51 protein-coding genes and 2 tRNA genes (1 of these 53 cut by a window edge) are annotated in these 45,641 nt (G+C 52.4%); 32 read left to right on the forward strand and 21 right to left on the reverse strand.

The features are described 5' to 3' along the window. On the forward strand, positions 1-30 hold the end of the coding sequence (gene wrbA / locus GM556_RS08165; RefSeq protein WP_155572496.1) for an NAD(P)H:quinone oxidoreductase. 567 nt of this gene lie to the left of the window's left edge; 30 of the gene's 597 nt are visible here — the last part of the coding sequence; its start codon lies beyond the left edge, outside the window; the stop codon is at positions 28-30. 84 nt (positions 31-114) lie between these two features. On the opposite strand, the gene GM556_RS08170 is transcribed toward wrbA, so the two are convergent. Further along, a complete protein-coding gene (locus GM556_RS08170) occupies positions 115-1,200 on the reverse strand; it encodes an A/G-specific adenine glycosylase (RefSeq protein ID WP_370513616.1) in 1,086 nt (361 codons plus the stop codon). 46 nt (positions 1,201-1,246) lie between these two features. Here GM556_RS08170 and GM556_RS08175 point away from each other — a divergent pair, with 46 nt between their 5' ends. Beyond that, positions 1,247-1,765 (forward strand): DUF721 domain-containing protein, encoded by a 519-nt coding sequence (locus tag GM556_RS08175; protein WP_196424797.1) that lies wholly within the window; start codon positions 1,247-1,249, stop codon positions 1,763-1,765. A gap of 90 nt (positions 1,766-1,855) precedes the next feature. On the opposite strand, the gene serB is transcribed toward GM556_RS08175, so the two are convergent. After that, positions 1,856-2,752 carry a phosphoserine phosphatase SerB gene (gene serB, locus GM556_RS08180; RefSeq protein WP_099026629.1) on the reverse strand — a complete coding sequence of 299 codons (897 nt, stop codon included), beginning with the start codon at positions 2,750-2,752 and terminating at the stop codon, positions 1,856-1,858. Positions 2,753-2,796: 44 nt separating this feature from the next. On the opposite strand from serB, the gene miaA reads away from it, so the two are divergent. From miaA to GM556_RS08225, 9 genes are all read left to right on the forward strand, one after another. Next, positions 2,797-3,780: a tRNA (adenosine(37)-N6)-dimethylallyltransferase MiaA gene (gene miaA / locus GM556_RS08185; protein ID WP_155579788.1), complete on the forward strand. Its 984-nt coding sequence runs from the start codon at positions 2,797-2,799 to the stop codon at positions 3,778-3,780. Positions 3,781-3,819: 39 nt separating this feature from the next. After that, complete coding sequence (gene ilvB, locus GM556_RS08190; RefSeq protein ID WP_155579789.1) at positions 3,820-5,598, forward strand: biosynthetic-type acetolactate synthase large subunit; 1,779 nt, start codon at positions 3,820-3,822, stop codon at positions 5,596-5,598. 70 nt (positions 5,599-5,668) lie between these two features. Next, on the forward strand, positions 5,669-6,688 hold the full coding sequence (gene ilvC, locus GM556_RS08195) for a ketol-acid reductoisomerase (RefSeq protein ID WP_155573405.1): 1,020 nt from the start codon (positions 5,669-5,671) through the stop codon (positions 6,686-6,688). A gap of 202 nt (positions 6,689-6,890) precedes the next feature. Continuing rightward, entirely contained in the window at positions 6,891-7,370 is a 480-nt protein-coding gene (speD, locus tag GM556_RS08200) for an adenosylmethionine decarboxylase (RefSeq protein ID WP_099026633.1), read from the forward strand. Between the two features lie 144 nt (positions 7,371-7,514). Beyond that, positions 7,515-8,411, forward strand: coding sequence for a polyamine aminopropyltransferase (speE, locus tag GM556_RS08205; protein WP_155579821.1), 897 nt, complete (start codon positions 7,515-7,517; stop codon positions 8,409-8,411). A 23-nt stretch (positions 8,412-8,434) separates the two neighbouring features. Further along, on the forward strand, positions 8,435-9,265 hold the full coding sequence (gene panB, locus GM556_RS08210; protein ID WP_155572493.1) for a 3-methyl-2-oxobutanoate hydroxymethyltransferase: 831 nt from the start codon (positions 8,435-8,437) through the stop codon (positions 9,263-9,265). A gap of 67 nt (positions 9,266-9,332) precedes the next feature. Continuing rightward, a complete protein-coding gene (gene gcvT / locus GM556_RS08215; RefSeq protein WP_155572492.1) occupies positions 9,333-10,475 on the forward strand; it encodes a glycine cleavage system aminomethyltransferase GcvT in 1,143 nt (380 codons plus the stop codon). A 164-nt stretch (positions 10,476-10,639) separates the two neighbouring features. Continuing rightward, positions 10,640-10,942, forward strand: a complete 303-nt coding sequence (locus GM556_RS08220) for a putative quinol monooxygenase (RefSeq protein ID WP_155572491.1) — start codon at positions 10,640-10,642, stop codon at positions 10,940-10,942. 25 nt (positions 10,943-10,967) lie between these two features. Further along, on the forward strand, positions 10,968-11,921 hold the full coding sequence (locus GM556_RS08225; RefSeq protein WP_155572490.1) for an ROK family protein: 954 nt from the start codon (positions 10,968-10,970) through the stop codon (positions 11,919-11,921). 117 nt (positions 11,922-12,038) lie between these two features. Here the strand turns inward: GM556_RS08225 and glnA are convergent, their stop codons facing one another. After that, a complete protein-coding gene (glnA, locus tag GM556_RS08230; protein WP_155579790.1) occupies positions 12,039-13,499 on the reverse strand; it encodes a type I glutamate--ammonia ligase in 1,461 nt (486 codons plus the stop codon). Positions 13,500-13,657: 158 nt separating this feature from the next. Between glnA and tldD the strand changes: the two genes are divergently transcribed. After that, positions 13,658-15,145, forward strand: a complete 1,488-nt coding sequence (gene tldD / locus GM556_RS08235; protein WP_155579791.1) for a metalloprotease TldD — start codon at positions 13,658-13,660, stop codon at positions 15,143-15,145. 177 nt (positions 15,146-15,322) lie between these two features. Next, positions 15,323-16,456 (forward strand): hypothetical protein, encoded by a 1,134-nt coding sequence (locus GM556_RS08240; RefSeq protein ID WP_230873359.1) that lies wholly within the window; start codon positions 15,323-15,325, stop codon positions 16,454-16,456. A 67-nt stretch (positions 16,457-16,523) separates the two neighbouring features. Here the strand turns inward: GM556_RS08240 and GM556_RS08245 are convergent, their stop codons facing one another. Beyond that, a complete protein-coding gene (locus tag GM556_RS08245) occupies positions 16,524-16,847 on the reverse strand; it encodes a YggT family protein (RefSeq protein WP_230873360.1) in 324 nt (107 codons plus the stop codon). A gap of 173 nt (positions 16,848-17,020) precedes the next feature. Between GM556_RS08245 and GM556_RS08250 the strand changes: the two genes are divergently transcribed. Continuing rightward, positions 17,021-17,096: transfer RNA gene (locus GM556_RS08250), tRNA-Ala, on the forward strand. Positions 17,097-17,207: 111 nt separating this feature from the next. On the opposite strand, the gene GM556_RS08255 is transcribed toward GM556_RS08250, so the two are convergent. The 12 genes from GM556_RS08255 to GM556_RS08310 form a co-directional block, all read right to left on the reverse strand. Beyond that, positions 17,208-17,798, reverse strand: coding sequence for a membrane integrity-associated transporter subunit PqiC (locus GM556_RS08255; protein ID WP_155572487.1), 591 nt, complete (start codon positions 17,796-17,798; stop codon positions 17,208-17,210). Then, positions 17,795-18,751, reverse strand: coding sequence for an MlaD family protein (locus tag GM556_RS08260; RefSeq protein WP_155579792.1), 957 nt, complete (start codon positions 18,749-18,751; stop codon positions 17,795-17,797). The genes GM556_RS08255 and GM556_RS08260 overlap by 4 nt, the downstream gene beginning before the upstream one ends. Beyond that, complete coding sequence (locus tag GM556_RS08265; protein ID WP_370513392.1) at positions 18,744-19,535, reverse strand: ABC transporter ATP-binding protein; 792 nt, start codon at positions 19,533-19,535, stop codon at positions 18,744-18,746. Before GM556_RS08265 ends, GM556_RS08260 begins: the two co-directional genes overlap by 8 nt. A 3-nt stretch (positions 19,536-19,538) precedes the next feature. Continuing rightward, a complete protein-coding gene (locus tag GM556_RS08270; RefSeq protein ID WP_155579793.1) occupies positions 19,539-20,699 on the reverse strand; it encodes an ABC transporter permease in 1,161 nt (386 codons plus the stop codon). A gap of 176 nt (positions 20,700-20,875) precedes the next feature. Further along, positions 20,876-22,537, reverse strand: a complete 1,662-nt coding sequence (locus tag GM556_RS08275) for a glycosyltransferase family 39 protein (RefSeq protein WP_155579794.1) — start codon at positions 22,535-22,537, stop codon at positions 20,876-20,878. Positions 22,538-22,578: 41 nt separating this feature from the next. Further along, entirely contained in the window at positions 22,579-23,352 is a 774-nt protein-coding gene (locus GM556_RS08280; protein ID WP_155579795.1) for a glycosyltransferase family 2 protein, read from the reverse strand. Continuing rightward, the gene (locus GM556_RS08285; protein ID WP_155572481.1) at positions 23,349-23,849 is read right to left on the reverse strand and encodes a F0F1 ATP synthase subunit B; all 501 of its coding nucleotides are present in this window, start codon (positions 23,847-23,849) and stop codon (positions 23,349-23,351) included. Before GM556_RS08285 ends, GM556_RS08280 begins: the two co-directional genes overlap by 4 nt. Continuing rightward, positions 23,839-24,423 carry a hypothetical protein gene (locus tag GM556_RS08290; protein ID WP_155579796.1) on the reverse strand — a complete coding sequence of 195 codons (585 nt, stop codon included), beginning with the start codon at positions 24,421-24,423 and terminating at the stop codon, positions 23,839-23,841. Before GM556_RS08290 ends, GM556_RS08285 begins: the two co-directional genes overlap by 11 nt. A gap of 11 nt (positions 24,424-24,434) precedes the next feature. Further along, positions 24,435-24,662, reverse strand: a complete 228-nt coding sequence (locus GM556_RS08295) for an ATP synthase subunit C family protein (protein ID WP_018979931.1) — start codon at positions 24,660-24,662, stop codon at positions 24,435-24,437. A gap of 56 nt (positions 24,663-24,718) precedes the next feature. Continuing rightward, positions 24,719-25,468, reverse strand: coding sequence for a F0F1 ATP synthase subunit A (locus tag GM556_RS08300; protein ID WP_266137361.1), 750 nt, complete (start codon positions 25,466-25,468; stop codon positions 24,719-24,721). After that, positions 25,446-25,703: an AtpZ/AtpI family protein gene (locus GM556_RS08645; RefSeq protein WP_196424798.1), complete on the reverse strand. Its 258-nt coding sequence runs from the start codon at positions 25,701-25,703 to the stop codon at positions 25,446-25,448. The genes GM556_RS08300 and GM556_RS08645 overlap by 23 nt, the downstream gene beginning before the upstream one ends. Positions 25,704-25,947: 244 nt before the next feature. Next, on the reverse strand, positions 25,948-27,396 hold the full coding sequence (locus GM556_RS08310; RefSeq protein ID WP_370513618.1) for a vitamin B12-dependent ribonucleotide reductase: 1,449 nt from the start codon (positions 27,394-27,396) through the stop codon (positions 25,948-25,950). 313 nt (positions 27,397-27,709) lie between these two features. Between GM556_RS08310 and mlaD the strand changes: the two genes are divergently transcribed. The 6 genes from mlaD to GM556_RS08340 all read left to right on the forward strand — a co-directional run bounded on the left by mlaD (position 27,710) and on the right by GM556_RS08340 (position 33,354). After that, the gene (mlaD, locus tag GM556_RS08315; protein WP_155579799.1) at positions 27,710-28,276 is read left to right on the forward strand and encodes an outer membrane lipid asymmetry maintenance protein MlaD; all 567 of its coding nucleotides are present in this window, start codon (positions 27,710-27,712) and stop codon (positions 28,274-28,276) included. 10 nt (positions 28,277-28,286) lie between these two features. After that, entirely contained in the window at positions 28,287-28,541 is a 255-nt protein-coding gene (locus GM556_RS08320; RefSeq protein ID WP_155572475.1) for a hypothetical protein, read from the forward strand. Positions 28,542-28,546: 5 nt separating this feature from the next. Then, positions 28,547-29,206, forward strand: coding sequence for a DUF2155 domain-containing protein (locus GM556_RS08325; RefSeq protein WP_196424799.1), 660 nt, complete (start codon positions 28,547-28,549; stop codon positions 29,204-29,206). A gap of 92 nt (positions 29,207-29,298) precedes the next feature. Then, complete coding sequence (locus GM556_RS08330) at positions 29,299-29,829, forward strand: disulfide bond formation protein B (protein WP_155579801.1); 531 nt, start codon at positions 29,299-29,301, stop codon at positions 29,827-29,829. 31 nt (positions 29,830-29,860) lie between these two features. Continuing rightward, a complete protein-coding gene (locus tag GM556_RS08335; protein WP_155579802.1) occupies positions 29,861-31,897 on the forward strand; it encodes an NAD(+) synthase in 2,037 nt (678 codons plus the stop codon). A 596-nt stretch (positions 31,898-32,493) separates the two neighbouring features. Then, positions 32,494-33,354 carry a hypothetical protein gene (locus GM556_RS08340; RefSeq protein WP_155579803.1) on the forward strand — a complete coding sequence of 287 codons (861 nt, stop codon included), beginning with the start codon at positions 32,494-32,496 and terminating at the stop codon, positions 33,352-33,354. Positions 33,355-33,466: 112 nt separating this feature from the next. Here the strand turns inward: GM556_RS08340 and GM556_RS08345 are convergent. The 4 genes from GM556_RS08345 to GM556_RS08360 all read right to left on the reverse strand — a co-directional run bounded on the left by GM556_RS08345 (position 33,467) and on the right by GM556_RS08360 (position 35,465). Further along, positions 33,467-33,541: transfer RNA gene (locus GM556_RS08345), tRNA-Gln, on the reverse strand. Between the two features lie 71 nt (positions 33,542-33,612). Continuing rightward, a complete protein-coding gene (locus GM556_RS08350) occupies positions 33,613-34,275 on the reverse strand; it encodes a TetR family transcriptional regulator (RefSeq protein ID WP_230873361.1) in 663 nt (220 codons plus the stop codon). Positions 34,276-34,347: 72 nt separating this feature from the next. Then, entirely contained in the window at positions 34,348-35,160 is an 813-nt protein-coding gene (gene proC, locus GM556_RS08355; RefSeq protein ID WP_155579804.1) for a pyrroline-5-carboxylate reductase, read from the reverse strand. Between the two features lie 20 nt (positions 35,161-35,180). After that, positions 35,181-35,465 carry an accessory factor UbiK family protein gene (locus GM556_RS08360; RefSeq protein WP_155572469.1) on the reverse strand — a complete coding sequence of 95 codons (285 nt, stop codon included), beginning with the start codon at positions 35,463-35,465 and terminating at the stop codon, positions 35,181-35,183. 152 nt (positions 35,466-35,617) lie between these two features. Here GM556_RS08360 and rfaD point away from each other — a divergent pair, with 152 nt between their 5' ends. The 9 genes from rfaD (at position 35,618) to GM556_RS08405 (ending at position 42,240) form a co-directional block, all read left to right on the forward strand. Then, positions 35,618-36,598, forward strand: a complete 981-nt coding sequence (rfaD, locus tag GM556_RS08365; RefSeq protein WP_155572468.1) for an ADP-glyceromanno-heptose 6-epimerase — start codon at positions 35,618-35,620, stop codon at positions 36,596-36,598. Further along, on the forward strand, positions 36,595-37,422 hold the full coding sequence (gene lgt / locus GM556_RS08370; protein WP_370513391.1) for a prolipoprotein diacylglyceryl transferase: 828 nt from the start codon (positions 36,595-36,597) through the stop codon (positions 37,420-37,422). Before rfaD ends, lgt begins: the two co-directional genes overlap by 4 nt. Beyond that, a complete protein-coding gene (pgeF, locus tag GM556_RS08375) occupies positions 37,419-38,201 on the forward strand; it encodes a peptidoglycan editing factor PgeF (RefSeq protein ID WP_155579805.1) in 783 nt (260 codons plus the stop codon). The genes lgt and pgeF overlap by 4 nt, the downstream gene beginning before the upstream one ends. A 105-nt stretch (positions 38,202-38,306) precedes the next feature. Continuing rightward, the gene (locus GM556_RS08380; protein WP_266137364.1) at positions 38,307-38,936 is read left to right on the forward strand and encodes a 50S ribosomal protein L25/general stress protein Ctc; all 630 of its coding nucleotides are present in this window, start codon (positions 38,307-38,309) and stop codon (positions 38,934-38,936) included. A 15-nt stretch (positions 38,937-38,951) separates the two neighbouring features. Next, positions 38,952-39,521 (forward strand): aminoacyl-tRNA hydrolase, encoded by a 570-nt coding sequence (gene pth / locus GM556_RS08385; RefSeq protein WP_370513619.1) that lies wholly within the window; start codon positions 38,952-38,954, stop codon positions 39,519-39,521. Between the two features lie 81 nt (positions 39,522-39,602). Continuing rightward, on the forward strand, positions 39,603-40,697 hold the full coding sequence (gene ychF / locus GM556_RS08390; RefSeq protein ID WP_099026660.1) for a redox-regulated ATPase YchF: 1,095 nt from the start codon (positions 39,603-39,605) through the stop codon (positions 40,695-40,697). Between the two features lie 90 nt (positions 40,698-40,787). Next, entirely contained in the window at positions 40,788-41,375 is a 588-nt protein-coding gene (locus GM556_RS08395; RefSeq protein WP_230873368.1) for a nicotinate-nucleotide adenylyltransferase, read from the forward strand. After that, on the forward strand, positions 41,368-41,757 hold the full coding sequence (gene rsfS / locus GM556_RS08400; protein ID WP_155572466.1) for a ribosome silencing factor: 390 nt from the start codon (positions 41,368-41,370) through the stop codon (positions 41,755-41,757). The genes GM556_RS08395 and rsfS overlap by 8 nt, the downstream gene beginning before the upstream one ends. A gap of 27 nt (positions 41,758-41,784) precedes the next feature. Beyond that, complete coding sequence (locus GM556_RS08405; protein ID WP_155579806.1) at positions 41,785-42,240, forward strand: 23S rRNA (pseudouridine(1915)-N(3))-methyltransferase RlmH; 456 nt, start codon at positions 41,785-41,787, stop codon at positions 42,238-42,240. A gap of 39 nt (positions 42,241-42,279) precedes the next feature. Here the strand turns inward: GM556_RS08405 and GM556_RS08410 are convergent, their stop codons facing one another. Next, the gene (locus tag GM556_RS08410) at positions 42,280-42,930 is read right to left on the reverse strand and encodes a CHAP domain-containing protein (protein WP_155572464.1); all 651 of its coding nucleotides are present in this window, start codon (positions 42,928-42,930) and stop codon (positions 42,280-42,282) included. Between the two features lie 406 nt (positions 42,931-43,336). Between GM556_RS08410 and GM556_RS08415 the strand changes: the two genes are divergently transcribed. Genes GM556_RS08415 through GM556_RS08425 form a run of 3 tightly spaced genes read left to right on the forward strand, consistent with a single transcriptional unit; the run spans position 43,337 to position 45,477 of the window. Then, positions 43,337-43,984: an MBL fold metallo-hydrolase gene (locus GM556_RS08415; protein WP_155572463.1), complete on the forward strand. Its 648-nt coding sequence runs from the start codon at positions 43,337-43,339 to the stop codon at positions 43,982-43,984. Positions 43,985-44,005: 21 nt separating this feature from the next. Beyond that, positions 44,006-44,506 (forward strand): DUF192 domain-containing protein, encoded by a 501-nt coding sequence (locus GM556_RS08420; protein ID WP_370513620.1) that lies wholly within the window; start codon positions 44,006-44,008, stop codon positions 44,504-44,506. Continuing rightward, the gene (locus GM556_RS08425) at positions 44,503-45,477 is read left to right on the forward strand and encodes an NAD-dependent epimerase/dehydratase family protein (RefSeq protein WP_370513621.1); all 975 of its coding nucleotides are present in this window, start codon (positions 44,503-44,505) and stop codon (positions 45,475-45,477) included. Before GM556_RS08420 ends, GM556_RS08425 begins: the two co-directional genes overlap by 4 nt. The last annotated feature ends 164 nt before the right edge of the window (positions 45,478-45,641 follow it).

The following is a 45,641-nucleotide window of genomic DNA, read 5'->3' on the forward strand; positions in this document are numbered from 1 at the left end:
GTGGCAGGGCTGGTAAAGAAGCTTGCCTAATTTTGCTGGCATGTGACCTTATGAGGGAAGGGAGGCTGGGGTCTAGCCTCCCTTTTTATGTCTCTATGTTTCATGTGAAACAATTTAGCGCATAACAGGTTTATGCTGTGTCCCGATGAGGAGGCACTTCCTCATCACGCTAGAGAGAATGGCCTCTTTAAAGGGGAGAAAACGACCATAAGAGGCAGGGATAGTGTAGTTGCTCTTAGCCGGTAAGGTGCAACCATAAATATGGACCATTAAGGTGAAATGGCTGAAAATATGCTTCACCTCCCCGCAATGCTCCCATTGGGTGGGGAAGGGCGCATCATGCGTAAAAGCTGTTTTTTTAAGCTGTGTAAGGGAGGGGGTTATTTTGTCATCCGCCCATGGCGTGCCGGGGAGTTCATCTGTGCCACCTAATAAGCCTGATGGAGGACGGGGGCGGAGTAAGACGTGGCCTTGGGCATCAATGATGCGAAAAAGAATGGCATGGCGCGTGGGGCGTGGTTTTTTCTTCTCCCGTGCAGGGAGCAGGGGGGCTAGGTTGTGTATTCGGGCGAGGCACTCTTCATGCCATGGGCAGGTTAAGCAGGAGGGCGAACGGGGAGAGCATAGGCTAGCCCCGAGGTCGAACAAAGCTTGTGCAAAATCGGAAGGGCGCGCTTGTGCGGCGGGGTCATCATTTAGATGGCTGGCAAGCTGAGCTAAAAGCGGGCGCGAGGCGGGTAAAGGTTCCTCCACAGCATTGAGCCGTGCTGTGATGCGCTCCACATTGCCATCAACAGGCACGGTGGGAATATTAAAAGCAATGGCCGCAATCGCACGGGAGGTATAAGCCCCAATGCCGGGGAGTTTTTGTAGGGCTTCAATTGTAGAGGGAAATCCTCCTATCTCGTGAACTGCTTTGGCACATGCATGTAAGTTACGGGCCCGTGCATAATAACCAAGCCCCGCCCAAAGTTGGAGGACTGTCTCTAAGGGGGCAGCGGCGAGAGCATCAATTGTGGGGAAATGCTCTAAAAAACGCTCATAATAAGGGATGACTGTTTGCGCGACAGTCTGCTGGAGCATGATTTCACTGAGCCAGACATGGTAAGGCTCTGCTTGCTGGCCGGGGGCTGCACGCCATGGGAGGTTACGGCGGTGGCGGTCATACCATTGGAGAAGTTGGGCGGAATTAGGTGTCACGATGGGCTTAGTACGCTATGATGAGGGGGGAATAATGGGGCAGTATATGACGGAAGATTCATCGGAAAAAAAGACAAAGAAAGCGGATAAGACAGAGTATCGCCGGGTTGGGGGGCGGATGATAGGTGCGCTTTTACCACGATTAACCCAGCCAATCTTCCGTAAAAAATCGCCCCTTTATGTGCGTCTGCTTATGGAGTGGGAGACGCTTGTAGGGACAGCCTTGGCAGAGGTGAGCGAGCCATGCCGTTTGCGGCCGGGTGTGTTGACGATACGATGTTGTGGCCCCGCAGCGGTGGAGATGCAATATGCAGCCCCGCGTATTTTGGCCAATATTAATACAGCTTGTGGTTTATCGGGGGCAGATGCTCTAACGCAGATTAAATTATTGCAGGATCGCCCGGTCCAACCAAAGAGAAAATCCCCCCCTCGCCCTAAGCAATGCAATGGGGCGTCCATCGCAGTGGAGGGTATAGATGATGAATCACTTAAAGAAGTGTTGGAGCGTCTAGGCAGCCATGTTTTGGCAAAAAAACAAGGCGCGAAACGCGAGAGGCGTTTTTAGGTTTGCCTAAAATATAAGATGCATAAGGAGAGGCCCTAGACCCCGGCTCTCCGTTATGGAGATGCCGAAGGCATAGGGGTGAGGGGAAGGTTACTCCCCGCCGACAATGTCGGAGGCTTTATAGCCTTGGGCAAAGAGATGCGTCCGCATCCCTGTGAAGTTGACTTGTTGCTCCACCACTTGGCGGACATTTGGCTTTGCATGATAGGCAATGCCAAGCCCCGCGGCTTGGAGCATGGGGATGTCATTAGCCCCATCACCAGTTGTGATGCTGGCAGAGAGCTGAACACCACGCTCGGCACAAATTTGCTCAAGATGTTTCTTCTTAGCATCTGGGCCGAGAATATCGCCAATGAGCTGACCTGTGATGATTCCGTCTTTAATCTCAAGGAGATTGCCGTAATGCTCATCAAAGCCGAGTTTTTTAGCCGCACGCTCGGTGAACCAGTCAAACCCACCGGAGATGAGAGCCGTGCGTGCGCCATTGGCCTTCATGGTCTGGACAAGCTCTTTAATCCCATCGGTGAAGGGGAGCTTCTCTAGCACGTCCTTTAGCAAGGATTCAGGATGGCCTTTTAGCCCGATGGTCCGTTTGCGGAGGGATTCATCAAACTCCATCTCGCCATTCATCGCGCGTTTGGTAATCTCGGCGACATAGTCACCTGTGCCGGTGGCCTTGGCAAGGTCATCCAGCGTTTCGCCATCAAAGATGGTGCTATCCATATCGGAGACGAGGACAGCCTTACGGCGGCCCCGCGTCTTGGTGAGGATAGCATCGACCTTATAAGGGGCAAGGGCGGCACGGATTGTTGCAGGCGTGGCATCACCGGGGCCGGGAGGCGGGCAAAAAATATCAACGGCTTCACCCTCGGACAGCACGACCGGCGGTTCACCTTTGACAAGATTGCGGGCAATGTCGATCGCCTCTTTGGGAAGGGTCCCATTGCGGCGATTGGCAACAAGAGTCAGAACACAAGGTAGGGACATGACATCTCTCGCTAAAACATCAGAAGATATGGCAGAATAAGTGTATGAGCTCTTCTGAAAACGCCCTTATTGTGGCCGGACCAACCTGTTCGGGCAAGTCAGCTTTGGCCTTTCATTTGGCAGACCTGTATTGTGGTACGGTCATTAATGCGGATTCTATGCAGGTTTACCGGGAGTTACGCATCCTTACTGCCCGCCCAAGTGAGGCGGAGGAGGAGGCGATTCCGCATCGTTTATATGGGGTTTTGCCTGCGGCTACAGCAGGTAGTGTTGCATGGTGGCGTAAGCAGGCCCTCGCTATAATGGCAGAATGCCGCGCCGCAGGGCGGTTGCCTATCCTCTGCGGGGGGACGGGTATGTATCTACGCGCCTTGACCGATGGCCTTGTGGAAGTCCCCGACCCTGGGGCAGAGGCACGCCAACAAGCCCGCGCCCTGCTTATGGAGATTGGGCCTGAAGCGTTACACGAAAAATTGATGAAGGCAGACCCTCAAACAGCCTCTCATCTTCACCCACAAGATTCTCAACGTGTGAGTCGGGCTTGGGAAGTGCTGATGGGAACAGGCCGGGGTTTAGCCTCATGGAGGGCGGCGGAGGGCCTACCGGCAGCACCTTACCGGTTTATATCCCTCATGCTGGATCCTCCGCGTGATGAGTTACGTTCTGCCATTGCTCAACGCTTTGATGCCATGCTGGAGGCTGGGGCGATGGAGGAAGTCGCCGCGCTACGACGGCAGAACCTCCCTGAGGGCCTCCCTGCTATGCGGGCGCATGGTGTGCCAGAGTTAGGACAAGTGCTAGAGGGGCAATGGAGCCTTGATGAAGCTCGCCTACAAGCGACCCGCGCCATTGGCCGTTATACGCGCCGCCAAGCGACATGGTTCCGCCATCATGCTCTTAGCAAAGATGGAGATGGCGAAATAATATTTCACAGAACGAGCGGAAAAGAGTTCTTTTCGAGTAAAAAAATGCGCGAAATTGAACATTTTATATCATCTAGAATTGACGGAGCCGGTTTAGAGCGATAGAGCAGAAGCGTTGCGTTAACCGGCGAGAGGATATACGCCATGCCTGCCAGCGAGACAGCTCCGATGATGGCAACAGGTGCTGAGGTCATTTTACGCGTTCTTGAAGAAGAAGGCGTGGATGTCATTTTCGGCTATCCCGGTGGTGCGGTCCTCCCTATTTATGATGCGCTTTTTAAGCAAAAGGCGATCCGTCATATTCTCGTCCGGCATGAGCAAGCGGCAACCCATGCGGCGGAAGCTTATGCACGCTCCACAGGTAAAGTGGGTGTGGTGTTGGTGACATCCGGCCCCGGTGCAACCAATGCCGTAACAGGTCTGATGGATGCGAAGATGGATTCCATCCCGCTTGTTTGTTTGGCTGGGCAGGTGCCTGTTCCCTTAATCGGGAAGGATGCCTTCCAAGAGGCGGATATGGTGAGCATTACGCGCCCCGCTACGAAGCAAAGCGTCCAAGTGCGTGAGGCTGCGGCTTTAGCCCCTACGATTCGCGAGGCCTTTGCTGTAGCGCGTTCTGGCAGGCCCGGCCCGGTTTTGGTGGATTTACCTAAGAATATCACAGTCTCGGAAGCCCCCTTGCCGCCGCGCCCGGCACAACCTGCTTGTAAAGAGGCGGGTCCATCTCTGGAGGGGCATGCGGTAAAGCGTGCGATTGAGGCGATGAAGAACGCCCGTAAGCCGCTGCTTTATGTGGGGGGTGGCGTTATTAATGCCGGGCCGGAAGCCGCAAAATTGCTACGTCAGTTAGCGGAGAAAACGGGCTTCCCTGTGACCTCTACTCTGATGGGTTTAGGGGCGTATCCGTCCTCTAGTGAGTCGTTTTTAGGCATGCTGGGGATGCATGGGGCGGTTGAAGCGAATATGGCCGCGCATGATTGTGACGTGCTGGTAGCCCTTGGGGCACGGTTTGATGACCGGGTAACGGGCCGTGTGGATGGGTTCTCCCCTCATTCCTTCAAGATTCAGGCGGATATTGACCCGCGTGAGTTTGGTAAGATTGTAAAGGTTGATGTCGCTTTGCAGGGGGACCTCAAGGCGACTTTAAAGGCCTTGCTGGCAGAATGGGGGGATACGCAAGCAGCGGATCTTTCCAGCTGGTGGCAGGAGATTGCCCAATGGCGCGCTGTTGAGGGCTTTGGCTTTGAGCAAGATAAAGCCGATACAGCCATTATTAAGCCGCAATATGCGTTAAGCCGCTTGTATGAAAAGGTGAAGGCTAGCGGGCGGGACTGTTTTGTTACGACCGAGGTTGGGCAGCATCAAATGTGGGCGGCGCAATATTTCGGTTTTGATGAGCCTAACCATTGGTTGACCTCCGGTGGGCTAGGTACAATGGGCTATGGCCTGCCAGCAGCAGAAGGCGCGCAGATTGCTCATCCTGATGCTTTAGTGATTGATATTGCCGGTGAGGCCTCTACCCTGATGAATATTCAGGAGTTAGGAACAATCGCCCAATATCGCCTGCCGGTGAAAATCTTCATCCTTAATAATCATTATATGGGGATGGTACGCCAATGGCAGGAGCTAGTGCATGAATCCCGCTATTCTCAGTCTTACAGTGCAGCTTTGCCGGATTTTGTGAAGCTGGCGGAGTCGTTTGGCATCCGTGGGTTGCGGGTTGAGACGCTGGGCGGGTTGGATGAGGCCATTACCACTATGTTGGCGCATGATGGGCCGGTGTTGGTGGATGTCCATGTAGCGCAAGAGGAATGTTGCTTCCCCATGATTCCCTCTGGGGCCAGCCATGACCAGATGCTCCTAGGGCCGGGGCGTGTGTTTGGCGGGGCGAAGCTGACAGAAGAAGGCAAACGCCTCGTTTGAGAGATGGGTTTTACGGGCTGCCTAAGCGGCGGGTCGCTATTGTGTGTTTTGGAAAGGAAGGATGAGTACAATGCGTGTTTATTATGATCGCGATGCGGATATTAATCTGATTTGTGGCAAGAAGGTTGCCATCATCGGTTATGGTAGCCAAGGCCATGCCCATGCCAACAATCTGCGTGATAGCGGGGTGAAGGATATTGTTGTCGCTCTGCGGCCAGAATCTAAGGCGCGCGCAAAGGCAGAGGCAGCGGGCTTCCGCGTTGTAACACCCGCCGAGGCCGCCGCTTGGGCCGATGTTGTGATGATTTTGACACCAGATGAAGGTCAGGCCGCTCTGTATAAAGAGCATCTGGCCCCGCATTTAAAACCCGGCACGGCTCTGGTGTTTGCGCATGGTCTGGCTATCCATTTCCGCCTGATTGAGCCAACTGCCGAGATGGATGTGTTCTTGATTGCTCCGAAAGGCCCCGGCCATACGGTGCGCTCTGAATATCAGCGTGGTGGTGGTGTCCCATGCTTGGTGGCTGTGCATCAGGATGCTTCTGGCCATGCGAAGGATATTGCTCTGTCCTACGCCTCTGCCGTTGGTGGTGGGCGCGCTGGCGTGATTGAGACGAGCTTCCGTGAGGAAGTGGAGACAGACTTGTTTGGTGAGCAAGCCGTGCTGTGCGGTGGGACGATTGAGCTTATCAAAGCCGGGTTTGAGACGCTGGTTGAGGCAGGCTATGCCCCAGAGATGGCGTATTTTGAGTGTCTGCATGAGATGAAATTGATTGTGGATCTGCTTTATGAAGGTGGTATCTCCAACGTCAATTACTCCATCTCCAACACGGCGGAATATGGGGAATATGTCAGCGGGCCGCGCGTTGTGACCCCTGCGGCAAAAGATGCCATGCGTGCTGTGCTGAAGGATATTCAGGATGGGACATTCGTGCGGAACTTCATTTTGGAGAATCAGTCCGGCAATGTTGGCTTTAAGGCATCCCGTGCCCGTGATGAACAACATCAGATTGAGAAGGTCGGGGCAAAATTGCGTGAGATGATGCCGTGGATTGCCAAGAACAAGCTGGTTGATAAAACACGTAACTAATAAAGGTTGCGGTTTTATAATCACAGAGTGGTTATGGCTTAATGGGGAGGATTTTCCTCCCCATTTTTATGGAGTATTATTGCGTCCATTTAGCAGATTTTTAAAAAACAGTTGCGTTTAGCGTTATATTTTCTTAGAAAACGAGTTCGACGCTCCTTCATTCGGGAAGGGGGGCGATAATCTGCTGGTTCAGGAGTACGTTATGGACGCACTTGCTCGACTGGGGATGGAATCGGACCTTCCGAGAGATATCCAGAACACTGAGGCAATTCACGCAGTCGAAGACTGTAAGGACTTTTTTATCAAGCAAGGTGGTGAGACCTATGCAGGTAATCATCTGCTTGTTGATTTCTGGAATGCCAGAAATCTGGACGACCCCGAACAAATAGACGCTACGTTAAGGCGGGCTGCAAAGGCAGCAGGGGCAACGATTCTTCATGGCCATTTCCATCATTTTACGCCAAATGGTGGGGTTTCTGGCGTGATTGTTTTGGCTGAGAGCCATATTTCCATCCATACATGGCCGGAGCGTCACTTCGCAGCGGTGGATATCTTCATGTGTGGTGTGTGCGACCCTAACCGGTCGGTCCCTGTTATGCAGGAGCTTTTTCAAGCTGGCCGTGTGGAGATAGACGCGTTCAAGCGTGGGCGTGTCAGTGCGACAAGGCATACAGGGCGGTAAGCCGAGCGGGGAAGGGGTTTAGGCGTCTTCCCAATTTCCCTATAATAAAAGGTTATAGGCCCCTGCATTTTGTAAGGCAGCGGGGCATAGCTGGCTATGAGCGTACTTATTGTGGGCACGCATCCATGGCTAGGTGATGACATGATGAAAGGATGGGCCGTGTCTTCTGGCATATCTTCCGAGGCGTGGTTTAACGAGGCTTTATATCCTGATTGGGGCCAACGCTTTAAAGTGGTGAAAGAGCTTGTGCATAAACGCTCGCCTTTCCAAGATATTCGTATCTTTGAGAGCAGCAGCCACGGCCGTGTTTTGGTGTTGGATGGCATCATTCAAATTACCGAGCGTGACGAGTTTATTTATCAGGAAATGTTGGCTCATGTGCCACTTTTCATGCATCCGCACCCTAAGCGCGTTTTAATCATCGGCGCAGGTGATGGCGGGGTGTTGCGCCGTGTCCTTCAACATAAAACGGTGGAAAAAGCCGTCATGGTGGAGATTGATGGCGATGTGATCGAACTTTCCAAACAGCACCTGCCGATGTTCGGCAAGGATGCGTGGGATGACCCGCGGGCTGATGTCATCGTGGGTGATGGGATTGATTACGTCAAAAAAGCTGATGATGGGGCGTTTGATGTCATCATCGTTGATAGTACAGACCCTATCGGCGTGGGTGATGTACTCTTTACGGATGATTTTTATAAGAATTGCGCGCGCATCCTCTCAGATGAAGGGATTATCGTGAATCAATGCGGTGTGCCCTTCCAACAAGCGGATGAGCTGCGGGAGACCACAGCACGGCGGGCGAAGTTCTTCCCGCATGTAACGGCCTATCTTGCGGCAGTGCCGACTTATGTTGGCGGTTTTATGACCCTTGGGATGGCGAAAAAGGGCACCGCACCGCATAAGTTAGAGCTAGCGACGTTACAAAAAAGAGCGCAAGAAAGCGAGATTGCGGAAAGCTGCCAGTATTGGACGCCAGAGGTGCATATTGCCTCTTTCAGCCTTCCGCCTTATATCGCCCAAAACCTCCCACGCTCATAATGGTATAGAGAAGGACCCCTACCATGCGCCGGATGACACTTGCGGACTTCCAGAAGATGAAGGATGAAGGCCGGCCCATCGCCATGGTGACGGCCTATGATTACGCCTCGGCTTTAATTGCGGAGCAAGCGGGCGTGCCGGCTATTTTGGTAGGGGATTCCCTCGGCATGGTTATGCAGGGGCAGGATACAACCTTACCTGTGCGTGTAGAGGATATGATCTACCATGCCCGCATGGTCATGCGCGGGAGCCGTAAAGCCCTTGTGGTGGTGGATTTGCCTTTTCTGTCTTACGCGACAGAGCAAGATGCGGTGGATGCAGCACGGCGCGTTATGCAAGAGGGGGGCGGCCAAGCCCTTAAATTGGAGGGCGGGCGTGAGATTGCCCCGATAGTGCGGCGTTTAACAGCAATGGGCGTGCCGGTGATGGGCCATTTGGGGCTTACGCCACAAGCGCAACATCAAATCGGCTTGCGCGCTCAGGCAAAAGAGGTGCAGGCGGCGCGTAAATTACTTGATGATGCGCGTGCGTTAGAGGAGGCTGGTGCTTTTGGGATTGTGCTGGAGGTTATCCCGGCAGATTTAGCGGCTTTGGTCTCTAAAGAGGTGCGTATTCCCACAATCGGCATTGGGGCTGGTGCGGGGTGCGATGGGCAGGTCCAAGTCTGGCATGATGTGCTAGGGCTATTCGAGGGGAAATCGCCTCGTCATGCGCATCGTTTTGCAGAAATTGGGGCGCAGATGGTTGGGGCTTTATCTCATTATGTAAAGCAGGTGGAGGAAGGCTCCTTCCCCACAAAGGCGCAGAGTGTCAGTATGGCCCCCGATATTTTGGCCGCTCTTACAGCGGAGTGAGATTGTCAGAGAGGGGGGAAGCTGGCAAAGTGCCGCTTTTCCCTGTCTTGCAGGAATAAAGATAGACATGATGGATGAGACAATACAACCTAGCCCCCTTCGGGCACTCCATGAGGAGCTTAAAGCTCAGATGGATGGGTTTGATGGGTACGAATTGCCAGCACAATATCCCTCCGGGGCTGAGGTAGAGCACCTCCATACGCGCAAACAGGCTAGTTTGTTTGATATTTCCTTTTTGGGGCAGTTGCGTGTGCGCTCTAAGGAGGGGAATCTCGCCATTGTGGCTGAGGCCTTAGAGCAGCTTTTGCCAACCAATGTTATAGGGATGGAAAAAGGCCGGATGCTCTATGGTCTCCTCACAACAGACCAAGGCGGCATCCGAGATGACCTTGTTATCTCCCGGCAAGAGGATGATTTTTTACTCATCCTCAATGGGCGCAATCGCGAAAGCAATGCGGATTATATTGAGAATGCCCTTGGTGAGGATTGCAAAGTAAGCCGTGAGTTCGACCGGGCGATGGTGAGCCTACAAGGCCCAAAAGCAGCAGATGTGTTGGGGGCTGTCCTAGGGGTAAGTGCCATTACTGCCATGAAGTATCGTGATTGCCATGATATGCCGTGGGAAAATGGGACCATTACGGTTGCGCGCTTTGGCTATACGGGGATGGATGGGTTTGATATTTGTCTGCCAGCAAATCTCGCAGAAGCTTTTGCACGCCGTCTTTTGGAGCATCCAGAGCTAGAGCCTGCCGGTATGCTGGCGCGTAATACGTTACGTTTGGAGGCAGGGTTATGCCTCTATGGGACGGATATTGATAAAACGACCTCTCCGGTAGAGGCCGCACTTGCCAATAATATTGCACAATGTCGTAGGCCCGGTGGTGAGCGCGCAGGAGGCTACCCCGGTGCGGAGACCATCGCAGGGCAATTAGAGCATGGGATTTATCGCCAGCGCGTAGGGTTAAAGCCGAGTGATGAAACATCCCTCCCTAATGGGGCGGAGATTTTCTCTGATGCTGAAGGGCAGGACCGTATTGGCCGTGTTACCTCAAGCTGTTTAAGCCCGACATTACGGGTCATGATTGGCATGGGCTATGTCACACCGGCTCATGTTGAGGTGGGTAGTCAGATTTTTGCCAAAATGGATGATGGTACCATGCAGCCTATCACAGTGGCGGCTCTGCCTTTTGTCCCCCTTGCGGAGCGGTGACCCTCTAGCCGTATTAAATCTAGCTCCTTTTCCTTAATAGGGCTTTACGCCATGCCTTTTTTGGGTGAGGCTCGGCAATAGCAGGCGGGGAGGGGTCTCTCCGGCCCTGCTGCGGCCCTAAGCATCCGGCTTGGGAGCTTATAAGATGGTTAAGGAGATGTGGTATGAGCGAGGCTGTTCATATTCTGGCATTAGCGACAATTGATAAGGGCAAAGCGGCAGATCTGGAAAAAGTTGTGCAGGAATGTGCGAAGCACTCCCTGCAAGAGAAAGCCTGCAAGCGTTACGAAATTGCGCGTGATGCTGAGAATGAAGGTCGCTTTACTGTGAGCGAGATTTGGGCCAGCCAAGAAGGCTTCGAGGCGCATCTCGCGACAGAGCATTTCGGCGTGTTAGCGGCTTTCGCTAAGGAACATGGTGCAGAGCTGGAAGTCATCCGCCAAGTACCGCTGCATCCCGCCGCATAAACGGCAGAATAAGGAGTGTAACTCAATGGCTGATTATCGTTTGGGCATTGATTTTGGTGGCACGAAAATCGAGATCCTGGCGTTGGACCGCAAAGGGCAGGAGGTATTGCGCGAGCGTATTCCTAATCCCGGCGTCTATGATAAGGCCATTGAGGCCATCCGGGATTTAGTTCGTAAAGCGGATGAGCAGATTGGTTGTGTTCCTGCTCATCGTATTACGGGGACGCAACTAACCTCCACGTTGGGCATTGGTATCCCCGGCTCGATGTCCCCAGAGACAGGGCTTGTGCGGAACTCCAACGCAACATGGCTGAACAACCATCCCTTTAAGCGGGATGTGGAGGAAAGCCTTGGCCGCCCTGTGCGGGTGGAAAATGATGCGAATTGTTTTGCCCTTTCCGAAGCGGCCGATGGCGCGGGAGAAGGCTATGCTACAGTGCTGGGTGTAATTATTGGCACCGGCATGGGTGGGGGCATTGTTGCTAATGGCCGTATTCTCCCCGGGCGGCATCATATTGCTGGGGAATGGGGCCATATTCCTCTGCCATGGGCTAAGCAAGAAGATTTCCCGATGCGGAAATGCTTCTGCGGGAATGAGGGGTGTCAGGAGCGTTATCTTTGTGGCCCGGTCCTTGGGGCGGAGTGGAAAGGCGAAGGCAATCGCTCCCCTAATGGGATTGAGGAAGCCGCGCGTAATGGTGATGAGGCCGCGATTCGCGCATTAGACCTCTATATGGACCGTTTTGCGCGGGCCTGTGCACAGGCTGTGAACTTCCTAGACCCAGATGTAATTGTGTTGGGTGGTGGGGTGTCTAACTTAGCCTGCATTTATGAGCGTGTGCCGAAATTGCTGCCGCGTCATGTTATTACGTCACCTTGCACAACCCCAATTGTGCAGAACCGCCATGGTGATAGCTCTGGCGTGCGCGGTGCGGCATGGCTGTGGGATGTGAGTGAGAGTGGCGTGACGCATACATAGTAAGTCGGACTAAACGTACCAGCGTCATTTTATAAAAAACCGCCCGTTCTGTTATAGAGCGGGCGGTTTTTTATGAGCTTGCTCTGCCAGAGGTGGCAGAGCAGTACGTTCGTTATATTAGACGGAGTAATACATCTCAAACTCAACAGGGTGAGGTGTATGCTCAAAGCGATACACATCTTGCATCTTGAGGGTGATGTAGCTCTCAATCTGATCTTTGGTGAAGACATCCCCTTCCAGCAAGAAGGCGTGGTCGGTCTTCAAGGCTTCCAAAGCTTCACGCAGGGAGCCGCAGACCGTTGGGATCATGTTCAGCTCCTCAGGGGGAAGCTCGTAGAGGTCTTTATCCATCGCTTCACCCGGATGGATTTTATTGCGGATACCATCCAAGCCTGCCATCAGCATGGCACTAAAGGCGAGGTAAGGGTTCGCTGTTGGGTCGGGGAAGCGAACCTCCACACGTTTTGCTTTGGGGCTTGTCGCATAAGGGATACGACAAGAAGCCGAACGGTTAGCAGAGGAATAAGCCAGCAGCACAGGGGCCTCAAAGCCCGGGATCAGACGCTTGTAAGAGTTGGTGGAAGGATTGGTAAAGGCATTAAGAGCCTTGGCATGTTTGATAATCCCACCGATGTAATACAAAGCTTCATCAGAGAGGTCAGCATAGCGGTTACCAGCAAAAAGCGGCTTACCATCTTTCCAAACGGATTGATGAACATGCATACCTGTGCCGTTATCACCATAGATAGGCTTTGGCATAAAGGTTGCTGTTTTGCCGTAGGAATGAGCCACATTATGCACGCAATATTTGTAAATCTGCATAAAGTCAGCAGATTTAACAAGTGTTGCAAAAGCCGTGCCTAATTCATGCTGGCTGCGGGCGACTTCGTGATGATGCTTTTCAATCGGTAAGCCCATCTCACCCATTGTAGCGAGCATTTCGGCGCGTAGGTCGCTTTCACTATCAACCGGTGGGACGGGGAAATAACCGCCTTTACGGGCAGGGCGATGGCCCATATTCCCTTCAGGATAATCTTTCATGGAAGCTTCTGGCCCCTCGATGCTGTCGAGGTGGTAGGAGCCGTAATTCTCCCCCGTACCAAAGCGGACACTATCAAAGATGAAGAACTCTGCCTCCGGGCCAAAGAAGGCGGTATCCCCAAGGCCGCTTTTTTTGAGGTATTCTTCCGCTTGTTTTGCTGTCGCGCGTGGGTCGCGGTTGTAATAGCCGTTGGTTTTAGGGTCGATAATATCGCAGATGAGAATGAGCTGAGGGCGGGCAGAGAAAGGGTCCACCACAGCGGTCTCAGGGTCAGGGAGGAGGACCATGTCGGACTCATTGATGGCCTTCCACCCTTGGATGGAGGAGCCATCAAACATGAAGCCATCTGTAAATGTATCTTCTTCAATGGTGCGGACAGTCTGCGTGGTGTGCTGCCATTTGCCCTTTGTGTCGGTAAAGCGGAGATCGACAAACTCAATGCCATGCTCTTCAATCAACTCAAAAACGCGCTGGATAGCGGCTTTTTGAGGGGAAGGGCGTTGTGCAGAAGGAGTAGATGCTGATTTTTTTGCCATGGCTGCGTGCCTCGCATATTTTGGACTGATACCAAAACGATTACGGGACAATGAGCCATCTGTCGAGTGCTTGCACATAAACTTCCTTTTATAAGACGAGTTGGCTCCTTTTTCTGATAGGATTTGCATTTTCGGGCTAAAAAGCCCATCTGGTGGTCATGTCTATCATCTCACCCCTACAAATATCCGACTCTTTGTTTTTTCATAATGGTTCTTCATGGAATCACGATGACGTGAACAAACAACTCACCCATAGTCTTGCTGGCATGGATGATGGGGAATTGTTCCTCGAATATCGTGAGGATGAAACGCTTGGGCTGGAGAATGGCTTATTGCGGAATGTTGGCTTTACGCAATCTTCTGGTTTTGGGTTGCGTGGCGTTGTGGGGAGTCAGACCCTTTTTTCCCACTCGGACCTTTTGGGGATGGATTCATTACAACGCGCGGCAGAAGGGTTCCGTCATGTAGAGGTTGCGGCGTTACTACCTACCAACTCTGCTCCGCAAGGCACTGTATCAGGGGCGGATAGATGGCATGCAATAGCCCTGTATAGCGGGACACATCCGCTAGAGGGGAGCCGCTTTGCCCAGCGGGCAGATTTATTGCGCGAGATTGACGCGTATGGCCGTGGGCTAGATGGCCGGGTCGTGCAGGTCAATGCCACATTGAACACGCAATGGCAGGTCGTACGGATTCTTCGCCCTGAGGCTTTGTGCCGTGGGGAGACTGGTCCGCTGGTGGATATTCGCCCGCTTGTGCGGTTGGATATTTCCGTGATGGTGGAGCAAGGGGGACGGCGAGAAAGTGGGCGTATGGGCCAAGGTGGTCGTTATGCGCTGGCCCGTTTGATGGCACCATCTTGTTGGCAAGCGATGACGCAAGAAGCCTTGCGGGAGGCTTTGGTGAATCTGGAGGCCGTTGCAGCCCCAGCGGGGGAGATGCCCGTGGTGTTAGGGGCGGGCTGGCCCGGTATTTTGTTGCATGAGGCCGTAGGCCATGGGTTGGAAGGGGATTTCAACCGGAAAGGGACATCCGTTTTCTCCGGCTGTGTGGGCCAGCGCATTGCTGCGCCGGGCGTTACGGTGTTGGATGATGGGACATTGCCAGAACGCCGGGGGTCGTTAATGATGGATGATGAAGGCACCCCGACAAGGCGCACTATGTTGATTGAGGATGGTATTCTGCAAGGTTATATGCAGGATCGGCTTAATGCTCGTTTGACGGGTGTTGCCCCGACGGGCAATGGGCGGCGTCAATCTTATGCGCATGCGCCTATGCCGCGTATGACCAACACCATCATGGCAGGCGGTCAGGCCTCGGAGGAGGAGATGATTCGCTCCACTAAAAGAGGGCTTTATGCGCGTAATTTTGGCGGTGGGCAGGTTGATATTACCTCCGGCAAGTTCGTCTTTGCGGCATCAGAGGCTTATATGATTGAGGAGGGGCGCATTACAGCCCCTGTGCGTGGTGCTACTTTGATTGGTAGTGGTGCCGATGTCATGCAGCAAATCAGCATGATTGGGCCAGAGATGGCATTAGACCCCGGTATAGGGACATGCGGTAAGGCGGGGCAGGGTGTGCCTGTTGGTGTGGGGCAGCCGATGATAAAAGTGAGCGGGCTGACCATCGGCGGGACGGCCACTTAGAATCTTTTAAAAACAGTATATTACGGTGTGTTATTCTGTGTGCTCTTCTTTTTAAGGGGGCATAGATAAAACAAATGGAATATGTTTCAGATATAAATATTTCTCATTACACTATTGCAAAGTATCTTTTTGCTGTCGTAATGTTTTCGCATCAACAATTTTTGATGGTGCATCGCTATGAAGAAGTCCGTGCGTTACGCAGCCCTTCTCTCCAGCCTCGTTGCAGGTACCTATGGTGCCACTGCGCAACTCTATGCTGCAGATGCAGCGGGGACTAATAGTGTTAGCACCATGTCTGATGATAAAGCGAAGGTGAAGTCTGTTAAAAAAGCAGACAAAACAGCGTCAACATCAACGCCTACGGTGGCGACACAAGCCGCAACGCCCAAGCCGCCCGTTGTGCAGGTTGCTGAAAAACCAGCCTCTAAACCATTGCCAGAGCAGTGGTATACGGGCTCGCTTTACTCCCCTTCTCCCGCTTTGCCTGCCCCGGGGATGATTGCGGTGGAGCCGTATGTGGCGGCTGGTTTGCCTGCTGGTGCGTTTGATTCCAATGGTCACTTAAATACCCGCAAAGGGGCGGGGGGACAGCACTCTATTAGTCAGTTCTCCTTGGCAAAATACGGGATTACCGACCATCTGTCGCTCTATTTATTGCCGACTTATAGCTATAGCTGGGGTGACCACCAGAAACATTCCGGTTTGAAGTTTAATGACCTGCCGGTGGAGTTTCAGTACCGTTTAACGCCACATTATACGCCATCCATCACGCTTTATTTTGGTGTGAATACTCCAACAGGGGATTATAAAAACCTCTCCAATGCATCAGAGGGTGTGGGGCAAGGTGTTTGGGCGTTGCGTTACGGTGTGCATAGCCAGTTTGCGCTCCCCTTCTTTAAGCATGCGATGCGTGTGCGTCTTTGGGCGCAGGTGCGTCACCCCGTGGCCAGTACAAAATTGCGGAACATTACGAGCTATGGGACAGAGAAAGGCTTTACAGGCCGCGGCCATGCTGGCCCATATGGGAATGAAGGTGGCTCTGTAGAGCTGGGGATTACAAAAAAATGGGTCTTTGCTTTAGACCTTTACCATGTTTGGTCCACGTCTAATTCGGTAAATGGATATAACCGTTATACGAATAAAAATATCCATTATCGGACAGGTTGGTCCGGTGCATTTAACGTAGGCCCGGGTATTGAATATAACTGGACGTCAAGCATCGGGGGAATCGTTGGTGTGATTTTACCGGTGGCAGGGCATAATACGTCTCGTTCTATTTCCCCACAGGTTGCGGTGTTCGCCGTCTTCTAAGAGCTAAGTTTGTTAGAGCGGGCTTTTTTCCCCTCGTCTCCTTTAAAGGGACGAGGGGTTTTTTGTATTAGGCATGTGTTAAGAATACTAATTTGAAGATCGTTTTAAAGATAAAGTGGGGAGCATATTGGATAGTAAGTAATAGCACTAACGGTGAGAAATCCATTATCCCTGTAGGGGGGAGGATATTACGAATGGGTTGTAATACAGGCTCCACCAAACGTGCAAGCATCTCGGTAAGGGCTTGTATAAATCGGTTGGAGCGGGGGTCAATAACGTCAAAGTTGATGGCCATTGTGGCGAAGCAATAAGCAAGGATGATCCATGTATAAATATCCAGCACCATCAAAATAAGATTGACGATAAACATATAAAGATTAGCAGCAGTCATAAAAGGTGATGTCCCTGATACGAATTAGGTATAATCCCCTATGTAGCAGGCTTTGCTAAGTCTGACGATATGAAAGCGAATGAAAGGCGGGGTTTCTATAACCGTGTGGCTTATTTATACGCTTTTACCTTGACAGGTAAGAGCCTACATGGTGTTTATAGGGCAGACATCATGGGGCTATAGCTCAGTTGGGAGAGCGCCTCGTTCGCAATGAGGAGGCCAGGGGTTCGAATCCCCTTAGCTCCACCATGATTTCCCCCTTTAAAAGCTGTGTGTTTAAGAGGATATCAGGGTGTAAAAACCCCCCTTCTTATATTGTGCATATGGGCAAAGCACGCATGAGAAGGGGGGATAAAACTATTATGGTGTTGTGGGGATAGAGCGAGAAATATGATCCGCTAACTGTACCACAAGGTTACGCATCAGGGCTGCGATATCGGCATCAGTATTCGCGGGGCCTTCTGCGGAGAGATGGACAATATTCTGTGTGATGGGTTTTGTTGAATCATGAGGGACAATCGCCCAATGGGCGTTTAATACGGCGTGATGATTCACATCGACATCAAACTCCGAAATCGCAACCATCACGCGCATATTAGCTGCTTCGATCAAAGGTTGATCTGTAAAGAGCATATGCGGTTGGGTTGCGGCGATCTCGTTTGTGATGAGGTCGGTCACCCCAAGGGAAAGGCGCGTAACCCAGCGGGCGTTTTGGCTGCGGCGAATTTCTTCTCCATTACGGGAGATAATATCTTGGCAGTCCAAATAATCGGGTATGACCACGCGATCAATCGCCACGATAGTTGCATTAGGGGGAACCCGAAATGACTTATCGTCACTATGAGCAGGAATCCCCAATGTGTAGAGGCGCAAAGCAGGAGAAGCGCAGCCAGTAAGGAGAGCGCAGCCCCCCAAGAGAGCAAGAGCAGTGCGGCGGAAAGGAAACATCATGGCTTGCGTCCCATCAGTAGGAGTTGCGGGTTGCGTTCTACATCGCTTGCAAAACCGCGCAGCGAGGCCGCTGTGACAGCAATATCACGCAGGGCGGCATCCAAATTAGCACGATCAGCAGAGCGTTCGGAGAGGATATCTTGCAGGGAATCCAGCGTCTTAGTGGCTGAGACGAGCGTCATATGAAGGTCCTTCCCGCGCTGGTTAAGTTCACCTGTGCCCGCATCAAGGAGCTGGTTCATCTTCAGCAAGGTATCATCAAGGCGCGCATGAAGGTCCTTGATGGTCTCAGTGGCAGCGAGAACGGTATCTTGTGCATGGTCGGAGGTTGTTTTGACGCTATCAATCAAGGGCGGTAGTTTCTGGCGCAGAGTGTCGCTCAGTGCGGTGATGGACAGAATGGCCGTATCAGCATGCTCGCTAATATCCTTGATGGGAATCTGCTCTAATGTGTTTTTCAGCTTCTCCATAGTTGATAGACGCACGGGGATTTCCGGTAGATTTGTAATCCGAGGATGAAATACAGCCGGGACAGATTTATCAAAATCCAACTCAATATCGGACTGCCCAGTAACTAAACTTTGCAGATTCAACCCAGCGCGTAGCCCATTATCAATCATCTCTTGAAACCTAATGCGGGTATGGTCCGGCATATCGTGGACAACATGCATTTGGCTAGGCTCTAACGTGATAATAACAGGGATATAGGCCTTCTTATCCTGTGGGTCGAAATGGAGGGTGATGCTTTTCACCGACCCAACCTTCACCCCACGGAAGTTTACAGGGGCACCGACAGAGAGACCAGAGATGGAGTTTTGGAAGACCAGCGCGACCTCCTTTGTAGAGGAAAATAAGCGCATATGGCCAAACGCCATAATGATAAAGATAAGCAGCACGCTGCCAAGGATCACAAACGCGCCGATTTGGGTTTTTTTGTTTGTGGTATCAGACATGCTGTTCGGCCTTCTGTTCTGTCTGGGAGGGGATGGTGGCAGAGCGATGCATGAAGGCTGTCACCTCCGGAATAGTACAATCAAGGAGCGCACGCGGCGAGCCATGGGTGATGGGCCTATGCGTTTTTGCATCTAAGAAGATGCCGTCATCAGCAATTGTAAGAAGGCTGGGTAGCTCGTGACTTACAATGACGATTGTCGCACCAAGCCCATCACGGAGGCTGAGGATGAGGTCATCCAAACGCGCCGATGTGATGGGGTCTAACCCTGCTGAGGGCTCGTCAAAGAATAAAATATCAGGCTCTAAGGCGATAGCACGGGCAAGGCCTGCACGCTTGCACATACCGCCTGATATTTCATAAGGGAAAAGGTCTATCGCATGTTCCATCCCAACAAGGCCAAGCTTGAGCCTGACAAGCTCGGTAATTTCGGCTTGGCTGAGGGATGTAAACATTTCTAACGGGAGGGCAACATTTTCGCCCACTGTCATGGAGCTCCATAGCGCACCACTTTGGAAGAGAACACCATAGCGGCGGTTAATCGCTGTACGGCGGTCATCAGGCTGAGCCCAATAATCTTCTCCTCCAACCATGATCTGCCCTGCTGTAGGGCGGAGCAAGCCTACAATACTGCGGAGAAGTGTGCTCTTGCCGCAACCGGATCCACCCATAACCGCAAAGATAGATCCGCGTTTAAGGTCGAACGAAACATTCTGTTGGATGATCTTTGGGCCGAAGGATAATTGCAAATCGCGGACGGAGATAAGTGTTTCTTGCTCAGACATCAATCAAATCCCGACAGCATTAGCAATAACGGCGAATACAGCATCCAAGGCGATGATGCCCACAATCCCAATCACAACAGCGCGTGTGGCGGCGATACCAACATCAGCCGCGCTACGGCCTGCTTTAAGGCCGACACGGCAAGCGGCAAGAGCGATAAAAGCGGCAAAGAAAAGAGATTTGATGAACCCAAAAACAAACTGGCTAATCTCAACACCATCGAATGTCGCGAGCCAGTACCCAATGGGGGAAATATCCATCATGCCCATAGCGACAACAAAGCCGCCAAAGATGGAGACCATCGTACCATAGAGGTAAAGCAGCGGCATCATAATGACGAGCGAGAGGATGGAGGGCAGTAAAATATAGCCCGAAACGGGGATGCCCGTCACTTGGAGAGCATCGATCTCCTCATTCCCCAACATGGTAGAGATGCGTGCCGCATAAGCCCCGCCGGTACGCCCTGCCATGATGATGGCCGTCATGATGGCGGAAATCTCACGTGCGGAGGCAATCCCTACGAGGTTGGTGACATAAATCTCCGCAGCGAACTTACGCAGTTCAATCAGCCCAACAAAGGCTAAAATAGCCCCAACAAGGAAGTTAACGATACTGACAATTAACAAAGCGGAGGGACCGGCATTCCAGACATCAACGAGGAGGTCTTTTAGGCGCATGGCACTCTTACCGCGGAAGGCCTGCATGGCCCCCCGGAAGACATCCATCGTAAGGGTCGCCATTGTGCCAATCTCATTAAGATTGTTCAGGCATTTACCCCCGACACGAGAGAGGAAGCCCTCATGATGCTCTTGATGAGGGGTAACCTCAGCGGGTTTATCTGGCAATAAAGCGAGCAAACGCTGTGCGGAATCTGGGAGTGTTTGCTCATCCAAGGTAAGAGAAGCCTGACACGCCGCTTTTTTAACGTCCCATAAAAAGGCGATGAGGCTGACATCCCAATTCTGGAGGCCCGTGACATCAACCGTTACTGTCTTATCTGCAATAGAGGCAACAGAGGCGAAGCTATCTTGTGGGAAGTTTATGCCATTCTGCGTTTGGATGTTCCATGTGCCCTTGAGGGCGAGGCACAAACGCCCCTTGCTCTCTTGGAGGGCCCAAGAGGGTGCAGGAGAGGAGGCAGCGGCTCGCATTTCCGTCACAGGCATAAGGCCAGTCCTTGCTGTGCCCTTACTGTGGGGCGTTGGGTAGGATGCGACATCGTTATGCCAATAAAGCGTCTCATAATGAAAACCCTATAACATAAATGTAAGAAAAGCGAGGGGGCGGGAGAGGGTATGCTGTAAGATTATTTCTATATTTCAAGAGGTTTTTAGAAAGGGAATTACTCATGTGCGGCATAAAGTCGCAGATGCATTTTCCGGCCATTAGAGTAATTCAGCCCCTCAAATTGATCATAAAGAATTGCGCTTTCTCCTTGTTGTTTTAAAGCGTGCAGAAACTCTGCTTCATCGCGTTGGTCTATCAGGGCGAGGGCACAATGTGCATCTTCATGTAAGGCTTGAGCAGCGGCTATGGTGGGTAGGATGCGTGTCGCCCCGCCAGTTAAAAAGATGAGACTTGGCTCTTTATAGGATGGGGAGAGCAGGGGGCTTTCTTGGCAGGGGCGAAGTTGCTCAAAACTATGGGCTATACGAGGCGAAAGTTGGATGCTGGTAAGGTGGGGGATTAGGCATAAGAAAAGCCCCATCTCACTTAACAACGCGGCACCAAGGGAGCAAAAGGCCCCTTCTCGCCATTTTTGTTGGTAGATAAACCACCCCGTGGCGATGAGGAGCGGGAGGCTACCATAAAGGGGGATGAAGCTATCGGTAAAGAAGTGCCCTTCCATAGCGTAAAGGAGCAAAGGCACCGCAGCAGAGAGCAGCAGCCCTATACTTAACCAAAGGGTTGCATAAATCCCGACCCCTATTTTGGCCCAGAGGGTACGCAGTGGGGTGCATGGCCAGTTGAGCAAGCTAGCGGCTGTGAGAATGGCAATGGCGGGATAGGTGGGCAGAACATAATGGGGGAGTTTAGTCGCGAGGCACTCAAAAAACAGCCAATGAGGGATAATCCAGCAGAGGAGGAAGAGAAGCTCCGGCTCTTTTCGTTTCTGCCAAAGGGTGGGTAAGGCGCGGAGGGCATAAAGGGTACATGGCCAGCATGCGAGCGAGACAAGCAGAAGGTAATAGCCGGGAGGAAAGCCATGTGCTTCTTGTCCACTGGCGATTTTACCGAGCAGATTATGGCCTACAGCACGGCGGAAGAACTCCCCATGGCTGACAAAAGCAATGCTTATACACCATGGCAAAACGATTAACGCACTGATTATCCATCCCCAAGCGGGCCGTAAATGCCGCCAGAGGGTAAGGGTGCGTGTGGCCAAACAAAGGGCGAGGAGTGTCCCAAAGCTAGGGATGAGAACGATGGGGCCTTTGAGCATCAACCCCATGCCAAGGGCGCACCAATAAAGGATGCTGTAGCCGCAAGGTGTTTTTATATGGGCGCGTGCATCTTCAAAATGCCGGAGGAGGAGGGCTTGCAAGCACAGAATATCTAGCAAAAGGACGCTATCAATCGTGGCCATTCGGCTTTCTGCGGCAAAGAGAGGCGTCACCAATAGAAAGCCAGCAGCGAGCAGCCCCGTTTTTGGCCCAAAGAGGCGCGCGCCAATCCATGCGGTGAGGAGTGTACTTAAAATAGATGCTACGAGGCTGGGCAGACGATACGGCCAAGTGTGATGGCGCAGGGTTGTATCATGCGTGATGAACTCTGTGATTTTAACAGCACCGGCCTCTAACCAATAGATGCCAGCAGGCTGATGATAGCGAGGCTGGTTTTGGAAGCGAATATCGAGGAAGTCACCCGTTGCCAGCATCTGCGCGGTAGCTTGCATATAGCGTGGCTCGTCCCGGTCTAGCGGGGGGAGGCTAAGTCGCCCTGGCAGAGCGAGTAAAAAGGCTAACAAGCCAAGCACAATATAATGACGGGATGAGAGGGTCATAAAAGGCAGGCTTACAAAGGGGGAAGGATACAGAGAGAGGCTTATCGCTCGCTTAACGGTGGGAGAGGGCGTGTCCGTTTTTGCAGCCAGAGAACACCCAAAAGGTCGAAAATACCAACGAGGGCACGATTTATATTATTATATTTAGAGTGCCCATGCAGCCTTGCGCGATGTTGTGTTTCTATACAAATGAGCGGGGCACCATAGCTTTGCATTAAAGCAGGTAAAAAACGATGAAGCCCCTCAAAATGGGGAAGGGTAAGGAAAAGGTCGCGTTGAAAGAGCTTTAGCGGCCCGCCGGTATCGGGGCAATGGTCGTGTAGAAGATGTTGACGAAGGGTGTTTGCAAACCGGGTAGCAAAGCGGCGAGAGAAGGAATCACGCCTTTTCCGGCGGACCCCAACAATGAGCGGGGCTGGGCTTTTCACCCCATGGGTTGTCTCATAAGTGTGGCGCGCAGCCAGCATGGTTTGGATGAAAGCGGGATTGTCCTGCCCATCACCATCCATTGTGGCAATCCACGGCGCATGCGCGGCACGAATAGCGGAGCGGAGTGCAGCGGATTTCCCCATACGCGTGGGATGAACGATAATCCGCAACTGGGGGAGGAGGTGTGCTTTAGCCTCTAGCAGCTTTTGCTGTGTTGTATCGGTGCTACCGTCATCAACAATGATAACCTCCGCTGGAGGGAGGTCCGTTAAAACTGTGCAGAGTTCCTCACATACGGGGAGGATATTATCGCTCTCGTTAAAAACGGTAATGACGACAGCCAGCAAGGGATTATGTGGCTTACTGGCTGTCAGTGTGCTGGTCATGCAGCCTTGTCATTAAGGGCTTGCGGCAGTTGCTTTAGCCCATCAGTGATGAGTTTATGAGCAAGGGAGGAATCTGCCGCGAGGTCTTTTTGGAGGACATCCTTTGCAGCAGCAAGCGCGAGGGCCGCGGCTTGCTCACGAATGTCACGCAGGGCGGCTTGCTCTGCAATATGAATGCGCTCGCGAGCAAGTTTCTCATGGCGGGCCACCATATCATCAACATCACGCTCAGCTTGGGCGCGCAGACGCTGTGCCTCTAGCTTGGAGGATGTGATGAGCTGTTGGGCTTCCTCTTGAGCGTGCTTTAGGTCGCGTTTGGAATCCTCAAGCATTTGCTCAGCTTCACGGCGGAGGCGTGTTGCCTCATCCAAATCCTTGCGGATCTCATCTGCGCGCTCATCAAGCTTAGAGGCTATGGTTTTCCAGAGCTTACGCCCAAAGATGACGAAGAACAGAACGAAAGCGAGAGATGACCAAAAACGGGGTTCATGAAACATGCTCACCTCCTGCAGTATGAGCGCGCTCTATAGCAGAGGCTACAGAGCGATGATCGGCTTTACCAATGAGGCGTTCAATAAGAGTTGTGGCGGTATTTGTAGCGATGCCACTAACATGATTGAGGGCCTTGGTGCGCGATTGTGCAATGCGGGTCTCCGCATCACGGATTTCAGTATTAAGGCGAGCAAGTGTCTCGCTAACCTCATGCTGAATGTTCTTCTTAGCTGTATCGCGAATCTCTTGAATGATAGCGTGAGCATCATCAAAAGCTTTATCGCGTGCTTCATGGAGCTCTTTTTGGGCTTTGTCAGCATCTTGCTTAGCGCGGCGGGCAAGGTCAAGATCGCTCTTGATGCGTTGGTCACGCGCCTTCAGCACATTAGCAACCCGTGGCAAAGCAGAGCGGCTTAGAAGCAGATAGAAGATGAAGAAGATGATGGCACCCCAGAGCACCTGGCCCTGCACATAAGGGTCGTTAAAGTGGAGCTGGGGCATGCCTTCCGCCACGGCCCGGCCCGGTAAGGCCGCAAGGGGGGCGGCGGCAGACAGGAGGAAACGAGGCGTAAGGCGCATCGGTCTTGCCCTCAGACGAAAAGGATAAGGAAGGCGATCAGCAGGGCAAAGAGGGCAATAGCCTCTGTCAAGGCAAAGCCAAGCATACCCAGGCCAAACACATGCGGGCGAGACGCCGGGTTGCGAGCGATAGAGTTTACCAGCGCAGCAAAGATGTTACCGATACCAGCACCAACACCGGCAAGAGCAATCACGGCAAGACCAGCACCAATCTCACGAGCGGGATGAAGAAGATCCATGGTTCAGCTTCCTTTATAAGGACAGGACAAAGAGAAACGCAGGCACTGCCAGCCCATTAATGGGCGACAGCCTCACGCAGGTAAATGCAGGTAAGGATGGCAAAAACATAAGCCTGTAGAAGCCCTACCAGCAGCTCAAGTGCCGTCAAAGCGATGTTGAGAACAACAGGGGTAATTGCCAGCACATCGCCGACAACGCCAAGACCGGCAAGCATGATCGTAAAACTTGCAAAAACCTCCAACAGCACATGCCCTGCTACCATATTCGCAAAAAGACGAATGGACAGGCTGATGGGCCGGGAGATGTAGGAGAGAATCTCAATCGGTACAAGCAAAGGGGAGAGGGCAATGGGCGCACCCTCCGGCATGAAGTGCTTGAAGAAGTTTAGCCCCTGCACACGCAAAGATGTGATGATGCAAAGGATAAACACCGCCATTGCCATAGCCAGCGTAACAACAATATGGCTGGTGAAGGTAAAGGAGAACGGCAGTAGGCCGATGTAATTCCCCGTCAGAATGAAGAAGAATAAGGCAAACACAAAGGGGAAAAAGCGCGTTCCCGCCTCCCCGATAGTATCAACGGCCAAACCGTGGATGAAGTCGTAACTCACCTCTGCGGCGGCTTGTAGGCGACCAGGCACCACGGCTTTTGGCTTCATCCCAACATAGAGGAACGTAAGCACCACAGCGGCGGAGATTACCATAAATAGCGGGGACTGGGATAACCGCAGTGCCTCACCGAAAGAACCCAAAATCGGATGCAGTTCAAACTGTCCGAGCGCGTCAATCTTCGATCCGCTGGCCACGCTGGTCTCTCCCGTTTTCTTGTGCCCTATTCTGAGGGGCATCTGTAACATTCACAACACGCCAGACATTCCGCAAGCCGGCTGCCATGCCAAGCATAGCAAAACCAATCATAAACGCAGGCTTACATCCTGTCCATCGGTCAAGTTCATAACCAATGCCCAGACCAACGGCAACACCAGCCACGAGATCACTTGCAATATGGAAGGCCATTCCTAATGCAGAATCGTCGGACAAGGCAGCAGTTTTTCGGGGGGTATTTTTTGGGGTCAGCTTTTGCTCCATATGAGCAAGACGCTCATTGAACTGGCTGTATCTGGTTGTGTCGTGGTTGCTCACGCTACAATACCCCAAAATGTCCTGCATCATTGCGATGGACACAGAGTAGCTAGACAGGGCATGAGGCTGATGTCAACGACCTGAGCGCATCCCTCCTGCCCACTGAGTGAAGGGCTACTAAATTATAGTGAAAAAACAACCCTTAGCTAACAAGTCGCAACCTTTGGTTTTTTGTGCGAGAGGATGTTTTATGCTCATCTGGCCCAAAAGGAAGCATGGGCGGCTCTTGTTGTTTATCGTTAGAGTCCGCTGGAGCATCAGGCATATGATGACCAAGATACGCATCCGATAACGCACGGAAGGCATAATCTAGCATAGAGGTCGCATAGCGGGCCACATCATCGCCTTCAACGGTACCGCACGCACCGAAGTGAGAATAAGCAAATTGCTCGACAAACATTTCTAAAGGTACACCGCATTGCAGGCCAATACTCACGGCTTGGCTGAAGCACTCCATCAGGCCGCGTGCCATGGGGCTTTCCCGTGGGGGAGCGAGGGATAGGGCGGCGAGGCTGCCATCTTCAAACTCGCTGGTCCGCATAAAAAGGCGATGCCCGCCAATGGAGGTGCGCTGGCTAAAGCCGCCTTGCCGCATGGGTAAGGGGCGGCGGACGCCACGGCCTAGCTTGTCTTTTAGGTCATCTATTTCTGGCTCAGGCAGAGCAGGAAGATAATCGCAAAAAGGCATAACAGCTTCATGCATCTGTGCATGAGCTTCCGCACCGGCGGGATGAAGTGGGCTTTGTCCCTCCAATGTGAGGGCTAAAGCGGCCTCTGGGGAGAGGCCCTTATGGGCGAGGCGGTTGAGAGTTGAGGCTCGCAATGTGCCGTGTTGCGTAACAAGGGAGAAAATTGGCCCTAAGCCGCAGGCTTCGACATCAAGTAGAGCATCAACCATGCCGGGGCTAGAAAAGCCCGTCTCGATAGGGCTGAGGGTGGTTACGCTCTGTAGTGCGCTAGTGATGGCGATAGCGGTCTTCTCAATTTCTGGATGATGAGGGCAGTGGAAGGCCTTAGCCGGTTTTGCTGTGCCAGCACGGGCAATGAGCTGCGTAAGATGGCTTATCGCTTTGGCAAAATCACGCCCTTCTGTGCTGTCATATTCCATACCAAGGGCGGCAAGGCAGGCATCAAGGTCGCTCAATAAGATTAGCCCGACAGGCCCATCATCATGGTGAGCAGGGGCAGGATCATCAAAGAGGGGAAGTTCCCCACTGCGATAAGGCCGCTGCGCTGCGTCTAACCGGCGCAAGCTATCGCAGGCTAATTTAAGGCAAGCGGCAAAATGTTCAGTTGCAAAAAGACCATCCTGCACAAAGCCGGAGAGCCTTACAATAAAGCCCGGTTGTCCGTCAGGGTCATTGCGCCATAGGGCAGCATTGGGGGCCATTTGCTGCATTAAAAGCAGGTACGATAAGCTCCGCCCCGCCGGTGGGGTCCCTTGGGGGGTGTGGGGTAAGAGCGGTGTAGAATCAATAAGGTCCACCCAGCGCGCGGCTTCACTTGCGAGGCGGATAGGCCCGCCTTCTGCCGGGGTGAGCTGGATGAGTGCCTGAGCGGCATCATCACTCCACACAGAGGGAACGGTCACCGAACGCAGGTTAGAGCTGTCCGAGTCTATGCTTATTTGAAGCGTTCTCATATGAACGCCATTCCAGTGAAGATGCGCTTTCATGATGACGAGTCTAGTCATGAAGCAGTGAGGAGGAAACCATCCTTAGAGGGGGATAACGGGCATAAGCGTTCAGGAAAACGGGGATATAGTGGATAACTTTTTATCAGCCCGCAAAAGAGAAAAATGCTGGTGAGTGTGGCAGGGGATTGGACGTAACGCGTGGAGTCCGCTAGAGCGTTAAGGACATTCACGCATGTGATGGTTTTGTGACGGTAAAAAGGATAGAGCGATGGTTACGGGCAATGCGGGGGATATGGCCGTAAGACGAGCTGGAAAGGACCGCTTAGAACTCGCTGTAGGGCTTGTTGCAGCAGGTGTTCTAGCGGTGTTAATTGTCATTGCCTTTATCGGGCGGCAGCATCCACAAGACCGGGGCTACCCTCTCCATGCGGCATTTAGTCATATTGATGGGCTTGGCGTGGGGTCGGATGTCCGCCTTGCTGGTGTGACAGTGGGGCATGTGCGGCATTTGCAGGTGGACCCGCATAATTTTCAAGCAGAGGTGACCTTCAGTGTTGCGCCGAATATTCAGCTCCCGGCTGATAGCGGTGCGATTATTACTTCTGATTCTCTCTTAGGGGGGAAATATATTGCCCTCACCCCCGGCGGTGATGCGACCATGTTAAAAGCAGATGGTGTGATTGGGGAAACGCAGGGGGCAATTAGTTTAGAGCAACTTTTGAGCAAGTTTATTTTCTCCGTCACGGATTCATTACAAAAGAAGGCTCCTCCCGCCACGCCGCCTACCGAGCCAAATCCTTCCTCAGCACAAGCCCCTGCTCAACTGACTCCGTGAGACCATTTTTATGGCAGAGCAAGACTGGCTCGATAGTGCAGGGCAGCCGATACATTGTACAGGTAAATTGCGTGTTTTGCGGGAGAATGAGGAGGAGTTACGGCAAGTTATTAAAGAGGCTTGTGCGGATGCCTTATTGATGGATGTAGCCCCTGCTTATTTGCGCCAACATATGGAGCAGCTTATGGCTGCGATAGTCGCAGAGGCCATAGAGGGCACAAAAAGTACCAATGGTGCTGATGCGATGGAACAGGGGGAAGGATGAGGGTTATGGGCGTAAAAAAGCGGCGTTTTAGGGGGCTGGTGGCCTGTTTGTTAGGCTCTATGCTGGGTGGGGCGGTATTATCCTCCTTGCATGCTGAGGGTGTGCGTGCTGTAGCCCCTCCTGCGACGTATCCCGCAACAAGCTGGCAGGGGCGTAATCAGGCGGTGATGCGCATTATGCGGCGGTTGGATTCTCATGTCGGGCTTGTCTCGCTGCATGTTGGGGAGGTGGTGCAATATGGCACTTTGTCCTTAACGTTAGAGCGTTGCTTGCAAAAACCTGAAGGCCTTCCCGCCCAAGCCGCAGCGCAGGTAAAGATTGAGGAAAACCAAGAGGCTGGCAGCCCTACATTTGAGGGATGGATGTTTACCAATGACCCCGCTTTAGGGGCTTATGCTGGGGCGTTGTATGATGTGCAGGTCGTCTCATGCGATGGTGATGCTGTGGCCCCTATGGTAGGGCCGTTGCCCCATCCATCTGTACCGTCGGTTGCAACAGCAGGGGCCCCACATGTGGAGGCCGATGGCGAGGGCAAGTCCTCCTCTCCCACGGCAGGGCAGAATGTTCATCAAGGGGATAATGGGGCATCTGGGCCCGTCTCTTTATTACCGCCAACACCTGCCCCAGCACCGCAGGCTGGGCAGGGTGAAGGGACGCAGCCCTAAGGGGATGGTGTGAGGGGATGAAGTGCTTTTTCCACCCCATAGGGGTATGGTGGATGGAAGCATCGTGATGTTTATAAAAGAAGGAGAGGGGCATGCTGTTTACGGATAAACAACAGATACGTGCTGTATGGCGTGTCGGAGGGCTTTATATTCTATCCGCCCTCTTTGCTCTTCTTATTGCCTTCATTGCGGAAAATTTCTTGCATATGGTCCCTTGTGAGCTGTGCTTGTGGGAGCGTGGGCCGTGGCGGGTGCTGATAGGGATTGGCGTGTTGGTTCTGGTCTTTTCCCCGCGTTATGCGCGTTGGCTCGCTTGTATAGGGTTGGTGTGTTTGTTGGTGAGTGTGGGGTTAGGTATTTTGCATGTGGGCGTAGAGCATGGGCTTTGGCCCAGCCCCGCGGCGGAATGCCAAGTGACCCCTGTCGAAGCGTATGATTTTAAAGACTGGATGGCACATTTACCCGCTCATCCGACTAAACCTTGCGACCAGCCCGATTACCCGTTGGGTTTGCCTGTGTCACTGACGAGTCTTGCGGCTCTTTATGCGTTTGGTGTGTTTGTTCTCGCACTGTGGGAAACATGGCGGTTATTCCGCTTTGTGCGGCAACAAGTGGACGCATGAGATTATAGATAGAAAGCGCGGGAGGGCGGTTATGGCTTTAGATGAGTTCTTATGCTTATACCGGCAAGGCTTTGCACGGGTTGCTGCATGTACAACGCCGATTACGCTGGGCGAGCCTCATCATAACGCCATAGTGTTTCAGCAATGGTTAGAGCGGTGCCATGAGCAAGCGGTTGCGATTGCGGTTTTCCCAGAATTAGGGCTGACAGGCTATACGTTGGAGGATTTGTTCTTCCAGCAACTGATGTTAGAGCGCAGCCAAGAGGCTTTGTTAGCCTTGGTGGAGCGCACGGCTCACCTCATGAGCGTTGGCATTGTTGGGATGCCATTGCGTTGGGGGGATAGCCTCTATAATTGCGCGGTCATCTTTCATAAAGGCCGTATTTTGGGCGTTGTGCCGAAGATTATGCTCCCACGTTATCGCGAGTTTTACGAAACACGGCATTTCACCAGCGGGGCGGGTTGTTCTGGTACGATCAGGCTTGGTACGCAAGAGGTGCCTTTTGGGGCCGATTTGCTTTTTGAGGCAGAGGATATTGCCGGTTTAACCCTCGGGGTGGAGATTTGTGAGGACCTCTGGGCACCGCAACCACCAAGCGGGGCTTTGGCGGTGGCTGGGGCGACCGTTATTGCGAATCTTTCTGCCTCTCCCGTAACGGTTGGGCGCGCCGAGCATCGCGCTTTATTATGTGCTGCACAGTCTATGCGGACGAGTAGTGCGTATCTTTATGCCGCTGCCACGGTGGGGGAATCGACAACGGACCTCGCATGGGATGGGCAGCTTTTGATTTATGAGGCCGGGGAGTGCCTTGCCCAATCAGACCGCTTTACCCCGAAAGGGGATATGGTGGTCGCCGATATAGACCTCGACCGTTTGCGGCAGGAGCGACTCCAGACGGGGTATTTCGCATCAACTCACGCGAAAAACTTTCGCCGGATTCGTTTTGCCGTAAATCCTCCTCTTCAGGATTGGGGGTTAAAGCGTGAGGTGCCACGCTTCCCCTTTGTGCCTTTGCGCCCTGCCTTATGTGAGCAAGATTGCCGGGAAGCATGGAATATTCAGGTCCATGCTTTGTGCCAGCGGTTAAAAGCCGCTCATGCCAAAACAATGATTATTGGCGTGTCAGGTGGGTTAGATAGTGCGCTGGCCCTCTTGGTGGCGGTCAAAGCGGCGGATTGTCTTGGCTGGGAGCGGACGCAAATTATCGCCCGGACCATGCCCGGCTTTGCCACAGGCGGCGAGTCCCTCGCGTTGGCGCATGGCTTGATGGAGAGTTTGGGTGTGCGTGCTGGAGAGCTGGATATCAGGCCGACCGCGCAGGCCATGTTGGCAGCGATTGATCACCCTTATGGGCGTGGCGAAGCTGTATATGACATTACCTTTGAGAATGTACAGGCAGGGTTAAGGACGGATTTTCTTTTCCGTCTAGCCAATCATCATCAAGGGTTGGTCATCGGTACGGGCGATATGTCCGAGCTAGCTTTGGGCTGGTGTACCTATGGAGTCGGTGACCAGATGGCTCATTATAATGTTAATGCGGGCCTGCCTAAGACGCTCATCCAGCATGTGATTCGCTGGGCCTCGGGTCATGATAAGAGCGTATCCCCGGCAGCGCGTGCGGTGTTGGAGTCGATTGTCGCAGCAGAGATTAGCCCAGAGCTTGTGCCGAATCAGGGGCAGGGTGTGCAAAGTACCCAACAAATGATTGGCCCATACGCGTTGCAAGATTTCACGCTTTATTATGTTCTGCGTTATGGATTCGCACCTAAGAAGATTGCCTTCTTGCAATTACATGCGTGGGGCGATGCAAAAAAGGGTGAGTGGCCCCTTAATTACCCAGAGCAAGACCGTATTGCTTATGATCTGCCAACAATCATCCATTGGAGTCGCGTTTTTCTAAAGCGATTCTTTGGCACAAGCCAATTTAAGCGGTCGGCCATGCCTAACGGCCCGAAAGTTGTTGCAGGGGGGAGCTTATCGCCTCGGGGCGATTGGCGCGCGCCATCGGACGGTACGGCGACTCTATGGTTGGCCGATTTGGATGACATCGAATCGTATAAACTGTGAGATGACAATTCCTTATAAGGGGGTTCTGCGAAGGCAAGGTCGTGATAACTGTGCGCCCCTTATTTGAGCGATCATGCAGAAATCATTATGATAAAGTTAATTTTTTTGTGTGGCCATATAATGCCGCAAGGATAGTCATATAAAAAATCTACTAAAATAAAAATAAAATAATTTTCTTTATCTGGAAATAAATAAGATTTATTTTTATCAAACAAATATATAAGAAAATTTTTTTGTTATTCTTCTCTGTCGTTTCAGTATATTTGTGTGATTTCTATCAAAAATGTATCAAAAAATTGCGTATACATTCTAATTATCAATTTTGAAATCGAATAGAAATTACACACAAAACATTTGTAAGCCATTGGTTAATCTGTTATCTGTTGTTAACAGGTTGCGGGTCATTTCGACCTAATTCCGACAGCGTCTCTTAGGAGGGGCTCTTTGTAGGTTGCCATAAAGTTTTCTCACTTCTGACGTGAGGGAGCCACGAAGGTAGTCAATCTTCTCTCTGTCATCAGAGGGCAAGAAGGGGCCGGAATAAGAGCAGCTTGTCAGTTTGGGTCGTATGATTATGTTGTGTAAGGTGTAGTCTCTTGGCAATTCCAACAGTATCAGGTTTGCGGCAACAGTATTTCTTTGGGCTTCCTAGTCAGGGGGCGCAGGATCTCAGTGCTTTATTTGCAAACTCCTTCCAGTCGCTAATGAACCGTTCCGGTTTTGACGATGACGAAGGTGGGATGTCATCCCTCTCCTCTGGTGTGGGTAATGACGGACTTGACCTTCGGCAGTCTTTGGATTCCGATGACGATTCTCAGGCAAGTTTTCTTGGCGGGCAGGATACAATTTCTGCTGCAGGAGATGGGACCAACGGGAGCTCTAGCCAGCTTTCTCTCGGGGGGACGCTAAGCTTCCTCGGTGGTGTTGGCTCCGGGACGCGTTCGGTCGGGGATAATGCCACCATCTTTGGCACCGCTAATAGCGTGTATCATTACGCTCAGCAGGCAACGGATGGGAGCAGCGTGTTCCGTCCAGAATTTTATGGGGCAGCACCGGGCGCAGATAATATTCTGTTTGATGCTTCGAACTCCCATCAGTCTTTGGATGCGCTTGCTGGCCTTGGGGACACCATCAAAGGTGGTGATGCCTCTGATACGATTTCGGTTCAGAACACGGTTGACGGGACCAATGCTGGCGCGACATTAAGCGGCGGTAGTGGGTCTGCTAATCTCTTCCAGTTCCTGAATAATAAGGGCGGGCATTATACCATCGCCGATTTCGGGAAGGCTGCAGGCAATCAGGTTGGGCTTAAAGCAACTCAGCAGGAGATTGGTCAGATGCTTGAGCATCAGTCAATCACTGGTGGTAATGTGACGGTTGATTTGCCAAACGACCAAGGTCAGATTACCTTCTTAGACCAACAGCAGTTGCATCCTAAAGATTTCCATAGCTTCTAATAGATACTCACCCCTCTTCGGAGGGGTGATTTTTTATGAGCTGTATACAGAGCGTACAAGAATGCCGTCCCGATGGGGCGGTATTTTTTATCTTAATTTTTGGGAGAGTCATTGGCTGGGGCGGGAGGATTCGAACCTCCGCATGGCGGAATCAAAATCCGCTGCCTTACCGCTTGGCTACGCCCCAACGCTGGCTCCTTAATATCCCGAACAGACGAATGGGTAAAGGGTGCGTAAGCGTTTTTTTTACATAAGATGTTATAAAATCTCGTCCTCATCTTTGGGGGCGACATAGTCGGGCAGTCCGCCTTCATCCTGTAAGGGAGAATCGGATAGGTGATGAGAGGATGCCGCTTTGAGCAAACCCAGCCGCTCCGCACGAGTAAGGGCTTGGTCAAGTGTTTGCATGGTCGTAGTGAGGTCTGGTGAGCTGTCTTTCTCCCAACTGACAATGGTACGCGACCATAAGGCGAGCAGAGCATTTTGGCGGATGATGCCTCCCAAGCCGCGACACTCTAGCCCGGCTGCATCGGCAATCCAGCGTAGGCTTTCCATTGTCGTTGCAGCGAGGAAGGCCGCTAGGGCTGGGTCACGGGGGAGAGTGTGCATGACAGCGCATAGTCCTGCACGATAATCTTGCATTGCATCAAAGCGGCGCATGAGGAGGTCAAAAAGCCGCTCGCGCACGGTGGTGCCATAGCGTTCCCCACAGAGGGCCGCTTCATCAATGTGGCGATTCAGGTATAATAAAATCATCGCTTTAAAGGGGAAGCGTTGGCGTACACGGGCGAGGGGCAAGCCTGCTTCGCGCGCTGCCTCTACGAGGGAGGTACGCTGCCAACCATGCTGCTGAGCAAGCTGTAACGTGGCATCAATCATCGCCCTGTCAAAAGAAGGGTCGTGGGGGGAATTGGTCATCATTATGCGTTTTATGCCTAAGCGTGTGAGATGGACCGATAGAGCGGGTTATGTTCCACCGGTCCGATGGGATGGTTAATCATCAAGCTCGCGTGAGCGTTTAATCGCAGCTTTGGCCGCTTCAGGGATGAGGCGTGGCCAATGTTCTTCCTTCATAAAGACGCTCAAAGCCGCAGCGGTTGTGCCGTTGGGGCTGGTGACGTTTTTGCGGAGTGTTTCTGCATCTTCAGGAAGTTCATGGAGCATCTTGCCAACACCATAAATCATGCCACGGACAAGAGCGCGTGAAGCATGAGCGTCTAAGCCGAAATCTTGCCCGACTTTCTCCAGCAATTCAGCAAGGTAGAATACATAAGCCGGGGCAGAGCCAGCAATGGCAATGACGGTACGGAGGTCCTCCTCATGCGGGACGGAAACAACGGTACCTACTTGTTCCATCAAGCGGATGGCGAGGTCCTTTTGCGCTTGGCTGACATGGGGGGAGGCATAAAGCCCCGTTGCCCCGGCCCCAACGCAGGATGGCGTATTGGGCATGGTGCGGATGACAGGCATATCCGCACGGCCACACCAGCTTGCTAGTTTTTCGCAGCTCTTACCAGCCATGACAGAGAGGAGAGCTGTATGATTCATCCGCTCGCCCAAAACGGTTTTAAGGGATGAGAGCATCGCCTCTGCCCCCGCAGGTTTAACGGCCAGCACGATAATATCGGGTTTTACGTCAGGCGTAATCTCCTCTGGCGTGCGGAAGATGGTGCATCCTGCCGGGGCGTCTTGGAGCTTACGGTCTAGGATAAAGATGCGCGGCGGGGTTGGGCTGCTTACCCACCCACGCATAAGGGCCCCGCCCATTTTGCCGCAACCAACGAGAAGAAGTGTAGGGATGGTCATGAGGAAACTCCAAAAAGGGATTAACGCTGTGAGGAAGGAGCAGTAAGGCTTTGCTCTAGCTCGTCTAAACGGGCTTCTAGCGCAGCGAGGCGATGCTCGGCCTTTTCTTGAGCGAGGCGAGCGTGGCTTGCCATCTCTTGCACGGCCTCAAACTCATCACGGCGGACAAGATGAAGGGAGAAAAGAATCTCGTTAATCTGGCTGCGAATAAGCGTATGAATCTCCTCGCGTACACCAGTCGCGGCAGAGAACGCCGTTCCAGCAAAGCCGGCTATATCATCGAAGAAACGGGGGCGTATGGCCATATTATCAACTCCTTTATAGGTGGTCTTCCAAAACGGACTTATCTGTCTGTCGCAATTCTTTCAGAAGCAAAGGTAGGTCTGTCAACCAATTCTCCCTCATTTCTGTGCGTTCTTATGTTGGATACCGCTTTCTACCAGACTATACAGGAAGAATGATTATCGTCACCGGTGGAGCCGGATTTATTGGGTCTTGTCTGCATCACGCTCTGTTTCAGCAGGGGCGGCGGACTGTTATTGTGGATTATCTTCACGACCAAGGGAAGTGGCGTAACCTTGCCACGCACCCTCCTCATCTTATCGTGCCGCCAGAGGGTTTAACGGCGTTTTTGGCAGAGGCGAAGGGGGTGGAGGCTGTCATTCATATGGGGGCCATTAGCGAGACTACAGCGCGGGATGGTGACCTTGTATGGCAGAGTAATGTTGCCCTCTCTCAGCAGCTATGGCGATGGTGTGCAGAGCAGGAGGTCCCATTTCTCTACGCGTCTTCCGCAGCGACCTATGGCGCGGCAGACCAACCCGCCCTCTTTCAAGATGGGTTGGAGTCTATCGAGGCACTCCAACCACTCAATTTATATGGCTGGTCTAAGCACGCGTTCGACCTCTGGGTAAAGCGGACGATAGAGGCAGGTGAGCCTACTCCCCCGCAATGGGCGGGGTTGAAGTTCTTTAACGTCTATGGGCCGAATGAATATCATAAAGGGCGGATGATTTCGGTCATTAAGGTAAAATATGATGAGCTCATGGCTGGCAACCCTGTGCGGCTCTTTCAATCAGATAAACCCGGCTTAGCTGATGGCGAGCAGAAGCGGGATTTCATCTGGGTTGGGGATGTGGTGAAGGTGCTGCTCTGGCTGTTGGAGCATCCTACAGTCAGTGGGCTGTTTAACTGCGGGACAGGGCAGGCACGCTCTTATGAATCCCTTGCGCGGGCTGTATGCGATGCGGCAGGGAAAAGGGTAAATATCGAGTATATTCCTATGCCAGAAAGCTTACAGGGGCAGTATCAATCCTTTACGCAGGCGGATATGAAGGCACTGCGTAAAGCGGGGTATGATGCACCCTTTACCAGCTTAGAAGATGGTATCCGCTTTTATATTAAAGATTATCTGGCATCAGGAAGGCCGTATTTGTGACACAACCGCTTATCTTTCCGGGGTTGGACCCGGTGGCGTTTCATCTAGGGCCATTGGTGGTCCGTTGGTATGCGCTTGCTTATATAACGGCATTTCTCATAGCCCTGCCTATCGCACGGAAGTTGGTTCAATTAGGGCCGAAGGTTGCCACTCGTCTCGCTGTGGATGACTTTCTCGTCTATGCCGTGCTTGGCGTATTGGTGGGGGGGCGTTTAGGCTATGTCCTTTTTTATCGTCCTCTTTTCTTCCTAGCTCATCCGTTGCAGATTTTTGCAACATGGCGGGGCGGTATGTCCTTTCATGGTGGGGCAGCAGGGGTCATTATCGCGCTGGCTTGGTTTACGTGGCGGCGGCGTCTGAACTTCCTTGCCTTTGCGGACCGGATTGTCGTGGTGGTGCCTATTGGGTTGGGGCTAGGCCGTTGTGCTAATTTCATCAATGGGGAATTATGGGGCCGGCCTGTAGTCCATGCGGTGCCATGGGCGATGATTTTCCCAGCCGTTGGGCCAGAGCCGCGCCATCCTTCTGAGTTATATGAGGCCCTAACAGAGGGGCTTTTATTATTCATCATTATGTTGATGGCCGTGGGGCGGCCTGTTTTGCGGGCGCGGGCGGGCTTTCTCTCTGGCTTGTTCCTTTTTGGCTATGCGTTCGCACGCGCCTTTTGTGAGCTGTTCCGCCAGCCTGATGATAATATCGGCTTCCTTGCTGGGGGCACCACAATGGGGCAGTTGCTCTGTGTGCCTATGGCCATCGCGGGGATTGCGCTGATGGTCTATGCCTTCCGCCGTCCTGCGCGGGAGCGTGATTGGGTAACGTCATGAGTTTGCCGCCGGTCATTCATTCATCTTTATTGCCTGTCCCGCATGGCTTTTGCTTGCGGCAAGGCGGTGTGTCACGCGCGCCTTATGAGAGTTTGAATGGCGGGGTCAATACGCAGGATGACCCTACCTATGTGCAGGAAAATAGACGGCGTATTGCCGCACTTGTAGGGGTGGAGGAGGTGCATCTCGCCGCCCTCCAACAAGTGCATGGGGCAGAGGTCGTGACGTTGCGAGGCTCTGAAGATGTGCCGTCCTTCTCTTGTGGTGCTTTACCAGAAGGGGACGGCCTGGTGACGGACTGCCCCACCATTGCACTAGGGATTGCCACAGCAGATTGCGCGCCTGTGTTATTTGCCTCGCATGATGGGCGTGTTGTTGGGGCTGCTCATGCGGGGTGGCGCGGGGCTGTAGCCGGTGTGTTGGAAGCTACGGTACAGCAGATGCGCGCTTTGGGGGCCGAGGGGATTCGCGCCGTGATTGGTCCGTGCATTGCGCCTGCTTCTTACGAGGTCGGTGAGGATATGCGGTGCGCTGTATTGGCTCATGAGTCCTCTGGGGAGAGGTTCTTTACACCGGCTGCACGCACGGGGCATTACCAGTTCGACCTTCCTGCATTTTGTCTTGCGTGGTTAGAGGCACTTCATGTGCGCGCAGAGTGGGTAGGGCGTGATACCGCAGCGGAATCATGTTTCTTCAGCCATCGCCGAGCTACGCTGAGAGGTGATGGGCGGACAGGGCGGCAGCTTTCTATTATTCGAGCAATTACACCATCATCGTGATAAAAAAATTGTCTTTTACGTGTTTTTCGGTTAGGGCAGAGCAGCCGTAGGCACCCCTGGAGGCCGTACGGTTATATTCATTTTTAGAACGCAGGAGCGTATAACGTGGCGAAAATAACGACACTGGAGATCTCCCAGCGCGCCAAAGCAGGTAAGGGGGCAGCGCGCGCTACACGACGTGAAGGGCTCGTCCCTGGCGTGGTATATGGTGGTAAGAAGGAGCCGGCCCTCGTCTCCATCGACCCCCGCATCATCATGAAGGAGCTGCATCGCGGTAGCTGGCAGTCTCGCCTTTATCAGTTCAATATTGGTGGTGAGCAAGTTCACGCGCTGATTCGTGATATTCAGTTCCATCCGGTGTCTGATGCGCCGATTCATATCGACTTCCTGCGTTTGGTCCCCGGCCAGAGCGTGCATGTGCAGGTTGGCATCACCTTTACCGGTGAGGAAGACGCCCCCGGCATTAGGCGCGGTGGTGTGCTGAATATTGCTCGTCACTCTGTGGATGTGGAAGTGCCTGTTGAGAATATTCCAGAGCATTTCACTGTGGACCTCAGCAAGCTAGACATCAACGACAATGTGCGTTGGGATGACCTCCAAGGCACGGAGCATGCAACACCAACGCTGCATATCCCCAACTTTGTGATTGCCTCTATCGCTCCGCCAACAGTGGAGGAGGAGCCTGAGGCCGGTGCTGAGGCTGAAGGCGCAGCGGCTCCTGCTGAGTCCAAATAAAGAGGTTATGCGGTTGTGAAGCTCTGGATCGGACTCGGTAATCCGGGCGCGTCAATGAGCCGCAACCGGCATAATATCGGCTTTATGGCCGTTGATGCGATTGCGCTACGCCACGGTTTTAGCCCGTGGCGTAAGCGTTTTCGCGGGGAGACGGCAGAAGGTATGGTCGGGCGGCAGAAGATTCTTCTCCTCAAGCCGCTGACCTACATGAATCTCTCTGGCGAGAGCGTGCAGCAAGCTGCGCATTTTTATAAAATCCCCCTTGAGGATATGACTGTTTTCCATGACGAGTTGGACCTCGCTTTTGGGAGGATGCGCGTCAAGCAAGGGGGCGGTGCAGCGGGCCATAATGGGTTGCGCTCTATGGATAAAGCATTGCCTAGCCCTAATTATTGGCGGGTGCGTCTAGGCATTGGCCATCCCGGTAGCCGGGAGCGGGTGCATGGCCATGTGTTGGGAGATTTCTCTAGCACGGAGCGGCCAGATTTAGAGCGATGGTTAGATGAGCTGGCCGATGCGACTCTATTACTCGCGCAGGATGAGCCAGAAGCCTTTATGACAAAGACAGCTCTGTGGCGGAGCTAAGGTAAATTGTAATATGCGCGTTGCTATGGGATAAAGGCAGACCATAAAACAGCGGCATTTTAGGAAAATGGGAGAGAGTGCATGGGGTTCAATTGTGGGATCGTGGGCCTCCCCAATGTTGGCAAATCCACCTTGTTTAATGCGTTGACGCAAACGGCCTCGGCGCAATCGGCAAATTATCCTTTCTGCACGATCGAGCCTAATACGGGCCGCGTGGCTGTGCCTGATGAGCGGCTAGAGGTCCTTGCTAAAGTGGGGCAGTCCCAGCGTATTTTACCCACGAGCCTAGAGTTTGTGGATATTGCTGGTCTGGTGCGGGGGGCCTCCAAAGGGGAAGGACTTGGTAATCAGTTCCTTGCGAATATTCGTGAGGTGGACGCCATCATCCATGTGCTGCGTTGTTTTGAAGATGATGACATTACCCATGTAGAGGGTGGTGTGGACCCTGTGCGTGATGCTGACATCATCGAGACAGAATTAATGCTGGCGGATTTAGAAAGCTTAGAACGCCGCAAAACAGGTTTGGAAAAGCGCGCCCGTGGCAATGACCGTGAGGCGAAAGAGCAGCTAGAGCTTATGGAGCCTCTATTAGCGGCGTTGCAAGCAGGCAAACCAGCTCGCACGGCCATCCCTGCGGGGAAGGAGGTTGAAGTTGCGCGCCTTCAGCTTATGACAACAAAGCCTGTTCTTTATGTCTGTAATGTGGAGGAGGCCGCGGCTTCCACCGGTAATGCCCTTTCAGAAAAGGTGAAAAAACGCGCCGAGGCAGAAGGGGCGGGCGTTGTGATTGTTTCTGCGGCGATTGAGGCAGAAGTCAGTCAGCTTGAGGAGGAGGAGCGCATTGAGTTCCTCGATGGTTTGGGGCTGAAAGATAGCGGATTGGACCGCGTAATTGCTGCTGGCTATCGGCTTTTGGGCCTGCAAACCTATTTTACTGTTGGGCCAAAAGAGACACGCGCTTGGACAATCACCGCGGGCACTAAAGCTCCCCAAGCCGCGGCCGTGATTCATAATGATTTTGAGCGTGGCTTCATTGCGTGTGAGACCATCGCTTATGATGATTATGTCACCTATAAAGGCGAGGCTGGTGCGCGTGAGGCTGGTAAATTGCGCGTAGAGGGCAAGAATTATGTCGTACAAGATGGCGATGTGCTGCTCTTCCGCTTTAATGTGTGATTGTTATTGATGAAGGCACAGACCGTTCATCGCTCATCGCGTAAGCGTCCTTTAGGGGCAGCAATGTCGCGATTCGGCGATGGGCGGCATATGCGTATCGGTCTCCTTGGGGGGTCGTTTAATCCAGCGCATGAAGGGCATATTCAACTTGCCCGTAAAGCTCTGGCACATTTGCAGCTCGATCAAGTTTGGCTGATGGTCTCGCCGGGGAATCCGCTAAAATCCCGCATAGGGATGGCCCCTTTTGCGCAGCGTTTAGCCAGCGCGCGGCACCTTGCTGATGGGCGGCGCATCATCGCTGTGGATATTGAGCATCAATTAGGCCAGCATTTTACGGTTAAGACAGTGGCGTTGCTCAAGCAGCGTTTCCCTCATTGTCGTTTTATATGGCTTATGGGGTCGGATGGCCTAGCGCAGTTCTCCCGCTGGCGTGGTTGGCGGAAGCTGGCTCATTTGGTCCCCATAGCGGTATTACCGCGGCCTGGAAGTGTCATCCCTGCGCTAAAAGGGCGCGCGAGTTCTGTTTTGCGGCGGTATCGTCATGATGGCAGGGCAGCGTCTCTTTTGCTAAAAGCAGAAGGGGGGCCGGGCTGGACCTTTTTACTAGCCCCTCAAAACGCTATTTCATCAACGGCTTTGCGCGCCATTAGGAGTAAAAACGATTATCACCATGACTAAATCCTCCTCCCCTTCGTCTCATGAGGCACGGTTGGCCCGTCTTTTATCCGTTATTACCGAGAGTTTGGATGAGGATAAAGCTGAGAATATCATTACATTGGACCTGACAGGCCGCGCCGGTTTTGCGGAGCGCATGGTTATTGCCTCTGGTATGTCTGAGCGTCAGATTTCCGCTATGGCCCACCATTTAGAAACCCGTTTAAAAGAAGAGTCGCTAGCTCGCCCGCAGATTGAAGGGGAACAAGGGAGCGATTGGGTTTTGTTGGATGCTGGCGATGTTGTAGTACATCTCTTTATGCCAGAAAGCCGGGAGCTTTACGCGTTAGAGCGCATGTGGGGCGGCGATTTTGACCATGCGGATGAAGAAATCGCCGTTGAGTAAGAGACAACAAGGCGTGGGGCATATGGGATGAAGCTCATCGCCGTTGGGAAGTTAAAAGCTGGGCCAGAGCAAGAGTTACTCGCACGTTATAGGGCACGGCTGCGGCCCAAGCTTGAAGTTGTTGAGGTTGCTCAAGGGCGTGGCTCCCCTACTGAACAAAAACGGCGAGAGGCTGACGCCCTTTTAGCGGCCTGTCCCGATAATGCGTTTGTTATTGTATTGGATGAAGGTGGCCCGCTGATGGATAGTCCCGTTTTTGCTGCAAAGTTACAGCAATGGCAGGAAACAGGCCGACTTGTGTGCTTCATGATTGGCGGGGCAGAAGGGCTAGATGCCGCTATTATTCAGCGCGCCGATGCTCTTTTCTCACTAGGCAAGCTGACATGGCCTCATATGCTTGTGCGTGTGATGCTCGCAGAGCAGCTTTTCCGAGCGCAAGCGATTCAAATGGGGCATCCATATCATAAAGCCGGGCGTCCCTAGGGGGGGGCGGCTTTTAAGGAAGTTTTTTCTACAGAGGTCTTATTGGAGAGAGCGGCTCGGGGCTTCCTCGCCAAAAATATCGGAAGGAACAGAGGCCGTCTCTAGGTGGGTGTTTTCTGCCAATACGTTACGAATAGGTGCATTGACAGGCTGGCTCCCTTCGCTGCGCGCATAAATAAAGCCATGTGTTGGGTAGATGCTTCCCAAGCGGCCATCATTACCAGCAAGAGCCACGCGAACAGCTGACCAATCATTGGCAGGAGAGACATCCACAACACGCACATTACGGCTGACGCCGTTGGAGCTCCAATGGGATTGGTCAATGAGGATGGTGCGGCTATCAATCTGTTTGCGGACCACAGCGACATGGCCGAGAGGCATGTGGCGTGTGGGACGGAAGCTTAGCACAGCTCCCGCCTCTGGTTGTGTACCACGGGCATAAATCCCTTCAGCATGGCTCCACCAGTCACGTGCATTCCCACGAATATTGAAATCTGTATTTTGACGGACGAAAGCAACACACTGGAGAATATGCCCGTGATGACGGGATGTTCTATGGCTTCCATGACCTGTTTTTATCAATCGGCTTGCGTGACGCGTATAATGACGTGCTTCTGCGTTAGGGGTACAACAGGCCGCTGCAGAAAAAATCAAGCATGATAAAAACAACCGATTACCGGTACGGCGCATGGTGCATCTTCCCGTCTTACAAATCCAAACCGAAATGAATGTCGTTTTACCCGACGATGAGGAGGGATATACCAGAGACTCTATCTTTATGACAAGTTAAATATCAGCTTTTCATGAGCATATAATCTAAACAAGATTTAACATTGGTAAACATAAATAATAAAGAAAGATTTTGAGAAGAATAAAAAAGACCTTAACTAAATATTTACCAACAATATAGAAAGAGAGACATAATCTTCGATTGTAAAGATGGTGCAGATATTAAGCTCGCTTCATTTAACTTTTATTTTAAAGAATATTTTGTCAAAAATAAGGCTCTTCGCCGTGATAAGGGGTCATTTCTTGTTGAATGTCATGAGAGCCTATAAATTATAGGGGCAATATAACATGGATTATAGGTTTTTTCATGACATTAACGCTGCGAAAAGTAACCGTTACACCGATTCGGCAAAATTGCACTATCCTGTCAGACCAGTTGGGTCGTGCAGTTATTGTTGATCCCGGTGGGGAGAGCGTGCGCTTAGCCCAAGAGCTGGAGGGGCTACAGTTAGAGGCGATTCTGCTCACTCATGGGCATTTAGACCATGCAGGTGGTGCGGCAGACCTCAAAAAAATAGTGGAGGCGCGGCAAAAAAGCGAGTTTCCGATTCTTGGGCCCCTCAAGGAGGATTCGTTTCTTCTGCAAAGGATTGAAGAACAAGCCGCCACATTGGGGTTAGAGGGGATGAAAAGTGTAGAGCCCGATCGCTTTCTGCGTGATGGGGAGATTCTGTCTTTCTTAGGGTGCAAGATAGAAGTCGCACATATTCCCGGTCATACACCGGGGCATGTTGTGTTTTTATGGCATGAGGAAAAGCTTGCTTTAACGGGGGATACGCTCTTTCGTGGCACTGTGGGGCGGACGGACTTCCCTTATGGGGATGGGCGTCAGTTGTTAGAAGGCATTTGGGAGCGGCTGTTTTGCTTGCCAGATGAGACAGTCGTTTTGCCCGGGCATGGCTTACCCACCACAATAGGTGAGGAACGTCGCCATAATCCAGCCTTCCAACGGTAGGGCTTTAAGGAGGAGAGAGCTGTGAAATTAGGAAAGATAATAGGGTATTGTATCCTTATTCTTGGAGGCTGCTGTGGGGGATTTTATAGTACGCAGGCGGCAGAGCCCATAACACAAGCACAACCTCCTTTACCGTCCGTTTCTTTAACGATTACCGACCAAAAAGGACAAAAACATCCTTTTACGGTAGAGCTCGCCAAGACCCCACATGAGCAAGAGGTTGGGGAGATGTTTCGCAAGCAGATTCCTGCCAATCAAGGCATGTTATTCATTTGGCCGGTCGCGCAAAACACCGCCATGTGGATGAAGAACACTTATGTATCGCTTGATATGGTCTTTATAGATGATCAGAATCGTATTCATGCGATAGAAGAGCGCACAACCCCTTTGAGTGAAGGCATTATTAGTAGTCATGGTCCTGTTCGTGCTGTGTTAGAACTACCTGCGGGTACGACCGAAGCTTTAGGGATTGTTGTTGGGGATCGCGTTACAAGTCTTGCTTTGTCAGGCTCCGTAGAGTGAGTAATTCACGGGTAGCGTTTATAACGGGCGTTGCAGGCTTTATTGGCTCTTATGTCGCACGGGCTCTATGTACACAGGGCTGGAGCGTTTTAGGAATCGACACAGAGCAATCAGCCCCCGCCCTAGCCCCTTTAAGGCTTGCTTCCTTACGGGGGATGGCGCGGTTTCAATATGTTAAAATGGATGTATGCGACCAAGACGCTCTCACAACGCTCCTCGCCAAACATACAGAAATTGATACGGTGTTGCATTTCGCGGCGCGAGCAGGCGTGCGGCAATCGCGCCTGAATCCTCATGCCTATATTAAGGATAATATAGCAGGGCAGGTGTCCTTATTAGAAGCATGCCGTGTTTTACCGCATTTAAGGCACAGCCTTTATGCGTCTTCGTCTTCGGTTTACGGACCAGCGACTTCGTTGCCATTTTCCGAATCCGTGCCTTTAGAAGGGCAGGCGTCCTTTTATGCAGCAACTAAACGGATGAACGAACTTACTGCGCAGACATACAGTCATCTTTACGGGTTTGCGCAAACAGGCTTACGGTTTTTTACAGTCTATGGCCCAATGGGGCGACCCGATATGGCGTGTTATGGTTTTGCCCGCGCGATTCGGGATGGTATTCCCCTGACATTGTGGGACGAGGCCGGCCTCGCACGGGACTTCACCTATATTGATGATGTTGTAGAGGCGATTCTCTTATTGATGGATACACCACCTCAGCGGGGCACAAGCCGCGTATTTAATGTTGGCTATGGTCAGCCACGCCCTGTGGCGGAGCTTATCAAGGGGCTAGAGGTAGCTTTGGGTCAAAAGGCTATTGTGCAGAGAGCTCCAAAACCATTCGAAGATGTTTTAAAAACATGGGCTGATACAACATTGCTTCAGCAAACTATTCCATGGCGCGCTCGGACCTCGCTGGAGGATGGCGTACAGAGTTTTGGTGCGTGGTTCATGCAAAACTCACCTTTATGAGAGGAATGAAAAGTTTTTTTCATTTTCCTATTTTTTGGGGTTGCGTGGGTTTTGTGGTGTGGGTATAAGGCGCTCTACCGGCGGCGCTGGGGCGGGAGTTCTGGGGTTGTTTGGGTGGTCATTGAGAATTGAATATTGGTTAATAAGTAGAGACTGGAAGGGAT

It is taken from the genome of Bombella sp. ESL0378 (assembly GCF_009725845.1).
Lineage (GTDB): Bacteria > Pseudomonadota > Alphaproteobacteria > Acetobacterales > Acetobacteraceae > Bombella > Bombella pollinis.

Excerpts from the sequence above, each read along its gene's own strand:
- GM556_RS08220 (WP_155572491.1), top strand. The coding sequence starts at position 10,640 with ATGAGCGAGGCTGTTCATATTCTGGCATTAGCGACAATTGATAAGGGC.
- GM556_RS08335 (WP_155579802.1), top strand. The coding sequence starts at position 29,861 with ATGGCTTTAGATGAGTTCTTATGCTTATACCGGCAAGGCTTTGCACGG.
- GM556_RS08245 (WP_230873360.1), bottom strand. The coding sequence starts at position 16,847 with ATGACTGCTGCTAATCTTTATATGTTTATCGTCAATCTTATTTTGATG.
- mlaD (WP_155579799.1), top strand. The coding sequence starts at position 27,710 with ATGGTTACGGGCAATGCGGGGGATATGGCCGTAAGACGAGCTGGAAAG.
- GM556_RS08325 (WP_196424799.1), top strand. The coding sequence starts at position 28,547 with ATGGGCGTAAAAAAGCGGCGTTTTAGGGGGCTGGTGGCCTGTTTGTTA.
- GM556_RS08175 (WP_196424797.1), top strand. The coding sequence starts at position 1,247 with ATGACGGAAGATTCATCGGAAAAAAAGACAAAGAAAGCGGATAAGACA.
- GM556_RS08285 (WP_155572481.1), bottom strand. The coding sequence starts at position 23,849 with ATGTTTCATGAACCCCGTTTTTGGTCATCTCTCGCTTTCGTTCTGTTC.
- GM556_RS08280 (WP_155579795.1), bottom strand. The coding sequence starts at position 23,352 with ATGACCAGCACACTGACAGCCAGTAAGCCACATAATCCCTTGCTGGCT.
- GM556_RS08260 (WP_155579792.1), bottom strand. The coding sequence starts at position 18,751 with ATGTCTGATACCACAAACAAAAAAACCCAAATCGGCGCGTTTGTGATC.
- GM556_RS08275 (WP_155579794.1), bottom strand. The coding sequence starts at position 22,537 with ATGACCCTCTCATCCCGTCATTATATTGTGCTTGGCTTGTTAGCCTTT.
- miaA (WP_155579788.1), top strand. The coding sequence starts at position 2,797 with ATGAGCTCTTCTGAAAACGCCCTTATTGTGGCCGGACCAACCTGTTCG.
- panB (WP_155572493.1), top strand. The coding sequence starts at position 8,435 with ATGCGCCGGATGACACTTGCGGACTTCCAGAAGATGAAGGATGAAGGC.
- GM556_RS08290 (WP_155579796.1), bottom strand. The coding sequence starts at position 24,423 with ATGCGCCTTACGCCTCGTTTCCTCCTGTCTGCCGCCGCCCCCCTTGCG.
- GM556_RS08330 (WP_155579801.1), top strand. The coding sequence starts at position 29,299 with ATGCTGTTTACGGATAAACAACAGATACGTGCTGTATGGCGTGTCGGA.
- GM556_RS08415 (WP_155572463.1), top strand. The coding sequence starts at position 43,337 with ATGACATTAACGCTGCGAAAAGTAACCGTTACACCGATTCGGCAAAAT.
- GM556_RS08255 (WP_155572487.1), bottom strand. The coding sequence starts at position 17,798 with ATGATGTTTCCTTTCCGCCGCACTGCTCTTGCTCTCTTGGGGGGCTGC.
- GM556_RS08350 (WP_230873361.1), bottom strand. The coding sequence starts at position 34,275 with ATGATGACCAATTCCCCCCACGACCCTTCTTTTGACAGGGCGATGATT.
- speE (WP_155579821.1), top strand. The coding sequence starts at position 7,515 with ATGAAAGGATGGGCCGTGTCTTCTGGCATATCTTCCGAGGCGTGGTTT.
- pgeF (WP_155579805.1), top strand. The coding sequence starts at position 37,419 with ATGAGTTTGCCGCCGGTCATTCATTCATCTTTATTGCCTGTCCCGCAT.
- GM556_RS08295 (WP_018979931.1), bottom strand. The coding sequence starts at position 24,662 with ATGGATCTTCTTCATCCCGCTCGTGAGATTGGTGCTGGTCTTGCCGTG.
- rsfS (WP_155572466.1), top strand. The coding sequence starts at position 41,368 with ATGACTAAATCCTCCTCCCCTTCGTCTCATGAGGCACGGTTGGCCCGT.
- serB (WP_099026629.1), bottom strand. The coding sequence starts at position 2,752 with ATGTCCCTACCTTGTGTTCTGACTCTTGTTGCCAATCGCCGCAATGGG.
- GM556_RS08225 (WP_155572490.1), top strand. The coding sequence starts at position 10,968 with ATGGCTGATTATCGTTTGGGCATTGATTTTGGTGGCACGAAAATCGAG.
- proC (WP_155579804.1), bottom strand. The coding sequence starts at position 35,160 with ATGACCATCCCTACACTTCTTCTCGTTGGTTGCGGCAAAATGGGCGGG.
- gcvT (WP_155572492.1), top strand. The coding sequence starts at position 9,333 with ATGATGGATGAGACAATACAACCTAGCCCCCTTCGGGCACTCCATGAG.
- GM556_RS08320 (WP_155572475.1), top strand. The coding sequence starts at position 28,287 with ATGGCAGAGCAAGACTGGCTCGATAGTGCAGGGCAGCCGATACATTGT.
- GM556_RS08410 (WP_155572464.1), bottom strand. The coding sequence starts at position 42,930 with ATGCGCCGTACCGGTAATCGGTTGTTTTTATCATGCTTGATTTTTTCT.
- GM556_RS08240 (WP_230873359.1), top strand. The coding sequence starts at position 15,323 with ATGAAGAAGTCCGTGCGTTACGCAGCCCTTCTCTCCAGCCTCGTTGCA.
- ychF (WP_099026660.1), top strand. The coding sequence starts at position 39,603 with ATGGGGTTCAATTGTGGGATCGTGGGCCTCCCCAATGTTGGCAAATCC.
- GM556_RS08395 (WP_230873368.1), top strand. The coding sequence starts at position 40,788 with ATGCGTATCGGTCTCCTTGGGGGGTCGTTTAATCCAGCGCATGAAGGG.
- speD (WP_099026633.1), top strand. The coding sequence starts at position 6,891 with ATGGACGCACTTGCTCGACTGGGGATGGAATCGGACCTTCCGAGAGAT.
- rfaD (WP_155572468.1), top strand. The coding sequence starts at position 35,618 with ATGATTATCGTCACCGGTGGAGCCGGATTTATTGGGTCTTGTCTGCAT.
- GM556_RS08265 (WP_370513392.1), bottom strand. The coding sequence starts at position 19,535 with ATGTCTGAGCAAGAAACACTTATCTCCGTCCGCGATTTGCAATTATCC.
- ilvB (WP_155579789.1), top strand. The coding sequence starts at position 3,820 with ATGCCTGCCAGCGAGACAGCTCCGATGATGGCAACAGGTGCTGAGGTC.
- GM556_RS08270 (WP_155579793.1), bottom strand. The coding sequence starts at position 20,699 with ATGCCTGTGACGGAAATGCGAGCCGCTGCCTCCTCTCCTGCACCCTCT.
- tldD (WP_155579791.1), top strand. The coding sequence starts at position 13,658 with ATGTCTATCATCTCACCCCTACAAATATCCGACTCTTTGTTTTTTCAT.
- ilvC (WP_155573405.1), top strand. The coding sequence starts at position 5,669 with ATGCGTGTTTATTATGATCGCGATGCGGATATTAATCTGATTTGTGGC.
- GM556_RS08405 (WP_155579806.1), top strand. The coding sequence starts at position 41,785 with ATGAAGCTCATCGCCGTTGGGAAGTTAAAAGCTGGGCCAGAGCAAGAG.
- GM556_RS08360 (WP_155572469.1), bottom strand. The coding sequence starts at position 35,465 with ATGGCCATACGCCCCCGTTTCTTCGATGATATAGCCGGCTTTGCTGGA.
- glnA (WP_155579790.1), bottom strand. The coding sequence starts at position 13,499 with ATGGCAAAAAAATCAGCATCTACTCCTTCTGCACAACGCCCTTCCCCT.